The organism is Pseudacidovorax sp. DMC4 (genome assembly GCF_056314265.1).
Map to the genome: position 1 here is coordinate 223587 of NZ_JBQUYR010000003.1, position 54919 is coordinate 278505.

The 54919-nt window shown below is 70.2% G+C and carries 55 protein-coding genes and 1 tRNA gene (2 of these 56 only partly in view); 19 read left to right on the plus strand and 37 right to left on the minus strand.

Translation table 11 applies throughout. The annotated features are described in order from the left end of the window. On the minus strand, positions 1 to 75 hold the 5' portion of the coding sequence (locus ACT54X_RS07560) for a hypothetical protein (protein ID WP_476345802.1). Its footprint begins 3255 nt before the window's first position; the window shows 75 of its 3330 coding nt (coding positions 1–75); it begins with the start codon at positions 73 to 75; its stop codon lies beyond the left edge, outside the window. 508 nt (positions 76 to 583) lie between these two features. Then, positions 584 to 2053, minus strand: a complete 1470-nt coding sequence (gene ftsY / locus ACT54X_RS07565; protein WP_476345803.1) for a signal recognition particle-docking protein FtsY — start codon at positions 2051 to 2053, stop codon at positions 584 to 586. A gap of 30 nt (positions 2054 to 2083) precedes the next feature. Between ftsY and ACT54X_RS07570 the strand changes: the two genes are divergently transcribed. From ACT54X_RS07570 to pxpA, 7 genes are all read left to right on the plus strand, one after another. After that, positions 2084 to 3541 (plus strand): M16 family metallopeptidase, encoded by a 1458-nt coding sequence (locus ACT54X_RS07570; protein ID WP_294377650.1) that lies wholly within the window; start codon positions 2084 to 2086, stop codon positions 3539 to 3541. Next, positions 3538 to 4896 carry a M16 family metallopeptidase gene (locus ACT54X_RS07575; RefSeq protein ID WP_476345804.1) on the plus strand — a complete coding sequence of 453 codons (1359 nt, stop codon included), beginning with the start codon at positions 3538 to 3540 and terminating at the stop codon, positions 4894 to 4896. The genes ACT54X_RS07570 and ACT54X_RS07575 overlap by 4 nt, the downstream gene beginning before the upstream one ends. A gap of 70 nt (positions 4897 to 4966) precedes the next feature. Continuing rightward, positions 4967 to 5593, plus strand: a complete 627-nt coding sequence (gene rsmD, locus ACT54X_RS07580) for a 16S rRNA (guanine(966)-N(2))-methyltransferase RsmD (protein WP_294377646.1) — start codon at positions 4967 to 4969, stop codon at positions 5591 to 5593. A gap of 99 nt (positions 5594 to 5692) precedes the next feature. Then, positions 5693 to 6196, plus strand: a complete 504-nt coding sequence (coaD, locus tag ACT54X_RS07585) for a pantetheine-phosphate adenylyltransferase (RefSeq protein WP_234196954.1) — start codon at positions 5693 to 5695, stop codon at positions 6194 to 6196. Positions 6197 to 6251: 55 nt separating this feature from the next. Beyond that, complete coding sequence (gene pxpB / locus ACT54X_RS07590; protein WP_476345805.1) at positions 6252 to 6917, plus strand: 5-oxoprolinase subunit PxpB; 666 nt, start codon at positions 6252 to 6254, stop codon at positions 6915 to 6917. Next, positions 6914 to 7954: a 5-oxoprolinase subunit C family protein gene (locus ACT54X_RS07595; protein WP_476345806.1), complete on the plus strand. Its 1041-nt coding sequence runs from the start codon at positions 6914 to 6916 to the stop codon at positions 7952 to 7954. Before pxpB ends, ACT54X_RS07595 begins: the two co-directional genes overlap by 4 nt. Positions 7955 to 7977: 23 nt before the next feature. Then, complete coding sequence (gene pxpA, locus ACT54X_RS07600) at positions 7978 to 8721, plus strand: 5-oxoprolinase subunit PxpA (protein ID WP_476345807.1); 744 nt, start codon at positions 7978 to 7980, stop codon at positions 8719 to 8721. Between the two features lie 42 nt (positions 8722 to 8763). On the opposite strand, the gene ACT54X_RS07605 is transcribed toward pxpA, so the two are convergent. The 3 genes from ACT54X_RS07605 to ACT54X_RS07615 form a co-directional block, all read right to left on the minus strand. Next, entirely contained in the window at positions 8764 to 9933 is a 1170-nt protein-coding gene (locus ACT54X_RS07605) for a serine hydrolase domain-containing protein (protein ID WP_476345808.1), read from the minus strand. 159 nt (positions 9934 to 10092) lie between these two features. Beyond that, positions 10093 to 11040: a helix-turn-helix domain-containing protein gene (locus ACT54X_RS07610; protein WP_294377630.1), complete on the minus strand. Its 948-nt coding sequence runs from the start codon at positions 11038 to 11040 to the stop codon at positions 10093 to 10095. Between the two features lie 110 nt (positions 11041 to 11150). Further along, complete coding sequence (locus ACT54X_RS07615) at positions 11151 to 11870, minus strand: alpha/beta fold hydrolase (protein WP_476345809.1); 720 nt, start codon at positions 11868 to 11870, stop codon at positions 11151 to 11153. A 119-nt stretch (positions 11871 to 11989) separates the two neighbouring features. Here ACT54X_RS07615 and ACT54X_RS07620 point away from each other — a divergent pair, with 119 nt between their 5' ends. The 4 genes from ACT54X_RS07620 to add all read left to right on the plus strand — a co-directional run bounded on the left by ACT54X_RS07620 (position 11990) and on the right by add (position 15370). Continuing rightward, entirely contained in the window at positions 11990 to 12604 is a 615-nt protein-coding gene (locus ACT54X_RS07620) for a Yip1 family protein (RefSeq protein WP_476345810.1), read from the plus strand. A gap of 39 nt (positions 12605 to 12643) precedes the next feature. Next, positions 12644 to 13315, plus strand: coding sequence for a histidine phosphatase family protein (locus tag ACT54X_RS07625; RefSeq protein ID WP_476345812.1), 672 nt, complete (start codon positions 12644 to 12646; stop codon positions 13313 to 13315). Between the two features lie 8 nt (positions 13316 to 13323). Next, entirely contained in the window at positions 13324 to 14256 is a 933-nt protein-coding gene (locus tag ACT54X_RS07630) for a nucleoside hydrolase (RefSeq protein WP_476345814.1), read from the plus strand. A 70-nt stretch (positions 14257 to 14326) separates the two neighbouring features. Next, positions 14327 to 15370 (plus strand): adenosine deaminase, encoded by a 1044-nt coding sequence (gene add, locus ACT54X_RS07635; protein ID WP_476345815.1) that lies wholly within the window; start codon positions 14327 to 14329, stop codon positions 15368 to 15370. A 59-nt stretch (positions 15371 to 15429) separates the two neighbouring features. Here the strand turns inward: add and ACT54X_RS07640 are convergent, their stop codons facing one another. Genes ACT54X_RS07640 through ACT54X_RS07660 form a run of 5 tightly spaced genes read right to left on the minus strand, consistent with a single transcriptional unit; the run spans position 15430 to position 20880 of the window. Beyond that, positions 15430 to 16317, minus strand: a complete 888-nt coding sequence (locus ACT54X_RS07640; protein WP_476345817.1) for an ATP-binding cassette domain-containing protein — start codon at positions 16315 to 16317, stop codon at positions 15430 to 15432. Next, on the minus strand, positions 16314 to 17381 hold the full coding sequence (locus tag ACT54X_RS07645) for an ABC transporter ATP-binding protein (RefSeq protein ID WP_294377613.1): 1068 nt from the start codon (positions 17379 to 17381) through the stop codon (positions 16314 to 16316). Before ACT54X_RS07645 ends, ACT54X_RS07640 begins: the two co-directional genes overlap by 4 nt. Continuing rightward, entirely contained in the window at positions 17378 to 18277 is a 900-nt protein-coding gene (locus ACT54X_RS07650) for an ABC transporter permease (RefSeq protein ID WP_294377611.1), read from the minus strand. Before ACT54X_RS07650 ends, ACT54X_RS07645 begins: the two co-directional genes overlap by 4 nt. Positions 18278 to 18302: 25 nt before the next feature. Next, positions 18303 to 19268: an ABC transporter permease gene (locus tag ACT54X_RS07655; RefSeq protein ID WP_476345820.1), complete on the minus strand. Its 966-nt coding sequence runs from the start codon at positions 19266 to 19268 to the stop codon at positions 18303 to 18305. Positions 19269 to 19284: 16 nt separating this feature from the next. After that, entirely contained in the window at positions 19285 to 20880 is a 1596-nt protein-coding gene (locus ACT54X_RS07660; RefSeq protein WP_476345822.1) for an ABC transporter substrate-binding protein, read from the minus strand. Between the two features lie 153 nt (positions 20881 to 21033). Here ACT54X_RS07660 and ACT54X_RS07665 point away from each other — a divergent pair, with 153 nt between their 5' ends. Then, on the plus strand, positions 21034 to 22218 hold the full coding sequence (locus ACT54X_RS07665) for a M20 aminoacylase family protein (protein WP_476345824.1): 1185 nt from the start codon (positions 21034 to 21036) through the stop codon (positions 22216 to 22218). On the opposite strand, the gene ACT54X_RS07670 is transcribed toward ACT54X_RS07665, so the two are convergent. The 13 genes from ACT54X_RS07670 to ACT54X_RS07730 all read right to left on the minus strand — a co-directional run bounded on the left by ACT54X_RS07670 (position 22206) and on the right by ACT54X_RS07730 (position 34412). Beyond that, positions 22206 to 22448, minus strand: a complete 243-nt coding sequence (locus ACT54X_RS07670) for an oxidoreductase-like domain-containing protein (RefSeq protein WP_476345826.1) — start codon at positions 22446 to 22448, stop codon at positions 22206 to 22208. The two genes, ACT54X_RS07665 and ACT54X_RS07670, sit on opposite strands and share 13 nt — an antisense overlap. A 38-nt stretch (positions 22449 to 22486) precedes the next feature. Next, positions 22487 to 23224, minus strand: a complete 738-nt coding sequence (locus ACT54X_RS07675; protein WP_294377594.1) for a GntR family transcriptional regulator — start codon at positions 23222 to 23224, stop codon at positions 22487 to 22489. Next, the gene (locus ACT54X_RS07680) at positions 23205 to 24044 is read right to left on the minus strand and encodes an ABC transporter ATP-binding protein (RefSeq protein ID WP_476345828.1); all 840 of its coding nucleotides are present in this window, start codon (positions 24042 to 24044) and stop codon (positions 23205 to 23207) included. The genes ACT54X_RS07675 and ACT54X_RS07680 overlap by 20 nt, the downstream gene beginning before the upstream one ends. Positions 24045 to 24048: 4 nt before the next feature. Further along, a complete protein-coding gene (locus tag ACT54X_RS07685) occupies positions 24049 to 24801 on the minus strand; it encodes an ABC transporter permease (RefSeq protein WP_354321051.1) in 753 nt (250 codons plus the stop codon). Further along, positions 24798 to 25514 (minus strand): isochorismatase family protein, encoded by a 717-nt coding sequence (locus ACT54X_RS07690; protein WP_476345831.1) that lies wholly within the window; start codon positions 25512 to 25514, stop codon positions 24798 to 24800. The genes ACT54X_RS07685 and ACT54X_RS07690 overlap by 4 nt, the downstream gene beginning before the upstream one ends. Then, positions 25514 to 26638 carry an ABC transporter substrate-binding protein gene (locus ACT54X_RS07695; RefSeq protein ID WP_476345833.1) on the minus strand — a complete coding sequence of 375 codons (1125 nt, stop codon included), beginning with the start codon at positions 26636 to 26638 and terminating at the stop codon, positions 25514 to 25516. The genes ACT54X_RS07690 and ACT54X_RS07695 overlap by 1 nt, the downstream gene beginning before the upstream one ends. Positions 26639 to 26816: 178 nt before the next feature. Further along, complete coding sequence (locus tag ACT54X_RS07700) at positions 26817 to 27521, minus strand: phosphoribosyltransferase (protein WP_476345835.1); 705 nt, start codon at positions 27519 to 27521, stop codon at positions 26817 to 26819. Positions 27522 to 27635: 114 nt separating this feature from the next. Continuing rightward, positions 27636 to 28991 (minus strand): tetratricopeptide repeat protein, encoded by a 1356-nt coding sequence (locus tag ACT54X_RS07705; RefSeq protein WP_476345836.1) that lies wholly within the window; start codon positions 28989 to 28991, stop codon positions 27636 to 27638. Between the two features lie 34 nt (positions 28992 to 29025). Beyond that, entirely contained in the window at positions 29026 to 30516 is a 1491-nt protein-coding gene (locus ACT54X_RS07710) for an ABC transporter substrate-binding protein (RefSeq protein WP_294377575.1), read from the minus strand. Between the two features lie 94 nt (positions 30517 to 30610). Beyond that, positions 30611 to 31429: an ATP-binding cassette domain-containing protein gene (locus tag ACT54X_RS07715; RefSeq protein ID WP_294377574.1), complete on the minus strand. Its 819-nt coding sequence runs from the start codon at positions 31427 to 31429 to the stop codon at positions 30611 to 30613. A 79-nt stretch (positions 31430 to 31508) separates the two neighbouring features. Continuing rightward, positions 31509 to 32504: an ABC transporter ATP-binding protein gene (locus tag ACT54X_RS07720; RefSeq protein ID WP_294377571.1), complete on the minus strand. Its 996-nt coding sequence runs from the start codon at positions 32502 to 32504 to the stop codon at positions 31509 to 31511. 58 nt (positions 32505 to 32562) lie between these two features. Continuing rightward, on the minus strand, positions 32563 to 33456 hold the full coding sequence (locus ACT54X_RS07725) for an ABC transporter permease (protein WP_476345839.1): 894 nt from the start codon (positions 33454 to 33456) through the stop codon (positions 32563 to 32565). Then, entirely contained in the window at positions 33453 to 34412 is a 960-nt protein-coding gene (locus ACT54X_RS07730; RefSeq protein WP_476345841.1) for an ABC transporter permease, read from the minus strand. The genes ACT54X_RS07725 and ACT54X_RS07730 overlap by 4 nt, the downstream gene beginning before the upstream one ends. A gap of 101 nt (positions 34413 to 34513) precedes the next feature. On the opposite strand from ACT54X_RS07730, the gene ACT54X_RS07735 reads away from it, so the two are divergent. Next, positions 34514 to 34792: a YfhL family 4Fe-4S dicluster ferredoxin gene (locus tag ACT54X_RS07735; protein WP_294377565.1), complete on the plus strand. Its 279-nt coding sequence runs from the start codon at positions 34514 to 34516 to the stop codon at positions 34790 to 34792. A gap of 21 nt (positions 34793 to 34813) precedes the next feature. Here the strand turns inward: ACT54X_RS07735 and ACT54X_RS07740 are convergent, their stop codons facing one another. The 8 genes from ACT54X_RS07740 to ACT54X_RS07775 all read right to left on the minus strand — a co-directional run bounded on the left by ACT54X_RS07740 (position 34814) and on the right by ACT54X_RS07775 (position 41187). Continuing rightward, on the minus strand, positions 34814 to 35320 hold the full coding sequence (locus tag ACT54X_RS07740; RefSeq protein WP_476345843.1) for a hypothetical protein: 507 nt from the start codon (positions 35318 to 35320) through the stop codon (positions 34814 to 34816). A gap of 28 nt (positions 35321 to 35348) precedes the next feature. Continuing rightward, positions 35349 to 35978, minus strand: a complete 630-nt coding sequence (gene pth, locus ACT54X_RS07745; protein WP_476345845.1) for an aminoacyl-tRNA hydrolase — start codon at positions 35976 to 35978, stop codon at positions 35349 to 35351. Between the two features lie 141 nt (positions 35979 to 36119). Beyond that, complete coding sequence (locus ACT54X_RS07750) at positions 36120 to 36752, minus strand: 50S ribosomal protein L25/general stress protein Ctc (RefSeq protein WP_017758154.1); 633 nt, start codon at positions 36750 to 36752, stop codon at positions 36120 to 36122. A 126-nt stretch (positions 36753 to 36878) separates the two neighbouring features. Next, a complete protein-coding gene (locus ACT54X_RS07755; RefSeq protein ID WP_017758153.1) occupies positions 36879 to 37853 on the minus strand; it encodes a ribose-phosphate pyrophosphokinase in 975 nt (324 codons plus the stop codon). A gap of 54 nt (positions 37854 to 37907) precedes the next feature. Next, positions 37908 to 37984, minus strand: a tRNA-Gln gene (locus ACT54X_RS07760). 70 nt (positions 37985 to 38054) lie between these two features. Next, the gene (gene ispE, locus ACT54X_RS07765; protein WP_294371805.1) at positions 38055 to 38924 is read right to left on the minus strand and encodes a 4-(cytidine 5'-diphospho)-2-C-methyl-D-erythritol kinase; all 870 of its coding nucleotides are present in this window, start codon (positions 38922 to 38924) and stop codon (positions 38055 to 38057) included. After that, positions 38921 to 39421 carry an outer membrane lipoprotein LolB gene (locus tag ACT54X_RS07770; protein WP_294371802.1) on the minus strand — a complete coding sequence of 167 codons (501 nt, stop codon included), beginning with the start codon at positions 39419 to 39421 and terminating at the stop codon, positions 38921 to 38923. Before ACT54X_RS07770 ends, ispE begins: the two co-directional genes overlap by 4 nt. After that, a complete protein-coding gene (locus ACT54X_RS07775) occupies positions 39418 to 41187 on the minus strand; it encodes a tetratricopeptide repeat protein (RefSeq protein WP_294371798.1) in 1770 nt (589 codons plus the stop codon). The genes ACT54X_RS07770 and ACT54X_RS07775 overlap by 4 nt, the downstream gene beginning before the upstream one ends. A gap of 81 nt (positions 41188 to 41268) precedes the next feature. Here ACT54X_RS07775 and mutM point away from each other — a divergent pair, with 81 nt between their 5' ends. The 3 genes from mutM (at position 41269) to mutY (ending at position 45255) form a co-directional block, all read left to right on the plus strand. Continuing rightward, the gene (mutM, locus tag ACT54X_RS07780; protein ID WP_476346090.1) at positions 41269 to 42084 is read left to right on the plus strand and encodes a bifunctional DNA-formamidopyrimidine glycosylase/DNA-(apurinic or apyrimidinic site) lyase; all 816 of its coding nucleotides are present in this window, start codon (positions 41269 to 41271) and stop codon (positions 42082 to 42084) included. A 100-nt stretch (positions 42085 to 42184) separates the two neighbouring features. Continuing rightward, a complete protein-coding gene (locus tag ACT54X_RS07785; RefSeq protein WP_294371797.1) occupies positions 42185 to 44155 on the plus strand; it encodes a dynamin family protein in 1971 nt (656 codons plus the stop codon). A gap of 29 nt (positions 44156 to 44184) precedes the next feature. Then, positions 44185 to 45255, plus strand: a complete 1071-nt coding sequence (gene mutY / locus ACT54X_RS07790) for an A/G-specific adenine glycosylase (RefSeq protein WP_294371845.1) — start codon at positions 44185 to 44187, stop codon at positions 45253 to 45255. A gap of 66 nt (positions 45256 to 45321) precedes the next feature. Here mutY and rapZ read toward each other — a convergent pair whose 3' ends face one another. From rapZ to ACT54X_RS07805, 3 genes are read right to left on the minus strand one after another with little or no spacing between them, the layout of a single operon-like run. Then, positions 45322 to 46203 carry an RNase adapter RapZ gene (gene rapZ, locus ACT54X_RS07795; RefSeq protein WP_294371796.1) on the minus strand — a complete coding sequence of 294 codons (882 nt, stop codon included), beginning with the start codon at positions 46201 to 46203 and terminating at the stop codon, positions 45322 to 45324. A gap of 5 nt (positions 46204 to 46208) precedes the next feature. After that, positions 46209 to 47891, minus strand: coding sequence for a DNA repair protein RecN (recN, locus tag ACT54X_RS07800; protein WP_294371793.1), 1683 nt, complete (start codon positions 47889 to 47891; stop codon positions 46209 to 46211). Next, on the minus strand, positions 47892 to 48791 hold the full coding sequence (locus ACT54X_RS07805; protein ID WP_234196995.1) for an NAD kinase: 900 nt from the start codon (positions 48789 to 48791) through the stop codon (positions 47892 to 47894). 96 nt (positions 48792 to 48887) lie between these two features. Here ACT54X_RS07805 and hrcA point away from each other — a divergent pair, with 96 nt between their 5' ends. Continuing rightward, on the plus strand, positions 48888 to 49901 hold the full coding sequence (gene hrcA / locus ACT54X_RS07810; protein WP_294371788.1) for a heat-inducible transcriptional repressor HrcA: 1014 nt from the start codon (positions 48888 to 48890) through the stop codon (positions 49899 to 49901). A 62-nt stretch (positions 49902 to 49963) separates the two neighbouring features. Here the strand turns inward: hrcA and ACT54X_RS07815 are convergent, their stop codons facing one another. Beyond that, the gene (locus ACT54X_RS07815) at positions 49964 to 50740 is read right to left on the minus strand and encodes a Crp/Fnr family transcriptional regulator (RefSeq protein WP_294371783.1); all 777 of its coding nucleotides are present in this window, start codon (positions 50738 to 50740) and stop codon (positions 49964 to 49966) included. A 105-nt stretch (positions 50741 to 50845) separates the two neighbouring features. Then, entirely contained in the window at positions 50846 to 53716 is a 2871-nt protein-coding gene (locus tag ACT54X_RS07820; RefSeq protein ID WP_294371779.1) for an adenosylcobalamin-dependent ribonucleoside-diphosphate reductase, read from the minus strand. Positions 53717 to 53908: 192 nt separating this feature from the next. Here ACT54X_RS07820 and ACT54X_RS07825 point away from each other — a divergent pair, with 192 nt between their 5' ends. After that, entirely contained in the window at positions 53909 to 54484 is a 576-nt protein-coding gene (locus ACT54X_RS07825) for a PadR family transcriptional regulator (protein ID WP_294371776.1), read from the plus strand. Positions 54485 to 54510: 26 nt separating this feature from the next. Next, positions 54511 to 54861, plus strand: a complete 351-nt coding sequence (locus tag ACT54X_RS07830; RefSeq protein ID WP_294371773.1) for a DUF3861 domain-containing protein — start codon at positions 54511 to 54513, stop codon at positions 54859 to 54861. Here the strand turns inward: ACT54X_RS07830 and ppsR are convergent. Continuing rightward, a protein-coding gene (gene ppsR, locus ACT54X_RS07835) for a posphoenolpyruvate synthetase regulatory kinase/phosphorylase PpsR (RefSeq protein WP_017757862.1) crosses the window boundary here: on the minus strand, positions 54855 to 54919 show its final stretch. It continues 757 nt past the right edge of the window; only the last 65 of its 822 coding nucleotides appear in the window; its start codon lies beyond the right edge, outside the window — the gene reads right to left on this strand; it ends in the stop codon at positions 54855 to 54857. The two genes, ACT54X_RS07830 and ppsR, sit on opposite strands and share 7 nt — an antisense overlap.

The following is a 54919-nucleotide window of genomic DNA, read 5'->3' on the forward strand; positions in this document are numbered from 1 at the left end:
CGCAGATGAGGCTTGCGCCATGAGTACAGGGGCCATGCCGGAATTGCCGGCCGTATCGGTCGTCGTCGTTGCCATCGCTCTTGCTCCACGCGTCTGGTTGAAAGATGCGGATGCAGGGGGCAAGACGTGTGCCGCAGCGAAAGCGGCCACGGGCACGCACAAAAGTGTGGATTTTTTGGCGTTTTGAGGGGGATGCCGGGGTCCTTGCCCAGGATGTTCCGGCGGGCGTTACGTAACGGCTGCGGTAACGAAGCGGTGACGTGCCGGGTGTCTAAGGGGCGCCATGAGGCTGCGCGAAACGTCGAAATTCAATTCGGAAGAAATAGACCGAACCGTGGAAAAACAATTCTTTTGCGTACGGGTTGCTGGCCAATCCGGGAATTGAAATTCGAGGCCAGGGGCCAATCGGAATCGGCACGGCCAATTGCTGGCAGGGGCTTGTCCCTCCCGCGGCCCGCGCGCGACGGGCGGTTCGACGCAGCCAGACTTTCCTGCGGGCGGGGCCATGGCAGGCCGGCGATCAGCTGCGCCGGTCCGCCGAAGCGGCGGCCGCGCATGGCGAGCCGCCGGGCCTGTGGCGCAATCAGCCTACCAGCGCCTGGGCAAACTCACGGGCGTCGAAGGTTTCGAGGTCCTCGAGCTTCTCGCCCACGCCGATGAAGTAGACCGGCACCGGCGCCGTGCCCGGTTTGGTCCGGGCGCGTTCCTCGCCCCAGCGGGCGATGGCGCAGAGCACGCCGCCCTTGGCCGTGCCGTCGAGCTTGGTCACCACCAGACCGGTGAGGCCCAGCGCATCGTCGAAAGCCTTGACCTGGGCCAGGGCGTTCTGGCCGGTGTTGCCATCGATGACCAGCAGCACCTCGTGCGGGGCGGCCACGCCGTCGGCCGAGCCGGTGTCGGCCTTGCCGATCACGCGCTTGATCTTCTTGAGCTCGTCCATCAGGTGCAGCTGCGTGGGCAGGCGGCCGGCGGTGTCGACCAGCACCACGTCCTTGCCCCGCGCCTTGCCGGCGTTGACCGCGTCGAAGGCCACCGCCGACGGGTCGCCGCCCGCCTGGCTGACGATCTCGACCAGGTTGCGGTCGGCCCAGATGGCGAGCTGCTCGCGCGCGGCAGCGCGGAAGGTGTCGGCCGCGGCCAGCAGCACCGTGCAGCCTTCGTTGGCCAGGTGCTTGGTGAGCTTGCCGATGGAGGTGGTCTTGCCCGCGCCGTTGACGCCCGCGACCATGATCACGGTGGGCGTGTGGCGGCCGATCTCCAGGGGCTTTTCCAGCGGCTTGAGCACCTCGGCCACGGCGTCCACCAGCAGGGCGCGCACGGCCTGGGGTGTGGTGGCGCTGTGGCGCCAGACGCGGTCCTTCAGGTCCTGCAGGATGTGCTCCGCGGCCGGGATGCCGGTGTCGGCCATCAGCAGCGCTTCTTCCAGCTGTTCGTAGAGCTCGTCGTCGATCTGGGCATTGACGAACACGGCCTGGATGCCGCTGCCGGTCTTCTTGAGCCCGGTGCGAAGGCGGTTGAGCCAGCCCTGCCGCGAAGGCTCGGAGGCCGGCTCGGCGACGACGGGCGGTGCCGACCGCACCACGGGCGTCGGCGGGGCGACCGGCACGGGGGCGGGCGTGGCGACACTGGCGGGCGGCGCTGTGGGAGCCGGTGGGGTCGGTGGGGTCGGTGGGGTCGGTGGCGTCACCAGTGCCGGGGCAACCGATGGGATGTCGCGGCCGGCAGGAGCGGGTGCCTGGGCCGGCGGCAGGACGGGGGGCACCTCAGGCATCGGCGCCGGGCTGGGTGTCGAGGTCGGGAGCTGCGGTGTAACCGACGGGCGGGGCGATGCGGGAGCGACCGGCGTCGGCGCGGGCGCCACCGGTGCCGCGGCGGGAGGCAGGGGCGAAGGCACCGGGGTCGGCGCGCTCGGCTTGTTTCCGAACCAGCTCGACGGCGAGAACACCGAGCGCCCGCCGCCGGCTTCAGGGGCCGGCGCAGGTGCAGGGGAGGGCGGGGAGCCGGCCGGCGCCGCAGGCTCCGCCGGCGGCTTTTTCTTGAAAAAACTGAACATCCAGGCGCTTTTTAGAATCCGAGCCATTCTATGAAACACCCCCCGCCGAGCCGCCGGCCCCTTGCTGCGGCCCTGCTGGCGGCCTGTCTTGCCCTGGCAGCGCCCGTCCATGCCCAGCAGCCCCCCGCCGAAGGGGCGCCCCTCACCCCCTCCGCATTGCCTTCGGCGGCCCAGCCGCCCCAGCAGTTCCGGCTGGCCAACGGCCTGACGCTGATCGTGCAGCCCGACCACCGTGCCCCCACGGCCGTGCAGATGCTGTGGGTGCGTGTCGGCTCCGTCGACGAGCTGGACGGCACCAGCGGTGTCGCGCACGTGGTCGAGCACATGATGTTCAAGGGCTCGGCCCAGCTCAAGCCGGGCGAGTTCTCGCGCCGCGTGGCGGCGCTGGGCGGGCGGGAGAACGCCTTCACCACCCGCGACTACACCGGCTACTACCAGCAGATCCCCGTCGAACGGCTGGAAGAGGCCATGCGGCTGGAGGCGGACCGCTTCGCCAGCAACCAGTGGCCGGACGACGAATTCAAGCGCGAGATCGAGGTGGTGAAGGAAGAACGCCGCATGCGCACCGAAGACCAGCCCCGCGCACTGCTGGGCGAGCAGCAGAACGCGGCCATCTTCGACGCCTCGCCCTACCGGCGGCCGGTGGTCGGCTGGATGAGCGACCTGTCGGCCATGACGCCCGACGACGTGCGTGCCTTCTATCGACGCTGGTACGTGCCCGACAACGCGGCCATCGTGGTGGCTGGCGATGTCGATCCGCAGAAGGTGCGGGCGATGGCCGAGCGCTACTACGGTCGCATCCCGGCGCGCGCCGTGCCGGTTCGCAAGCCCTACACCGAGCTGCCGCAGCGCGGCATCCGGCGCATCGAATTCAAGGCACCCGCCGAGCAGGCCTATGTGTCGCTGGCCTTCCGTGTGCCGCAGCTGGATTCCCTCGACGAGGACTCCGACGCCTGGGCCCTGCTGGTGCTGGCGGCGGTGCTGGACGGCTACAACGGCTCGCGGCTGGACCGTGCCCTGGTGCGCGGCCCCGAGCGCGTGGCCGACGGCGTGAGCGCCGGCTACGGCCTGTACGGCCGCGGGCCGCAGCTCTTCTACCTGACCGGCGTTCCGGCGGCCGGCAAGACCACCGAGGCTGTCGAGGCCGCCTTGCGTGCCCAGGTGGCGCGCATCGCCCAGGAAGGCGTCTCCGAGTCCGAACTCGCTCGCGTGAAGACGCAGTGGGTCGCCAGCGAAACCTACAAGCGCGACTCGGTCATGGCCCAGGCGCGCGAGCTGGGCAGCCAGTGGGTGCAGGGCCTGCCGCTCGACGCCGATGCCCGCATGCTGGCCAAGCTGCTGGCCGTGACGCCGGCCCAGGTGCAGGCCGTCGCCGGCCGCTATTTCGGGGACGACCAACTGACCGTCGCCACGCTGCGGCCGCAGCCCATGTCGTCGGCGGCCAAGCGGCCGCGCAGCCCCTTCGGCCCGGTGGGAGAGATCCGATGAAGCGCGCTCTTGTCCTGATGCGGCGCTGTCGCCGCACCGCCCTGCTGGCCGTGCTGGCCGGCGCCGCCGGCCTGGCCCAGGCGGGCGTGGCGATCGAACACTGGCGCCTGGCCAACGGCGCGCAGGTCTATCTGGCGCGCACCCCGGCCCTGCCCATCGTCGATGTGCAGATCGATGTCGACGCCGGCAGCCGGCGCGACCCCGCCGCCCAGTCCGGCCTGGCGGGCGCCACGGCCGGCATGGCCGAGAAGGGCGTGCGGGCCAGCGGCAGCGAACCCGCGCTGGACGAGAACCAGCTGGGCGAGGCCTGGGCCGACCTGGGCGCCGAGTTCGACGTCGGCGCCAGCGCCGACCGGATGAGCTTCAGCCTGCGCAGCCTGGCCGACCCGGCCCTGCTGGCCCGCGCGGCGGCCCTGGCCTCGCGCGAGATCGGCGAGCCGGCCTTCCCCGACGAGGTCTGGCGCCGTGAGCGCGAGCGCATCGCCGCCGGCCTGCGCGAGGCCGACACCCGGCCGGCCAGCGTCGCCGGACGCGCCTTCGCGCGCGATGTCTACGGCGGCCATCCCTACGGCCAGGAGATGACCCAGGCGACCCTGGCGGCCATCGGCATCGAGGACATGCGGCGCTTCCATGCCGAGTTCGTGCGGCCCTGCCGGGCCAAGGTGAGCGTGGTGGGTGCCATCGACCGGCCGGGCGCCGAGCGCCTGGCAACGCAGCTGCTCTCGCGCCTGCCGCAGCAGAGCTGCCCGGCGCTCGCCGCCGTGCCCGAGGTGCCGCCCCTGGCCGAGGCCCGTCTGGAGCGCATTCCCTTCGACGCCGCGCAGGTGCATGTGTGGATCGGCCAGCCGGGCTACCGCCGGGCCGATGCCGACCACTTCGCGCTCACGCTGGGCAACTACATCCTGGGCGGCGGTGGCTTCGTCTCGCGCCTGACCGAGGCGGTGCGCGAGAAGCGCGGGCTGGCCTACAGCGTCTACAGCGGCTTCTCGCCCGGGCTGCATGCAGGGGCCTTCCGCATCGGCTTCCAGACCCGGCCCGAACAGGCCGAGCAGGCGGTGACCGTGGCGCGCGAGGTGCTGGAGAAGTTCGTCGCCGAGGGGCCGACGGCGGCCGAACTGCAGGCGGCCAAGGACAACCTGATCGGCGGCTTTCCCCTGCTGCTGGACAGCAACCGCAAGCTGCTGGGCAACGTGGCCAACATCGCGTGGAACGACCTGCCCCTGGACTACCTCGACACCTGGCGCGAACGCGTGAACGCCGTCACCGTCGAGGATGTGCGCGCCGCCTTCCAGCGCAAGCTGCAGCCGCAGCGCATGGTGACGGTCATCGTGGGCGGCACGGACAAGGCGCGCTGAGCACGGCGCGGGGCGCATCGGCGCCCCCGCGTCCTCGGTCCGGGTCATGGGCGCCGTTAAGCTCGGCCCGATGAACCGAAGCAAGTCCTCCACGAAGGCCGGTGCGGGCCGGCCCCACGAAGTCCGCATCATCGGCGGCGCGTGGCGCCGCACGCGGCTGCCCGTCGCCGATCGGCCCGGTCTGCGCCCCACGCCCGACCGGGTCCGCGAGACCCTCTTCAACTGGCTGGCCAGCCTGGCGGGTGCCAGCGGCGGGGAGTTGCCGGGCTGGCGCTGCATCGACGTCTTCGCGGGTACCGGCGCGCTCGGCTTCGAGGCGGCCTCGCGCGGTGCGGCCGAGGTGCTGGTCTGCGAGCAGGATGCCGCGCTGCTGCAGCAGATGAAGGCCACGCGCGACAAGCTGCAGGCCGATGCCGTGCAGGTGCAGCGTGGCGATGGCACCGCCTGGCTGGAGCGCAGCAGCCCGCGCCACTGGCATGCCATCTTCCTCGACCCGCCCTTCGAACAGGCGGCGCTGTACGAGCGCGCACTCAAGGCCGCGGCGGCAGCGCTGCAGCCCGACGGCGTGGTCTATCTGGAGGCCGACCAGGCCTGGACCGACGAGCGCCTTGCGCCTTACGGGCTGGCCGTCTTCCGCCACCTCAAGGCAGGCGCTGTGCATGCGCACCTGCTCAAGCCCCTGGCACCGGCGACCTGACGCGCGTCCGCGCGTACCCGGGCGCGATATGGTGCAGTGCAGCGTGGCGTACATAATGCGCGCCGAGACAACCCCCGGCCCCCGACCCAGGAGGAAGAGATGACGACCGATGTGATAGCCGTCTACCCCGGCACCTTCGACCCCATGACGCTTGGCCATGAGGACGTGGTCCGCCGTGCCACGCAGCTGTTCCCGAAGGTGATCGTGGCCGTCGCGGCCGGACACCACAAGAAGGCGCTGTTCTCGCTGGCCGAGCGCATCGAGATGGCCCGCGCCGTGGCCGAGCCCTTTGGCGACCGGGTGACGGTCGAGAGCTTCTCGGGCCTGCTGCGCGACTTCGTGGTCGAGCGCGGCGGCAAGGCCATGGTGCGCGGCCTGCGCGCCGTGACGGACTTCGATTACGAATTCCAGCTGGCCGGCATGAACCGTTCGCTCATGCCCGAGGTCGAGACCGTCTTCCTCACGCCCAGCGACAAGTACCAGTTCATCTCCAGCACCTTCGTGCGCGAGATCGCCATGCTCGGCGGCGAGGTGGACAAGTTTGTCTCGCCGCACGTGCAGGAGCGGCTGGCCGCCAAGGTGCGCAGCCTGGGCCGCGAATGAGGCGGGTGGGCGGACCCGTGCACATTCCGGGCTCGCCCGCCGTCCTTCGCGCGGCATGAACGCGCGGGCCCTTCCCCGCCTCCACGCCCTGGGCGACGCCGCCCTGCTGTGCGAGCTGCCGCCGCCTGCCACGCTGCTGGCGCAGCAACGCATCTGGGCCCTGGCGCGCGAGGCCGCCGCGTGGCCCGAGGTGCAGGAGGTGCTCCCGGGCATGAACAACCTCACCCTGCTGTTCGATCCGCAGCAGGTCGATGCCGGCGAGCTGGAGTTGCGCGTGCTCACCGCATGGCCCGCGCTCGCCGTCGAGGCCCCGGGCGCTGGCCGCGTCGTGGAGATCCCGGTCGCCTATGGCGGAGAGCACGGCCCCGACCTGGACGATGTCGCCCGTCACACGGGCCTGTCTCCGGCCGAGGTGGTGCGCCGCCATGCGGCCGGCGAGTACGTGGTCTACCTGCTGGGCTTTTTGCCCGGCTTCGCCTTCATGGGCGGCCTTGCGCCCGAGCTGCACACGCCGCGCCGGCGCGAGCCGCGCACCGCGGTGCCGGCGCGGTCGGTGGGCATCGGCGGTGCGCAGACGGGCATCTATCCGCTCGACTCGCCGGGCGGCTGGCAGCTGATCGGCCGCACCGCGCTCACGCTGTTCGACCCGGCGGCCGAGCCGCCCACGCTGCTGCAGCCGGGCGATCGGGTGCGCTTCGTGCCTGAGAGCGTGACGCTGTGATCCTCGTCCACAAGCCCGGGCTGCTCGCCTCGGTCCAGGACCTGGGCCGCGAGGGCCATCGCCAGCGCGGCATCTGCCCGGGCGGCGCGCTGGACCGCGCGGCGCTGGCGGTGGCCAACCGGCTGGTGGGCAATGCGTGTGGCGCCGCCGGGCTCGAACTCACGATGGGCAACGCCGAGTTGCGTTTCGAGGCGCCGACGCGCATCGCACTGATGGGCGACGACTTCGGCGCCCGCCTGGACGGTCGCGCGTTGCGCCCGGGGTGGAGCGTGCCCGTGCAGGCGGGCGCGCGCCTGGTGCTGGGTGGCGTCAATGCGCAGGCGGGCAAGGCCGGCGTGCGCAGCTGGCTGGCCGTGGCGGGTGGCATCGACGTGCCGCAGGTGCTGGGCTCGCGCAGCACGGACCTCAAGGCCGGCTTCGGCGGGCTGGACGGTCGGGCGCTGAAGAAGGGCGACCGGCTGCCGCTGGGCGTGTCCGCGCTGACGGAGGCGCAGCGCGCGCGGCCCGCCTTCGGTATCCATCCGCTCGACCCCTGGCGCGACGAGGGCGCGGCGGAGCCGGTCTGCGTGCTGCCGCCCGAAGAGGGCGTGTGGCCGCTGCGCGTGATGCCCGGGCCCGAATACGCGCAGTTCGGCGCCGCGGCGCGCACGCAGTTCTGGCAGGCCGCCTGGCGCATCACGCCGCAGAGCAACCGCATGGGCAGCCGGCTCGACGGCCCGCCGCTGCGGCGCGAGCAGGAGGCCGACATGCTCTCCGCCGGTGTGGTGCCCGGCACCATCCAGGTCCCGCCTTCGGGCCAGCCCATCGTGCTGATGGGCGATGCCCAGACCACCGGCGGCTATCCGCGCATCGGCGTGGTGATCCGCGCCGACCTGTGGAAGCTGGCGCAGGCGCCGCTGGGCAGCCGGCTGCACATGGTCGAGGTCGACGCCGCCGCGGCGGCGCGGGCCTGGCAGGCGCTCGAACGTTGGCGCCACGACATCGACCGCGGCCTCGCCGCGCTCGGCTGGCCGGCCGCGCCGCCAGTACGCCTCTGACTCTCTTTCTGGAGCAAGGAACCATGCAGATCGACCTGAATGCCGACCTCGGCGAAGGCGCCGGCAACGACGAAGCCCTGCTGGGCCTGGTGAGTTCGGCCAACATCGCCTGCGGCTGGCATGCCGGCGATGCCGTGACCATGCAGCAGTGCGTGCGCTGGGCGCTGGCCAAGGGCGTGGCCATCGGCGCGCATCCCAGCTTTCCGGACCGCGAGAACTTCGGCCGCAGCGCCATGCAACTGCCGCCAGCGCAGATCGTGGCCGACATGCTCTACCAGATCGGCGCGCTGGACGCGATCGTGCGCGCCGAAGGCGGACGCCTGGCGCACGTCAAGCCGCACGGCATGCTCTACAACCAGGCCGTGAAGGAACCCGAGCTGGCCGCAGCGCTGTGCGAGGCGGTGCGCCGCTTCGACCCCTCGCTCAAGTTCTTCGGCCTGGCCGGCAGCGGCATGATCGACGCGGCGCGGGCCGCCGGCCTCACGCCCGTGGAAGAGGTCTTCGCCGACCGCGGCTACATGCCCGACGGCAGCCTGGTGCCGCGCAGCCAGCCGGGCGCGCTGATCGAGAGCGAGGAGCAGTCGCTCGCGCAGACGCTGTCGCTGGTGCGCGACCGGCAGGTCACCGCCATCGACGGCAGCGTGGTGCCGGTCAACGCGCAGAGCGTGTGCCTGCATGGGGACGGCGCCCATGCGCTGGCCTTCGCGCGCCGCATCCGCGAGCGCCTGGCGGCCGAGGGCATCGGCGTCGCGCCCTTCGCGGGCTGACGCTCGCTTTCGCCCTTGGCGCCGGGCAGGCAGCGCAGGCGCTCAGCCCAGCGTGTCGTACACGCCCTTCTCGAAGCGATAGAGCAGCTCCATCACCCGTGCATCCGCGAAAGGGAAGGTCTGCGTCGCCAGCAGCCCGGCGATGCCGGTGTGCGGGTCGATCCAGAAGAAGCTGTTGGCCAGCCCCGCCCACGACAGGCTGCCGGCGGGCCGGCCGGTGGGCGCCGGCTGCTCGTTGATCTGGAAGGCCAGGCTCCAGCGCTTGGTGATTCCGGGAAAGAACTCCGCGTCGGCCGTGAGCGGGATGGCCGCCTTGAGCAGGCTCACGCGCGCATTGCCGATCTGGTTGAGCGACAGGTGCGTGGTCACCGTCTCGGGCCGCAGCACGCGCTCGCCGTCGAGCTGGCCCAGGTTGAGCACCATGCGCATGAAGCGCGCGTAGTCGCCCATGGTGCTGTAGAGCCCGCCGCCGCCCATGTGGAATTCGGGCTCCTGCGCGATCTCGAAGGGGAAGGGCGCGAAGGCGCCGTCCTCGCCCCGCAGGTGCACGCCGGCCAGGCGCTGGCGCATGTCGGGCGTGATGCGAAAGCCGGTGCTCGCCATGCCCAGCGGCTCCCAGAGGTTCTGGCGCATGAATTCGCCCAGCGTCAGGCCGCTGACGGCCTCGACCATGCGGCCGGCCCAGTCGATGCCCACGCCGTATTCCCAGCGCTCGCCAGGGTCGGCCAGCAGCGGCAGCGTCAGGGCCTTGAGCTGGCAGCCGATGACGCCCGGGATGTCCAGCGCCGCCTGCACCTTCTGCATGTCGGGGTTCCAGATCTCGTAGCTGCAGCCGGAACTGTGCGAGAGCAGGTGGCGCAGCGTGACCGGCCGCCTGGGCGGCCGGGTGGTCGGCCGGCCCTCGGCGTCGAAGCCGGTCAGCACGCCCAGCTCGCCGATGGCGGGCACCACGCGGGCAGCGGGCGCGTCCAGGTCGAGCAGGCCGCGTTCCACGCACTGCACGGCCGCGACCGAGGTGACGGCCTTGGTCATGGAGGCGATCCAGAGCACGGTGTCGGGCGTCATGGCGACGCCGCTGCCAAGCTGGCGCTCGCCGGCGGCGCCTTCGTAGCGCAGGCCGTCGCGGTCGGCCACCAGGGCCACCACGCCGGGGGCCTGGCCGCTGGCCACGCCTTCGGCCAGGATCGTGTCGAGGGTCGTCTTGAGGGTCATGTCTGTCTCCTGTGTCGTTGGAAGCGCGCCTGCCGGGGTACGCATGCGGGCGCGGCGGCCGCGCGGGCGGCCTGCCGGAAAAAGTCTAGGAAGCCGGGGCGCCGGCGGCTCGCCGTATCGCGCCAACCGGCTGGCCGCTGCGTGCCAGCGCGCAAGCGCTCAGCGCAGTGCCTGGGCGCGGAAGGCGGCGGGCGCGATGCCGCGCTGGCGCAGGAACTGCCGTGCGAAGTGCGAGGCATCGGCAAAGCCGCATCGCCGGCCGATTTCGGCCACGCCCAGGTGGCGCAGGCGCGGCTGCGCCAGCATGCCGGCGGCGGCCTCCACCCGCAGGGCCATCAGCGTGGGCAGAAAGCCGCGGCCCTGCGCCGCCATGGCGCGGTGCAGGGCGCGCAGCGACACGCCCGCCTCGGTGGCGACTTCGGCCGCAGTCAGCCCGGGTTGCATGAAGCGCGCGCGCAGCACGCCGAGGATGCGGGCCTGCGCATCGGGTGGCTCGGGCTGCGCAGGGGCGTGCGCATCGCCCAGCAGCGAGAGCAGGCCGCCCAACTGGGCCTCGATCAAGGCGTCATGGTCGGCCGGCTGTTGGCGCAAGGCCCGGGGCACCAGCGCCTCCTTGACGCCGCGAAGCGCCAGGCCCCAGCCGGCATCGGCCCGCAGCGGCCGGCCGATGAGCCGGGCCGGGTCGGCCACCCAGTGCGCCACCCAGTCGATGGGCAGTTCGATGGACAGGTCGTCCAGTCCCGCGCCGAAGTCGAAGGCATAGGGCTCGCGCGAGTCGATCAGTACCGCATCGCCCGGCTGGAGCAGGGCCGTGTGGCCCGCCTGGGCGGCGCGCCAGGGCAGGCGCGGCTGGGAGAGCAGGTAGTAGGCGTTGTGCTGGCTGCGTGCGATGTCGGCCGCGCCGCGCACGATCTTCTGCGGCGTGCCGCGCGCCTGGTGCGGCAGGATGCGCTGCAGGGCACAGCGCTCGATGCTGCCGAAGAAGCCGTCGCGCTGCAGCGGCACGGCGTCCATCTCCAGCACGGTGGCATGCAGCGCATCGCGCCAGCCGCGCAGCCGCTGGGGCTCGGGCAGGCTTTCCGAAGACCAGGAACAGAGGTTTCTCATGGGCGACCTCGGCAGCGGACGGGAGGCCGAGCATACGTCCGGCGGCGTGTGTGGCGCGGGTGACGCCGGGGACGGGCGCCGCTTCGTTGGGCGCGCGACGTGGATGGTGATCAGCGCAGGAAGGGCGCCAGCCACCGCAGCAGCGCGGCATTCACCGCGTCCGGCGCTTCCATGGTGAGCATGTGGCCCGCCTCGGCCAGCCACACCACCTCGGCCTGCGGGATCAGCGCCGCCATCGCGTGCGTGCAGTCCGGTGGCGTGAGCCGGTCCGCCTCGCCGCACATCAGCAGCACGGGGCAGCGCAGGTCGCCCAGGTGCAGCCGCGCATCAGGCCGTGCCATGACGGCGCGGTTCTGGCGGATCAGCTGTTCGGCACCGGCATCCAGCACCATGGCCAGGTAGCGCTGCACCAGTGCCGGGTCCGCGGCATTCGTGGGATGGAAGGCGAAGGCCACGTTGGCGCGGATCACCGCCTCGGCGCGGTCGGCGGCGAACTCCTCGATGGCGGCGCTGCGCAGCGCATGCATCTCCGGCGTTTCCGGCAGGGGCGAGGTCCCGAGCAGCGCCAGGCCGGCGATGCGCCCGGGCGCCTGGCGCGCGGCCTCCATGGCCACCATGCCGCCCATGGAGGCACCGGCCAGCAGCAGCGGGCCGTCCTCCTGCGCCAGCAGCGCGGCGGCCATGGCCTTGATGGTGTCGTGGTGGCGGCTGACGTCCGCCACACGGGGGCGCAGCGCGGCGGGCATGGCCGGCATCTGTGCCTCCCACAGGCGTTCGTCGCAGGCAAGGCCGGGCAGGAAAACGAGGCGGGGCAGGGCGGTGTCGGACATGCGGCCATTGTTGCAGCGGCCGTCGCGCGGTGCGCCATCGGCATAGGCTGCACGGCCAGCAGCCAGCGCGGTCCCGGCTGCCTAGACTGCGCGTCGATCCAACGCCGGAGCCCCTTTCCATGAACCTGGTCCAACGCGTGCAGGACATCCTGCTGCACCCCAAGCGCACCTGGCCCGAGATCGAGGCCGAATCCACCGACGCGGCCACGCTCTACCGCGAGTACGTGCTGATCCTGGCGGCGATCCCGGCCATTGCCGGCTTCATCGGCCTGTCGATCGTCGGTGCCGGCGCGTTTGGCGTCAGCTTCCGGCTGCCCATCGTGACCGGGCTGGTGCAGGCCGTCGTGAGCTATGTGCTGTCGCTGGTGATGGTCTATGTGCTGGCGCTGATCGTGGACGCGCTGGCGCCCAGCTTCGGCGGGCAGCGCAGCCCGATCCAGGCCCTCAAGCTGGTGGCCTATGCCAGCACCGCCGGCTTCGTGGGCGGCATCTTCAGCCTGCTGCCCTCGCTCGCGGTGCTGGGGGCGCTGGTGGGCCTCTATTCGGTCTATCTCTTCTACACCGGCGTGCCGGTGCTCATGAAATGCCCGGCGGACAAGGCGCTGGTCTACACGGTGGTGTTCGCGCTGTGCGCCATCGTGGCTTCGCTGGTGCTGGGTGCGCTGCTGTCGGTTTTCACACCCGCTCCTCGCATGCCGGTGGGGGCCTTGCCCCTGGCTCTGCCTCTGGCTTGACAGGAACAGGGCCGGCCCGCCATGGACAATGGCCGGCGCATGCCCACCGACCTGATCCTCATCCGCCATGGCGAGACGGACTGGAACCGCGAACTGCGCTTCCAGGGCCACATCGACGTTCCCCTCAACGACACCGGCCACGAGCAGGCCCGCCGCCTGGGCCTGGCGCTGGCCCGTGAGCCGGTGCAGCACATCGTCTGCAGCGACCTGCTGCGCACCCAGCAGACGGCGGCGCCCGCGGCGCAGCAACTGGGCCTGCCGGTGCGCACCACGGTCACGCTGCGTGAGCAGGCCTTCGGCGTGGGCGAGGGCCTGCGGGCCGAGGAGATCCGAGAGAAGCATCCCGAAGCCTGGGACGGCTGGCTGCGCTTCGAGGCCGACCGCTCGCTGCCGGGCGGCGAGAGCACGCGGCAGTTCCATGCCCGCGTGATGCAGGCGCTGGCCGACATCGCCGCGCAGCATGCGGGCAGCCCGGTGCTGGTGGTCACGCACGGCGGTGTGCTCGACATGGTCTGGCGCACGGTGCACGGCCTGGGCCTGGACGGGCCGCGGCAGAGCGACATTCCCAACGCGGGCATCAGCCGCATCCGCATCGACGACCCCGCTCGGCCCGAGGCGCTGGCCATCGTCGGCTGGGCCGAGACAGCGCACCTGGAAGGCCTGGGCCCGCAGCCCAGCTACGACCAGCGGCGGCATCTCAAGATCGGCTGAGCCGACGCATGAACCACGTCTGGATCGACACCGACCTCGGCTTCGACGACCTGGCCGCAGTGATCACGGTGGCGCAGCAGCCGGGCTGGACCATCGACGGACTCTCCCTGGTGGCCGGCAATGCGCCGCTGCCGGTGGTGACGGACAACGCCCTGCGCGCGGCGCACTGCTTCGGCTGGCGCATGCCGATCCATGCGGGCTGTTCTGCGCCGCTGGTGGGCGCGCTGGTCACGGCGCAGAACATCCTGGGCGAGGACGCGATGGCCTCGGCTGGCGAGCAACTGCCGCCTGCGCGTGCGGTGCTCGATGCGCTGCCTGCTTTCGACGCCCTGGCCGCCTTGCTGCGGCAGGCCGACGCGCCGGCCACCGTGCTGGCCCTGGGCCCGCTCACCAACGTCGCCACCCTGCTGCAGCGCGACGCCGCGCTGGCACCGCGCATCGGCCGGCTGGTCTGGATGGGCGGCAGCGCCGGCCCGGGCAACCACACGGCCGCGGCCGAGTTCAACGCCGCGGTGGACCCTGAGGCGATCAATGTCGTGCTCGATGCCGGCGTGCCGCTGGAGATGGTGGGCCTGGATGCCTGCCGCCAGGTGCGCGTGCATGCCGACGATGCGCAGCGCCTGCGCGACCTGGGCACACCGCGTGGCCGGCTGCTGGGCGACCTGCTGCTGGGCTATGTGCGCATCGCCAGCCCCGACGGCCGCCTGCCCATGTCGCTGTACGACCCTACGGCCGCCGCGGCGCTGGTGGACGCCGACTGCATGCAGTGGCGCCCGGCCCATGTGGTGGCCGAGTGCGAGGGCCGCCACACCCGCGGCATGACCGTGGTGGAGTGGCGCGTGCCGCGCAAGGCCCCGGCCAATGCGCGCGTGGCCCACATCGCCGACGAGGCGCGCGTGCGGCGCGTGGTGCTGGACGCCCTGGCCGCCGCGGCGACCTGAGCCCGAGCCCTGCACTGGGTCGGACGCTGCACATCACGCTCACCGAGCAGCCCGGCACTACGATGCCCCGATGACCGACGCGCTCACCGACTTCTGCCATGCCCTGCCCAAGGTGGAACTGCATTGCCACCTGCTCGGCACCGTACGCCACGCCACCTTCAGCGACCTGGCGCGGCGTGCGCAGGCGGCCATCACCCAGCCCGAGATCGACGCCTTCTACATCCGCGGCGAGAAGCCGGTGGGTGTGCTCAAGGCGCTGCGCACGCTGGATGCGCAGCTCATCCGCTCGCCCGACGACCTGCACCGACTGACCTACGAATACCTGCAGGACGCCGCCGCCCACACCGTGCGCTATGCCGAGTTCTTCTGGAACCCCACGGGCACGGCGCAGAAGTCGGGCATCGCCTATCCGCAGGCCCTGGCTGCCATCGTGCGTGCCATCCATGATGCCGAGGCGGACCATGGCATCGTCGGCCGGCTCATTCCCGCCATCGACCGCGAGGCCTCGCCCGAGGCCGCCGTTGAGATGGTCGAATGGGTGCGCGCGCACCGCGTGGACGAGGTGGTGGGCATCGGCATCGACTACAGCGAGATCGACCATCCGCCCGAATGGTTCGCACCCGCCTATGCGCTGGCACGCGAGGCCGGCCTCAAGACCACGGCGCATGCCGGCGAGTTCGGCATGCCCTGGACGAATGTGCGCACCGCCGTCGAGCTGCTGAAGGTGGACCGCATCGACCACGGCTACACCATCGTCGACGCGCCCGACTTCGCGCGCGAATGCGCCGAGCGCGGCATCGTCTTCACCGTGGTGCCGACCAACTCCTACTACCTGCGCACCCTGCCGCCCGAGCGCTGGGCGCTTGACCATCCGATCCGCCGCATGCCGGGCCTGGGCCTGCGCATCCATCCCAACACCGACGACCCCACGCTGCACCTGGTCACGCCGACGCAGGCCTGGCGCAAGATGGTGAGCGACTTCGGCTTCACGCGCGGGGACCTGCGCGAGTTCATGTTCAACGGCCTGGATGCGGCCTGGATCGACGACAGCACCCGCCGGGACTGGCGTGCCGCGTTCACGCGCGAGTGCGATGCGCTGATGGCGCAGGGCTGAACGTCAGCGGCCGCGTCCTCAGGCGATTCAACGAGGAGGAGCCGGTCGTCGTCTGTGCTTCAGTCGGTCCGCTGCCGTCCAGGATCCGGCACCGGCGTCGCCGCCAGCAGCCGCTGGGTGTACGCATGCTGCGGCCGCTCCAGCACCTCGTCGGCGCTGCCGCTTTCGACCACGCGGCCGCCAGTCATCACGAGTACGCGGTCGGCCAGGGCGCGGACCACGCCCAGGTCATGCGTGATGAACAGGTAGGCCAGGCCACGTTCGCGCTGAAGTTCGGCCATCAACCGAAGAATCTGTGCGCGGATCGAGACGTCCAGGGCCGACACCGGCTCGTCCGCCACGATCACGGCCGGCTGCGAGGCCAGCGCCCGGGCGATGCCCACGCGCTGGCGCTGGCCGCCCGACAGCTCGTGCGGCAGCCGGTGGCGGAAGTGCGCGGGCGGCAGGCCGACCTGTTCCAGCAATGCATCGACCTCGCGCGCACTGGCGGCGGCGTCGAGGCCGCGGTTGTGGCGAAGCGGCAGGGCCACGCTCTGGCCGATGGTCTGCCGCGGGTTGAGCGAGCCGCCGGTGTCCTGGAACACCACCTGCACCTCGCGCCGGAAGCGCTGCCAGGCCTCGCCGCGCAGCCCGGTCACGTCCTGGCCGCGGAACAGCACCTGGCCGCTGCTGGGCACCGTCAGGCCCAGCAGCATGCGGCCCAGCGTGGTCTTGCCGCTGCCGCTTTCGCCCACCAGGGCCACCACCTCGCCGGGGTGGATCTGCAGGGAGACGTCGTCGACCGCGAGCTGCGTCTGCCGTGCGCGCCAGAGGCCGCCGGTGCCACGCTGGGCAAAGCCGCGGCCGACGGCACGGGCCTCGAGCAGCGGCACCGGGCCAGTGGCCTGTTGGCCGCCGGCAGGCAGGCGTGCGGTGTCGGCTTCGCCTGGCAACCGGGGGGCGGTCATGCGTCGGCCTCCACCGCGCGCCATGCATTGGCGCTGCCGCGTTCGGCACTCAGGTGGCAGCGGTCCGCGCCTTCGCCCATGCCGCTGCCCAGCAGCGCCGGCGCCTGCACGTCGCACAGGCCCGGCCGCGCGATGGGGCAGCGCGGATGGAAGCGGCAGCCCGGCGGCCAGCGTCCGGCAATTGGCACCGCGCCGGGAATGGAGAACAGCGAGTGCGCCCGCGAGCGCGGCGTGAGGATGCTGCCCAGCAGCCCCTGCGTGTAGGGATGGCGCGGTGCCGTGAAGAGCGGGCCGACGGCCTCCTGCTCGACGATCTCGCCGGCGTACATCACGTTGACGAGCTGGCAGGTCTCGGCCACCACGCCCAGGTCGTGGGTGATCAGCAGGATGCCCAGGTCCAGCTCGCGTCGCAGCCGCGCCAGCAGCTGCAGGATGCCGGCCTGCACCGTCACGTCGAGCGCGGTGGTGGGCTCGTCGGCGATGAGCAGGGCGGGCCGCATGGCCAGCGCCGCCGCGATCAGGATGCGCTGGCGCTGGCCGCCCGAGAGTTCGTGCGGGTACTTGCGCGCCGTCTGCGCGGGCTGGGGCAGTTCCATCAGCTCGATCAGCTCCCGCACTCGGGCGTCGAGGCCGTCGGTGCGGCCGTGAGCGCGCAGCGGCTCGGCGATCTGCCGGCCGACGGGAATCAGCGGGTCCAGGTAGCTGGTGGGGTCCTGGAAGACCATGCCGATGCGCGCGCCGCGCACCTGCCGCATCGATTGCGCATCGAGCGCGCGCAGGTCGTGGCCCTCCAGCCGCACCTGGCCCTCGGCCACGCGGGCCAGCGGCGAGGGGAACAGGTTCATCAGCGCGAAGGCGGTCATCGACTTGCCCGAGCCCGACTCGCCCACGAGGCCCACGGCTTCGCCCCGGCGCACGCTGAAGCTCACGTCGCGCACCACCCGCAGGGCCCGCTCGCCCCGGCCCACATCCACCGACAGGCCGCGGACGTCGAGCAGCGGTGGCCCGGCTTCCGGCGCGTGGGGATCGACGCCGAACGGCGTGGTGGGTTCCAGGCCCGTCATCGGAAGGACTCCCCGCGCGGATTGAGCGCATCGTTCAGGGCGTCGCCCATCAGGTTGAAGCCCAGCACGGTGAGCGCGATGGCCAGGCCGGGAAACACCGACATCCACCAGGCATCGCGCAGGTACTGCTGTGCCTCGTTGAGCATGGTGCCCCATGACACCTGGTTCGGATCGCCCAGGCCGAAGAAGCTCAGGCTGGCCTCGATCAGGATGGCCATGGCGATGTCCAGCGAGCCAAGCACGATGATCGGCGCCGCCACGTTGGGCAGGATCTGGCGCAGGATGATGCCGCCATGGCCCATGCCCGCCACGCGCGCCGCCTCCACGAACTGCGACTGCCGAAGGCTGGCGACCGAGGCGCGCACCACGCGGGCCAGCTGCGGCCACGACAGCGCCGCGATCACCAGCACCATCTTGAAGACGCTGGTGCCGTAGAGCGCAATGACGATCAGCGCCACCACGAAGCGCGGCAGCGTCTGGAAGAACTCGGCCGTGCGCATCAGCACCGCGTCGAGCAGGCCGCCGAAGTACCCGGCCAGCGCGCCCACGATGACGCCGACGGCGACCGCCAGCAGCGCACTGGCGACGCCGACGATCAGCGAGATGCGCGAGCCGTGCACCACGCGTGCCCAGACGTCGCGGCCCAGGTCGTCGGTGCCCAGCCAGTGCCCGGCAGAGAAGGGTCGAAGCAGCGCATCGCCGCCGCCCGAAAGCGGATCGACCCGGCCGACCCAGGGCGCCAGCAGCGCCGCAGCCAGCAGCAGCACCAGCCAGGCCAGGGCCAGCCGGCTGCCGGGACGGCGCAGCAGGCGCCGCCAGAAGCCGGCGCGCTGGAAGGCCGTGCCCACGGCGGGCTCGGTGGCCAGCGGCAAGGAAGAAGAAGAGGGGGAGGTCATCGTCGTTGAGCGCAAGAGCCGTGCGTCATGCGCGCTCCAGACGGGGATCGAGCAGCCGATGCAGGATGTCCGTCAACAGATTGGCCAGCACCACCGTCACCGACACCATCAGCAGGATGGCCAGCATCACCGGATAGTCGCGCTTGGCGATGGATTCGTAGAGCAGCCGGCCGATGCCCGGCCAGGCGAAGACGGCTTCGATCAGCGCCGAGCCGGCCAGCACGAAGCCGAGGTTATAGCCAATCACGGTGAGCACCGGCGCGGCGGCATTGCGCAGCGCATGGCCCAGCACCACCTGCCATTCGGCACTGCCCCGTGCCCGGGCGGCGAGGATGTAGTTCGCATTCATCACCTCCAGCATCGAAGCGCGGGTGATGCGGGTGATGAGCGTGAGGTAGCGCATCGACAGCGCCAGGGCGGGCAGCAGCAGGTAGCGCAGGTGCTGCACGAAGCCTTCCCAGCCCGGCGCCACGCCGCGCACCGGGTTGTAGCCCTGCGAGGGCAGCCAGCCCAGACCGATGGCGAAGGCCAGGATCAGCAGCTGGCCGAGCCAGAAGTCGGGCACCGCATAGCCGGCGGACGATGCGGCCTGGATGACCGAGTCGGCCGGCCCGCCGCGGGCGCGGGCGGCCAGCACGCCGAAGGCGACGCCCAGCACGCTGGCCAGACCCAGCGACGTGAGCGTGAGCTCCAGCGTGGCGCCCAGGCGCTCCAGGATCAGGCTGGCCACCGGCTGCTGGTTGGCGAAGGAATAGCCGAAGTCGCCTTGCAGCACCTTGCCCAGATAGTGCAGCAACTGCATCCACACCGGCTGGTCCAGGCCGTAGTCGCGGCGCATCTGGGCCAGGTATTCGGGCGGCGCCGGAAAGTCGCCGACCAAGAGCGTGATCGGATCGCCCGGCGTGAAGGCGATCAGCAGGAAGTTGAGCACCACCACCGCCAGCAGCAGCGGAAGCGCCTGCAGCAGGCGTCGGAGGATGAAGCGACCCATCGGACTGGCGCTGCGCTCAGTCCGCGCGCCGCACGCCGGCCCACTGGTCGCGGGCGTCGAGGGCCGGGAACACGCCGCTGAGCTTCTTCGAGGCGGTGTCCACCGTCTCTTCGTCGAACAGCACCAGCGAGGGCAGGTCCTCGTTCAGGATGACCTGCAGCGCCTTGTAGTCGCGGGCGCGCTGGGCGCGGTCCACCGAGGTGGCGGCCTCGGCCAGCAGCATGTCGACCTTCGCGTTGGAGTAGCCGCTGGCGTTGGTGTTGGGCGCCGTGCCCGTGTAGGTGTTGTACAGGCGCGTGTAGCCGATGGCCGGATCGCCCGCGGAGAAGTACGAGGCCAGCGTCATGTCGAAGTCGCGCTTGGCGAACACGCGGTCGTAGTACACCGAGCGCTCCAGCGGCTCCAGCTTCACCTCCAGGCCGATCTGGCGCAGGTTGTCCTGGATGATCTGGGCCTGTGCCCGCATCTGCGCGCGGCCGGCGTCGAAGGGCATGCGCAGCGTGGTCGTGCCGGGCTTGACGCCGAGCTTGTCCAGCAGGGCCTTTGCCTTGGCGGGATTGAGCGGGTACTTGCGGTCGTAGCCCACCTCGTCGTTCATCAGCCATTTGAAGCCGTCGCCGAAGGCGCCTGCGCCGGGGCGCGCGATGCCGCCCATCACCTGCTTGACCAGCCGCGGCCGGTCGATGGCGAAGGCCAGCGCATGCCGCGCCTCCACCTTCGACAGCAGCGGCGACTGGGTGTTGAACATCAGGAAATAGATGGCCGGGATGTTGACGCCGCGGCGCGTGGCCAGGCCCTTGTCGGCCAGGATGCGCGGCACCTCGGGCTTGGGCGTGTAGAAGTCCAGCAGTTCGTCGATCTCGCCCGTCTGCAGCGCCGGCACGCGGTTGGCCGCCTGCGGGATGACCTGGAAGATCAGGCTCTGCAGATAGGGCTTGCCGGCGTCCCAGTACTGGTCATTGCGCACCAGCGAGAGGGTGGAGCCGCGCTTCCATTCGCTGAACTTGAAGGGGCCCGTGCCCACCGGCTTCTGGTTGGCGGGGTTGGTGCCGACGTTGCCGTTCTCGTAAAGATGTTTCGGCAGGATGGGTGCGTCGAACACCGTCATCTGCGACAGGAAGGGCGCATAGGGCTTCTGCAGCTTGATGACGACGGTAGAGGCATCGGGCGCCTCCACCTCCACACCCAGGTTCTTGAACACCGGCGCGGCGCGCGGATGCAGCTTGCCCACGATCTCGGTCAGCGAGAAGCGCACGTCGGCGCTGCTGAAGTCGCGGCCGTCATGCCACTTGACGCCCTTGCGGAGCGTGAAGCGGTAGGTCTTGCCATCGGGCGACACGGTCCATGCCGTGGCCAGCGAGGGCTGCGGGTTGTACTGCTGGTCCAGCCAGACCAGGCCCTCGAGGATCTTGGCCGACACGTCGCCGGCCGCGAAGTCGGTGGTGGTGCCCAGGTTGAGGGTGGGCGGGTCGGCATCGATGCCCAGCACGGCCGTGCCCTTGCCGGTGGCGGCCCAGGCACGTGGGCCCGCGGCCAGTCCGCCGGCCAGGGCGATGGCGCCGAGGCCGAGCTGGCGGCGGGTGAGGGAAGGGGGGAGGTCGGAGGGAGCCATGGTGTTGTGGGTTCTGGGCAGGCCGGGAGGGCACTGTTTATAGCAAGTTCAGGGCCATTTGCCGGGGGCTGGCGCAGCGGCGCAGAATGCGCGCCTTCGGCTGACCGGCGCCTGCCCGTCGCCGTGTGGCATGGCAACTGCAAGACCCTTCGCATGATCGACGTCCCTATCCATCCCGGCATCGCCGCCCACCTCGACGACATGGTCGGCCTGCGCCGGCAGATCCATGCCAACCCCGAGCTGGGCTACGAGGAAGAGCAGACCAGCGCACTGGTGGCCGAGCGCCTCGCGCGCTGGGGCTACACCGTGCACCGCGGCCTGGGTGGCACCGGCGTGGTGGGCACGCTGACGGTGGGCGCGGGAGGCAAGCGCCTGGGCCTGCGTGCCGACATGGATGCGCTGCCCATGACCGAGACCACCGGCCTGCCCTGGGCCAGCCGCCAGCCCGGACGCATGCATGCCTGCGGCCACGACGGCCACACCGCCACCCTGCTGGCGGCGGCGCAGGTGCTGGCCGCGAGTCGTGCGTTCGAGGGCACGCTCAACCTCATCTTCCAGCCCGCCGAGGAAGGCCTGATGGGCGCCAAGCGCATGGTCGAGGAGGGCCTGTTCGAACGCTTTCCCTGCGACGCCGTCTACGCGTACCACAACGAGCCCGGCTTTCCGGCCGGGCGCTTCGGCTTCCTGGCGGGGCCGATCTACAGCTCCTCCGACACGGCCGTCATCACCATCGAGGGCAAGGGCGGCCATGGCGCCATGCCGCACACCACGGTGGACCCGGTGGTGGTGGCGGCGCACCTCATCCTGGCCCTGCAGACGCTGGTCTCGCGCGAGGTGGACCCGAACGACATGGCGGTGGTCACCGTGGGTTCGGTGCATGCGGGGCTGGCGCCCAACGTCATCCCCAACACGGCGGAGCTCAAGCTCACCGTCCGCGCACGGCGGCCCGAGGTGCGGGCCCTTCTGCGCGAGCGCATCACGGCCATGGCGCAGGCGCAGGCCGCGGTGCACGGTGCCACGGCCCGGGTCGACTACCAGTGGAAGATGCCGCCCTGCGTCAACGATGCCGACGCGGCGGCGTTCGCCCGCGAGGTGGCGCTGCAGACGATGGGCGAGCGCGCGCTGATCGAGAACATGGCGCCGCTGCAGGCCAGCGACGACTTCGCCTTCATGCTGAATGCGGTGCCGGGCTGCTACTTCATCGTGGGCAACGGCGACGGCACGCCGGGCAACGGGCCGGGCTGCATGGTGCACAACACCGGCTACGACTTCAACGACGAGATCCTGCCCAGCACGGCGAGCTACTGGGTGTCGCTGGTTCAGGCTTACCTGCGCTGACTGTCGGCTGCAGCCTTGGCCGCGGCGAGGGCGTCCTGCGCGTCCTCCATCCACCAGTCGGCGGCGGCATAGAAGCCGTCCCACACGCAGCCGTTGCAGCCGCGGCCGCAGCAGGTGGTGGGCTCGGGCGGCGGTGGGCGCAGCGGCACGCCCGCTTCTGCCGCCCGGCACTGCATCCGCGCGAAGAGTTCGCGGACCTGGGGCAGGGCGGGCGGCGTGGCGGCGTTCATGGGGCGCCGAGTGTAGGAGCGGCCAGGCGCCCACCGCTTCAGCCCTCTTCGGCGTGATGGCGAAGGTAGAGCCCCAGCACGATGTCGCGCACGCTCTGCACATGCGCGGCCACGGCCCGGGCGGCGCCTTCGGCGTCGCCGTGGCGGCAGGCCGCCACGATGACGCGGTGGTCCTCGTTGGAGCTGCGGTTGAAGCCGGCCAGTGACAGCTGCATGAAGGACATGCGCTGGATGTGCCCCTGCAGCATGGCCAGGATGTTGCGGGACAGCGGCAGCTCGGCCGGCGCATAGAGCAGTTCGTGGAAGCGGCTGTTGCAGTCGCTGAAGCGCCAGGCGTCCGTGGCGTCGTCCATGTCCCGGATCAGCGATTCGGCCTGGTCCAGCATCGTGGGTGTGAGCCCCGCCGCCGCCGTGCGCATGAGGTGCGGCTCGATCATCAGCCGCAGCTCGAAGGCGTCGCGCAGTTGCGCAAGCGTAGGCGCCTTGACGAGGGCGCCGCGGTTGAGCTGCAGTTCGACGAAACCCTGCGCTTCGAGCGTGCGCAGTGCCTCCCGCACCGGGATCTTGCTGACGTGGAACAGGGCGGCCAGCTCGTCCTGGCGCAGTGCGCGCCCGGGCGCCAGCAGGCCGCGCACGATGGCCTGGTGCAGCACGTGCACGATGTCGTCGGTGGTCGGCCGTGCACCCGCGGTGCCCAGGCGTTCGCGCACCAGGCGTGCCAGCGGGCTCTCTGCGGCTGGCGCGAGCGCCACAGCCTCAGGCCTGACGCTCGCCATGGCCCTCGTGGATCCTGTCGCGCACGAAGGCGCAGATCTGGTTGAACACCGGGTCCTCCTGGAGCCCCGCATGACGCGGCCGTGCCAGCGGCACGCGGATGTCGGCCACGATGCGCGAGGGCCGCGCGTTCATCACCAGCACGCGGTCGGACAGCAGCACCGCCTCGCGGATGCTGTGGGTGATGAAGACGGCGGTGCGGCGCTGCTGCTGGTCCCACAGACGGGCCAGCGCCAGGTTCATGTCGTCGCGGGTGATGGCGTCGAGCGCCGAGAAGGGCTCGTCCATCAGCAGCAGCCGCGGGTCGTGGATGAGCCCGCGGCAGATGGCCACGCGCTGGCGCATGCCACCGGAGAGTTCTGCCGGGCGCTTGTCGCGGAAGTCCCACAGGCCGGTCAGGCGCAGCAGCCGTTCCGCTTCGGGCCGGAACTCGGCCACCGGACGCCGGTGCGCGCGGATGGGAAACAGCACGTTGTCCAGCACGCTCTTCCAGGGCAGCAGCGTCGCGTCCTGGAACACGTAGCCGAAGTCGCGCCGCGGACCGTCCACGGGCGTGCCGCCCACGCGGATGCGGCCGGTGCTGGGCGACTCCAGCCCGCCGATCATGGACATCAGCGTGCTCTTGCCGCAGCCGCTCGGGCCGACCAGGCTCACGAAGTCGCCCTCGTCGATGTCGAAGTCGACATGCGCGACGGCCTGCACGGCGCCGCTGCGGCCGTCGTAGGTCTTGCCGGCGTCCTGCACGCTGAGGTAGCTCGCCGTGCGGTCGGGGTCCGTGCTGCGCGGCAGCAGCCAGGAAGGTGCGTTCGGGGTCATGGTCATGGCATCAGCCACCGAAGCGGCCCTGGGTCCAGCGCTCCAGCAGCGCCACCAGGCCATAGAAGGCCAGTCCGAAGAAGCACAGCACCAGGATGGCTGCGAGGATGAGTGCGGTGTCGGCCTGGGCCGAGGCGAACAGCACCAGGTAGCCCAGCCCCGCCTGCGAGGTGATGAACTCGCCCACCACCACGCCGATGATGGCGAAGGTGGTGGCGATCTTCATGCCGCTGAACACGTAGGGCAGTGCATGCGGCAACCGCACCCAGGCGAAGACCTGCCAGCTCGACGCGGTGAGCGCCCGGCACAGCCGCAGCAGCGACCGGTCCACATGGTCCAAGCCTGCGAGCGTGGCGATCACCACCGGGAAGAAGCTGATGAACACCGAGAAGGTGAGCCGCGACTGGAAGCCGATGCCCAGCCAGACGATGAACAACGGCGCCAGCGCAATCTTGGGAATGAGCTGGAACAGCACCACGTTGGGATAGAGCATGTCGCGCATCAGCGCCGATGCGCTGAGCAGGGCGGCCAGCGCCACGCCCAGCACCGATGCGATGGCGAAGCCGGCCACGCTTTCCCATACCGTGGGCCAGGCATGCTGCATGAGCAGCGGAAAGGTGTCGACCAGCCGCGCTGCAACGGCGCTGGGCGCCGGCAGCAGCACCTCGCGGATGGCGAAGACGCGCACCGCGGCCTCCCAGGCCAGCAGGGTGATCAGGGCAAAGGCCAGCGGCAGGACGATGCGGCGCAACGGTGCTGTCATGGGGCGATGGCCTCGGCGCCCGGCGCCGCCAGGCCCTCCGGGAAAGCCACCATGTCGGCGGTCGTGGCGGTCCAGCCGAAGAACTTCTGGATGTTGAACACGCTGGATTCGTAGACGGACGGCGGGCCGGCCTGCAGCGTGGCGTCGGCGACCATCACGGCGAAGAACTCCCGGTGGAAGGCATCGCGCACGGCCGTCTCGACGCACACGTTGGTGTTGACGCCGACGAAGACCAGGGTGGTGATGCCGTGGGCCCGCAGCATCATCTCCAGGTGGGTGCCGGCGAAGGCGCTGTAGCGGGGCTTGTGCACCACGGTTTCGTGCGGCAGCGGCTGGAGGGCTTCGACGATCGCATGGTCCCAGGTGCCGCGGATCAGCAACTGGCTGCCGGGATGGGCGCGCATGTACTTGAGTGGGTTGGACTTGTGCCACATTGGCGAGCGGCGTGGCCCTGCTTCGGCCAGCGAGGGGCTCCAGCCGTTCTGCGCATGGATCACCATGAGCCCCGCGCGGCGTGCCGCCTGCAGCACCTGCGTCGCACGCTCGATCACCGGTGGCGTGCCGCTGACATCGAAGCCGGCCAGGTCCAGGTAGCCGCCGGGCGACAGGTAGCCGTTCTGCATGTCGATCACCACCAGCGCCGTCTGCGAGGCGCAGGCCTCCAGCGGCTCCGGCAGTGTCGGCAGCGTGATCGCCCTGGCCTGCGCGGCCATCAGGCCATGCCCACCAGCTTGGCGTAGGGTGCCACGTTGCGCCGCACCGCGTCCCATTCGGCGGCGCTCAGCTTGATGCGGCCGGCGAAGCGGTTGGTGGCCAGGTCCTCGGGCACCAGCGGCTTGGCATCGGCCTTGAGCGCGCCGGCGCGGGCGGCCAGCGAGATCATGCCGGCCAGCTTGGGAATGCTGCTGTAGCCCATGCCGTGCTCGATGGCCTCGGGCGCCACCATGGTGGCCTGGGCCAGGCCCTGCGAGAGGCGGGCGTTCTCCTTTCCGCCCTTGGTCAAGGCGATCTCGGGCTGGGCCTTGAACAGGATCTCCAGCGATTCCTCGGGCTTCTTGAGCGTGTAGACCACCGATTCGAGGATGCCGTCGACCATCGCCTGGCACAGCCCCGGGTCGGCCTGGATGGTCTCGGTGCGGGCGATGACCTGGGCCGCATACAGCTCGATGCCGGCGGCGGACCAGGGGAGGAAGCGGGTCTTGACGCCGAGGGAGTCGAGCACGGGAATGCTGGACGAGCCGATGGCCGTGATGGCGTCGACCTGCTTGTCCATGAGCGCGCGTTCGATCAGCCGCGCATCGAGCTGTTGCCGCGTGACCTTCGTGAGGTCGATGCCGGTCTTGGCGGCGTAGGCGGCCCAGTAGGGCGACTCGGCCGACGTGGCGACGGTGCCGACGCGCTTGCCTTCAAAATCCTTGGGGCCGCGGATCGGCGAGTCGGCCAGCACCAGGTTGCCCATCAGCGAGTCGTAACCCACGGTGGCCAGCGCCTGCAGCGGCAGGCCGCGCGCCATGTTGACCAGGGTGCCGCCAAAGAACACGACGCCCATGTCGAACTGCTTGTTGGCCACGGCCTGGGCCGCGGCCACCGAGCCATTGCCACGCGAGACGGTGAGGTCGATGCCGCGCTTCTTGAAGAAGCCCAGTTCCTTGCCGACCATCGGCCAGTAGTTGGAGCCGTTGACCACCCACGGCAGGGTGATGCTGATGGCGCGGGTCTGCGCCAGGACCGGGGCGGCGATGGTGGCGCCGGCCGCTGCGGCGGCCTGCAGCCAGCTGCGGCGGGTGAGGGTCCCTGCGGGCAGGGGAGGACGGGCGGTCAGGGTGGATCGGGACATGCGGGGCTCCATCGCACACCCTGGCGCGGCAGCAGCGCGGCCGAGGCGCGAGCCGCTGCATGCACCAGAACGTATACGAAAAGGGATACGGAAGGGCGATGCGGCTGCTTCAAGCAGTTTGCGTACCACCTTGGCACCAGAGCGACGACCGCGACGCCCAGGCGGGCTCCGCCGGCGCTCAGTCCCGCGGCACCCAGCCCTCGTCGGTGGCGCGCAGCAGCGGGCTTTCGAAGACGCCGACCACGCGCGCGGCGCGCTCCGGCCCCAGCGTGTCGCGCCACCGGTTGCCCTGGCGCATCGCCACGCCCACGGCCGCCACCTGCACGCCGATAGACTCCAGCATGGTCCAGGGCGCCAGCAGGGTGCGGCCGCTGCTCACGGCATCGTCCACCATCACGGCGCGCTTGCCCTGCACCAGCGGCAGCAGGTGCGGGTCGAGGTAGACGCGCTTGCCGCCTGTCGGCGTGGTGATCGACTGCACCGCCCCCGACAGCGCCTCGTCGTACCAGAACTTGCGCGAGTAGCCCAGCGGCACGTACCGCGCATGGCCCAGGTGGCGGGCCACCAGGGGCGCGAAGGTCAGGCCCAGCGTGGGCAGGCCGATGACGACCTCGGGCGTCAGCGGCGCCACGCGCTCGGCCAGCAGGCGGCCGAGTTCATCCACCACGTCGAGCGAAGCCTGGTTGCACAGGAAGGAGGCGACCGCCAGACCCGGGTCGTCGGCCATCTGGCGGATGGGCAGCACCAGCACCCGGCCGTCCGGCAGCGTGGCGGGCACGCCGTGGCGCCAGGGCGGCATGGGCGCCGGTGCGGCGTCGGCCGGCAGCAGTTGCTGCCAGTAGTGGGTCGTCGGCTCGGTGAAATGCGGGACGGGCGTGGTCATGGAAGGGCGGAGGCCGAAGACGATAGAGGGATGCGGGGCAGAGGCCGATGGAGGCGAGGCGCCAGCAGCGCACGCCGACGGCGTGTCGCGCACACCGCCGCAGCGGCCGCGTGCTCAGTGCGCCACCGGCGGCAGCCCCAGGCCGGCGTGGATCGTATCGGCCAGCCGCGCCAGCCGCAGCGATTCCGGTTGGCCGTTGCGCTGCGGCTGCACCACATCCAGCGCCTGCGCCAGGTGGCGGGCCTCGCCGCTGCGCACCAGCGCATCGACATGGATCTGGCCGAAGAGGTCGCGCTGCGCATGGCTGCCGCCGACCTCGATCATGCGGGGCAGCGCGGTGCCCAGTGCCTCTGCGGCCTTCTTGAACTCGCCGCGCGCATGTGCCACCAAGCCATGGGCTGCGGGCACGCAGACTTTCTGCCAGGCATGGCGGCTGGCTTCTGGCGCCCGGGGCGCGAAGGCCTCGATGCGTGCCAGCAGTCCGTCGGCCTCGGGCCGGCCGGCGCGGGCCAGGCCGTAGAGGTACTGCAGGTCCAGGAAGGGCAGCACCTGATCCTGCGTGTGCTGGGCAAGATAGCCGCCTAGTTCGGTCCAGCGCTCGCCCACGTCCTGGCCGACCAGTTCCAGCCGGGCGAGCAGAGAGACGGCGCCGATCTGGTCCTGCGAATAGGCCTTGGCCACGCCCCAGCAGTGCCGGTCATGCACCGCCAGCGCCTCGTCGGCGCGGCCCAGGTCGATGAGGAACAGCGCCAAGTGCCACCAGTTGTGCGTGACCATGAATGAGTTCAGGCCCGTCCAGGTCTCGCTCACGTCCTCCATGAAGGCCAGGCCTTCGCGCAGCCGGCCTTCTGTGAGCATGACGTGCGCCAGCGCATGGTGGGCCCAGGGTTCCTTGCGCTGCAGGGCGATGGCGCGGCGGGCGCTGGCCTCGGCTTCGCGCAGTCGATGGCATTGCTCAAAGCCGAAGGCCACCATGCCATGCACTTGCGGTACGTCGGCCGCATGGGGCAGGGCAGCCAGGCCCAGGCGCAGCATCCCGGCGCAGTCGCCCAGGTTGAAGCAGTGGTACTGGCCCAGCTTGACCGAGACCAGGTCGCGCGGAAACTCGCGGGCCTGTTCCTCATGCAGTTGCACCGCACGGCACATGTCGCCGTCGACCCAGGCAGCGACGGCCTCGATGAAGCGCCGTTCGCGTTCCGTGACGCCGGCAGCGCCCGCCCGTGCGCGTTCGATGTGGGGCCGGGCGGCTGCGGGCGCATCGCCCGTCTCCGCGAACATCTGGAGCGCCGCGGCATAGGCCTGGAAGAGCGGGGCGTCGTCGTCGTGGCCGTCGGTGACGAGGTTGGCCGCCCTGGATTCGCAGGCCAGGAAGCCCGAGGCGAAGTCGTCGATCAGCCGGCGGCTGGTGGTGTCGCTGACGCTGATCGGGTTGCCGAACGGGTCGGCGGGCAAGTTGGAGGCGGCGGGCATGCATCCATTCTGCCGCCGCCTCATCGAGCGGGCATCAGCCCCAGTGCAGCGCCGCCAGGTCGTTGCAGAAGATGGGCATCTGCGTCCACAGGCCCTTCACGCTCTTCTTGGCGATCACCGGGAACTGCGGCTGGTACATGAAGCCGTTGGCCGCGTCCTGGGCCAGCATCTTCTGCGCGTCGCCCAGCAGCTTGTTGCGCTCCTTGGCGTCGCCCGTGGTCTTGATCTTGTCGTAGAGCTGGGTGAAGGCCTTGCTGTCGTAGCCCCAGTAGTAGTCGGGCTTGGAATAGTTGCCCAGGTCGAAGGGCTCGACATGCGAAATGATCGACAGGTCGTAGTTGTGGCCGCCGCCATAGGTCTGGCTCAGCCACTGGGCCCATTCCACGTTCTGCGTCTTCACGGTGATGCCGACCTTGGCCAGTTGCGCCACGATCACCTCGCCGCCCTGGCGGGCATAGGGCGGGGGCGGGAGCGTCATGGTGAGTTCCAGCGGCAGCTTGACGCCGGCTTCGGCCAGCAGCTTCTTGGCCTTCTCGGGGTCGTAGGGGTTGATGCCGGTGGTGTCCACGTAGCCGGGCGCGCCGGGCACGTAGTGGCTGCCGATGGGCGTGCCGAAGCCGTCGGCCGCGCCATCGATGAAGGCCTTGCGGTCGATGGCGGCCAGGATGGCACGGCGCACGCGCACATCGTCCAGCGGCTTCTTCTTGCTGTTGATGGCCACGATGGTCTTGGCGCGCGAGCCGCCCAGGATCACCTGGAACTGCGGATTGGCCTTGAACTGCGGTACCACACGCGTGGCGATGCGCGGGAAAGCGTCCACGTCGCCGGCCATCAGCGAGGCGGCCTGCGCCGCCGGGTCGGAGATGAAGCGGAAGACGATCTTGTTGAGCTTGGCCAGCTTGGGATCGCGGAAGCCCTCCCACTTGCTCAGCGTCAGCGTGGAGCCCTTGGCCCAGGCGTCCAGCTTGTAGGGGCCGGTGCCCACGGGCTTGGCGGCGTTGCCGTCGGCGCTCTTGGGCTCGACGATCACGGCCGTGGCCTGGCCCAGCACGAAGGGCAGGTCGGGGTCGATCTCTTTGTTGATCAGCACCACGGTGTACTCGTCCACCGCCTGCGTGCTGATGGCGGCGAAGGTGCGCTTGTCCTTGTTGGTGCTCTTCTCGCCGCCGGCACGGTCGAAGGCGAACTTGACGGTCTGCGCATTGAAGGGCTCGCCGTTGCTGAACTTGACGCCGCGGCGCAGCTTGAAGGTGTAGGTCTTGAGGTCGGGCGAGACCTCCCAGCTCTCTGCCAGCAGCGGCGACACGCTGCCGTCGGCATTGATCTTGGTGAGCGTCTCGAGGATGTTGTAGAGCACGACCTCGCCGATGGCCGAGGCGGCGCCGGCGGTCGGGTCCAGGCCCGGCGGCTCCAGCGTCATGCCCAGCACCATGGTGTCCTTGCGGCTCTGGGCCAGCGAGGCGAGGGGGCTGGCCAGCGCGACCGAGGCGCTGCCGGTGACCAGGAGGGTGCGACGATTCAACATGAGGTGAGATCTCCGAAAAGGCTGACGGAAACGGTTCACGAGCGGCCGGCGGCCCCTCGGCGCGGGCCATTGTGGCCCAACTCTGGAGCGGCTTTCAGGCCGCGTGCAGCACGTCGCCGGAGGGCGCGTGCTGAACGGCTTCGAGCAGGCTGCGGGTGTAGGGATGCTCCGCCTCGCGGAACAGCCGCTCGGGCGGCCCCTGCTCGACGATGCGGCCCTTGAGCACCACGCAGACGTCGTCGCACAGGTGGTTGACGACGGCCAGGTCGTGGCTGATGAGCAGGTAGCTCACGCCGAACTGCTGCTGCAGGTCCTGCATGAGGTTGAGCACCTGGGCCTGCACCGACACGTCCAGCGCGCTCACCGGCTCGTCGGCCACGATGAGCTTGGGCCGGGTGATGAGGGCGCGGGCGATGGCGATGCGCTGGCGCTGGCCGCCCGAGAACTCGTGCGGATATTTGTCGATGTCGGTGCTGCGCAGGCCCACGGCGGCCAGCGATTCGGCGGCGCGTTCGCGCTGCTCGGCGCGCGAGGCGTTGGCCAGCGCGTCCAGCGGCTCGGCCACGATGCGGCCCACGGTCTGGCGTGGGTCGAGCGAGCCGTACGGGTCCTGGAACACCATCTGGAAGTCGCGGCGCGCGGTGCGCAGCTCGGCAGCCGACAGCCGGTTCAGGTCGCGGCCCAGCAGTTCGATGCGGCCGGACGTGGGCTTGTCCAGGGCCATCACCAGCCGGGCGATGGTGGACTTGCCCGAGCCCGACTCGCCCACGATGCCCAGGCTGCGCCCGGCCTGCACCTCGAAGCTCACGCCGTTGAGGGCCTTGACGGTGGGCGGCGGAGAAAAGAGCTTCTCACGCGGCAGCGCATAGTGGCGGACCAGGTCGGTGACCTTCAGCAGGGGTGGGGTGCTCATCGGAAAGCCCCGGAGAGGAGAGAAGCGTCACGCAGCGCGCTGGCTGCGTCTTCGCGCATGGTGAGGGCTCGGGCTGCGCTCATGCCTCGACTCCTTCGGCCGCAGCCGCAGCAACGGCCTCCAGCCGCAGGCAGCGCACCGCATGGTCGCCCGGCAGCGGCGTCGGCGGCACCGGCGTCGTGTGGCAATAGTCTTCGGTGAAACTGCAGCGGCCCGCGAAAGGGCAGCCAACCGGCAGGTCGACCAGCTCGGGCACGCTGCCGCGGATGGTGGCCAGCCGGCCGCCGCGCGGCGCACCCAGCACCGGCCGGGCCGCGAACAGTCCCTGCGTGTAGGGATGCGCCTTGGCCGCGAACACCGAGGCTGTCGGTCCGCTTTCGACCACGCTGCCGCCATACATCACCAGCATGCGCTGGACGTTGTTGGCGATCACGCCCAGGTCGTGCGAGATGAGGATCAGGCCCATGCCGCGCTCCTTCACCAGGTCCTGGATCAGATCGAGGATCTGCTTCTGGATGGTCACGTCCAGCGCGGTGGTGGGCTCGTCGGCGATCAGCAGGTCGGGCCCGCAGGCCAGCGCCATGGCGATGCCGATGCGCTGGCGCTGGCCGCCGGAAAACTGGTGCGGATAGGCGTCCAGCCGCGAGGCTGCATCGGGAATGCCCACGCGGTCGAGCAGGGCCAGCACTTCCTTGCGCGCCTCGGCCTTCGACAGGCCGCGGTGCAGCCGCAGCGGCTCGCCCACCTGGCGGGCGATGGTGTGCACCGGGTTCAGCGCCGTCATCGGCTCCTGGAACACCATGCCGATGCGGTTGCCGCGGAGGGCGCACATCGCCTTCTCGGGCAGGCCCACGAGTTCCTGGCCGTCGAAGCGGATGCTGCCGGTCACGCGTGCGGTGTTGGGCAGCAGGCCCATCAGTGCCATCACGGTGATGGACTTGCCGCAGCCGGATTCGCCAACGATGCCGAGCGTCTCGCCGCGCTCCAGCGAGAAGGAGATGCCGCGCACCGCTTCGGCCGGGCCGCGGTGGGTCTGCAGGCCGATGTGCAGGTCGTTGACGTCGAGCAGGGCCATGGTCAGCGCGCCGCCCGGTGCAGGCCGGGCGCGTAAAGGAAGGCGAAGGGAATGCGGTTCATCGTGCGCGGGCCAAGCGGGGATCGAGCAGGTCACGCAGACCATCGCCCATCAGGTTCAGGCCGAGCACCGCCATGGCGATGGCGGCGCCGGGCCACACGGCCAGCAGCGGCTGCTGGAACATCAGCGTCTGCGCCTCGCTCAGCATTCGGCCCCAGGAGGGCTGCGGCGGCTGCGTGCCCAGGCCCAGGTACGACAGCGCGGCCTCGGCCAGGATGGCGATGGCGAAGCGGATGGTGATCTGCACGATCAGCACCGCCGAGATGTTGGGCAGCACGTGCTGCATCGTGATCGCGAACGGCCCCTTGCCGCAGGCCTGCGCCGCGGCGATGTACTCGCGCGACCACACGGCATTGGCCGAGGCGCGCGTGATGCGCGCAAAGATCGGGATGTTGTAGATGCCGATGGCGATGATGGCGTTGACGATGCCCGCGCCGAACACGGCCGTCAGCATGATCGCCAGCAGGATCGCCGGGAAGGCCAGCGAGAAGTCGGTCAGGCGCATGATGGCCTCCTCGACCCAGCCGCGTTTTGCCGCTGCCAGCAGGCCCAGCGCGGTGCCAGCCACCAGGCCGATGCCCACCGCGATGATGCCCACCAGGATCGACGCCCGTGCGCCGACCAGCAGCAGCGAGGCCACGTCGCGGCCGAAGGCGTCTGTGCCCAGCCAGTGCTTTGCCGACGGACCGGCCAGCTTGTTGGCCATGTCCATGTCGTAGGGCGACCAGGGCGTCCACACGAACGAAAGCGCAGCCGCCACGATCAGCGCCAGCGTGAGCACGCCGCCGATCATGAAGCTGCGGTGGCGCAGCGCGCGCTGCCAGAAGCCGTGCCGGCCTGCAGGCCTTGCTGTGGCGGAGGGCGAGGCCGCAGGAATGCCGGCGCTGCTCATATGTCGGAAGCCTTGATGCGCGGGTCGATCACGGCATAGAGCACATCGACCACGAAGTTGACGATCACCACGAAGGCAGCCAGCAGCATCACGCAGTTGCGCACCACGACCAGGTCGCGGTTGCTGATGGCCTGGAAGATCAGGCGGCCCAGGCCGGGCAGGTAGAAGACGTTCTCCACCACGATGGTGCCCGCCAGCAGTTCGGAGAACTGCATGCCCATCACCGTGATGACCGGGATCAGCGCGTTGCGCAGCACGTGCAGCCACAGCACGGCGCGCTGGCTCACGCCCTTGGCGCGGGCGGTGCGCACGAAATCCTCGCGCATGACCTCGAGCACGGCGGAGCGCGTGATGCGCGCCAGGATGGCGGCCTGCACCACCGCCAGCGCCAGCGCCGGCAGCAGCAGCGACTTCACGCCGTCGAGGATGCCGCCCATGCCTTCGCCCCAGCCATCGAAGCCGCCCGCCGAGAACCACTGCAGCTTCACCGAGAACAGCAGGATCAGCAGGATCGCGAACCAGAAGTTGGGAATGGCGATGCCCACCTGGGTGAGGCCCATCAGCCCCACGTCGCCCAGCTGGTTGTGGCGCGCGGCGGCGGTCATGCCCACCAACAGTGCCAGCACCGTGGTCAGCAGCATCGCCATGAAGGCGAGGGGAATGGTCAGCTGCAACCGCTCCAGGATCAGTTCGGCCACCGGCGAGCCGTAGGTGTAGCTGTCGCCCAGATTGCCGGTGAGCATGCCGCCCACCCAGTGCCAGTAGCGCGTCCAGGCCGGCTGGTCCAGGCCCAGCTTGGTGGCCAGGGCCGCCACGGCATCGGGCGAGGCATCCGGGCCCATCAGCATCTGAGCCGCGTTGCCGGGCAGGATTTCGAGAACGAGGAAGATGATGACGGACGCCCCGATCAGGGTGCCGACCAGCGTCGCCAGACGCTTGAGAAGAAAGAGACTCATCGTGAAAGCTGGGCCCGCGAAGGCAAGCGGCGCAGCATAACCGGACAGGGGAATGATTCACGCGCATGCAACGTGCGTGCCCGCCCAGGGATAATCCGGGGATGGCCTTGATGATCACCGACGAATGCATCAACTGCGACGTCTGCGAGCCGGAGTGCCCCAACGACGCCATCTCGATGGGCGAATCCTTCTACCAGATCGATCCGCACCGTTGCACCGAATGCGTGGGCCACTTCGACGAACCGCAGTGCGTGCAGATCTGTCCGGTGGCGTGCATTCCGGTCAATCCCGCGCATGTGGAGACCCGGCCGATGCTGATGGCCAAGTACGAGCGGCTCACGGCTGCCGTGCATCTGGAGCCGGCAGCGCCGCAGCGTTGAGCGACGCGGCACCGGGCCGCGTCATGCGTCCGACTTTTTCTTCTTCTTTTTCTTTGTGCCAGCGGGTGCCTCGCCCGCGGCGCGCGCGCTGAAGTCGCCGCCGACGGTGGCGCGCTTGGGAGCGCGGGGCTTATCGAGGTGGTTGTCAGCCAGCGCAGACCCGGTGTGCTGGGGCTGCGGATGCTCGAAGACGGCGGGGCGCTGGCCCGTGGCACGGTCCTCCAGCCGCTCGCGCTCGCGGGCCATGGCGTCCGCGCGGCGCTGGATGCGGTCGGTCTGGGCCTGTGCCTCGCGCGCCTTCTGCGGCGACGACGCTGGCGCCTCGTCGAGCGACCGGCCGTTGTCGCAGGGAATCTGGCTGTAGAGGTTGCCGCAACGCCAGATGGTGCCGCTGCGTGCGGGTTGGGGCTGTTGCGCTGCTGCGGTGGCGCCCAGCAGCGCCGTCAGCAGGACCAGCGTGGCCTGGCGACTCCTGTGGAGCCTGGACTGATCGGTGTGCGCCGTTTGTAGGTGGTGATGGGGTCGCACGGTCTCTCCCTGATCGAAAGTAGGTGGTTTAGCCTGGCGGTTTATCCGCAGGCGCGCTCTCCTGGCGCGGCGGCTTGGGCCGGGGCGGCTTGTGGGTGTGGATCTGCTGCATCGCGGCGGTCATGTCGCCGGCCAGGAGGGTGGGGACCGCCCGCAGGCTGCGGACGATGGCGTCGTCGATGGCTTCGCGCTGCTCGCGCAGCGGCTTCTTCAGCACCCAACTCACCACTTCGGACTTCACGCCCGGATGGCCGATGCCGATGCGCAGACGCCAGTAGTCGCCGGTGCCGAGCTGGGCGTGGATGTCGCGCAGGCCGTTGTGGCCGGCGTGGCTGCCACCGAACTTGAGCTTGGCCTGGCCGGGCACCACGTCCAGCTCGTCGTGCACCACCAGGATTTCTTCCGGCGCGATCTTGAAGAAGCGGGCGAGCGCCGCCACCGACTTGCCCGACAGGTTCATGAAGGTCTGCGGCTCCAGCAGCCAGACCGTCTGGCCGCCCACATTCGTTCGGGCCGCCAGGCCGTGGTAGCTGCGTTCGGGTGCGAGGTGGAGCTTCCAGTCGCGGGCGAGGGCGTCGATCCACCAGAAGCCGGCGTTGTGGCGCGTGTCCTCATACTCGGGCCCCGGATTGCCGAGGCCGACGAAGAGCTTGATCATGGATGGATTATCCCGGCGCCTGGCCGGGCCAAGGAGAGAAGGAGTGGACGATCGGCCCATGAAAAAGGCCCGCGCGAGGCGGGCCTGTTCGAGCCGTGAGGCGGGCACACCGAAGGTGCGCAGCCTCGGGCGAAGAAGCAATTACTTCTTCTTGCCCTTGCCCTTGGCGGGCTCGGCAGCCGGAGCGGGCGCAGCAGCAGGCGCCTCTTCCTCGACCACAGGCGCCACGGCCGACACGATCACGGGGTTCGGCTTGCCATGGGTGATGGCCTTGGCGCGGCCGGGCAGCTTGATGTCGGCCAGGTGCACGGTACCGCCGGCAGCCAGACCCGACAGATCAACCTCGATGAACTCGGGCAGGTCGGCCGGCAGCACGCTGATTTCGATTTCCGTCATCACGTGGTTCACCAGGTTCTGGTGCAGCTTGACGGCTTCGGACTCTTCCTCACCCTTGAAGTGCAGCGGCACCTTCACGGTCAGGCGGGTGCGGGCATCGACGCGCTGGAAGTCCACGTGCTGGACCAGTTGCTTGTACGGGTGGTACTGCACATCGCGCAGCAGCACCTTGGTCACGTTGCCGCCCAGGTCCATCTCGAGGATGGAGGAGTGGAAGGCTTCCTTCTTCAGGGCGTGCCACAGGGCGTTGTGGTCGAGCTCGACCAGTTGCGGCTGGCCTTCGCCACCGTAGACGATGCCGGGCGTCTTGCCCGAATTGCGGAGACGGCGGCTCGCACCCGTGCCCTGCTTGGCGCGCTCGAAAGCGACGAATTTCATAAGTGACTCCTGTGAGGCCTGGGCCGAAGGCCCGCCTCTGTGGCACCCACCGCGACCAGTGCGGTGCCGTTCGACAAAAAGGCGCCGCGAGGGCGCCCACTGAAAGTTCCAGGACCGGAATGTGCCTCAGGCGGCGCTGTCCGAATCCGAGAACAGGCTCATGACCGATTCGCCATTGGCGATACGGTGGATGGTTTCCGCGAAGAGGGGGGCCACGGACAGCTGGCGGATCTTGCCGCAGGCCAGGGCGCCGTCGGACAGCGGGATGGTGTTGGTGACGCAGACCTCATCGAGCGCGCTGCCCTGGGCGATGCGTTCAATGGCGGGACCCGAGAAGACCGGGTGCGTGCAATAGGCGTACACCTTCTTGGCGCCGCGCTCCTTGAGCACCTCGGCAGCCTTTACCAGCGTGCCAGCGGTGTCGATCATGTCGTCCATGATCACGCAGTTGCGGCCTTCGATCTCGCCGATGACGTGCATCACCTCACTGACGTTGGCCTTGGGGCGGCGCTTGTCGATGATGGCCAGGTCGCAGCCCAGTTGCTTGGCGATGGCACGGGCACGCACCACACCGCCGACGTCGGGGCTCACCACCATCAGGTCTTCGTAGTTCTTGGTGCGCAGATCGCCCAGCAGAACCGGAGAGGCGTAGATGTTGTCGACGGGGATGTCGAAGAAACCCTGGATCTGGTCGGCGTGCAGGTCCATCGTCAGCACGCGCGATACGCCGACGGTCTGCAGCAGGTTGGCGACGACCTTTGCCGAGATCGGCACGCGCGAGGAGCGCGGGCGGCGGTCCTGGCGGGCATAGCCGAAGTAGGGGATCACGGCGCTGATCCGCTCGGCCGAGGCGCGCTTGAGTGCGTCGACCATGATCAGCAGTTCCATCAGGTTTTCGTTCGTGGGCGCGCAGGTGGACTGCACCACGAAGACCTCACGCGCCCGCACGTTCTGGTTGATTTCGACCGTGACCTCGCCATCGGAGAAGCGGCCGACGCGCGCAGCGCCAAGCGAGGTGCCGAGATGCTGAACGATCTCTGCTGCCATGCCCGGGTTGGCATTGCCGGTGAAAACCATGAAGTCAGGATGTGGGGCCTGCATGTGTGCTTCCCGGCGGTCAGAGAGAAAAGGTGGGGCCTGATGCTTTAGAGCATTTGGCAGGGGAGGAAGGACTCGAACCCTCGAATGCCGGAATCAAAATCCGGTGCCTTAACCAACTTGGCGACTCCCCTACACAGGAGGACGGTCCAGTGACCATCCACCGATGAATGTCGCAACCAATCGCGAGCGACTGGTTATTGCCTACGCGGCCCAGCCCTGGAGGGGATGGTGCGCGAGATTGCTGCAGATCCGATATTGCCAACCCTCGGGAAGATCCTTCGAGAGATGATCGATCGGGCCTTGCGGCGCATCGTTCGGCAGCTGCGCGAAGACGGCACTTCCGGAGCCGGTCATCCTGGCACTGAGGCCTTGTGCATCGAGCCACTGAAGGGCCTGACTCACTTGCGGACAGAGCCGCTGGGCAACCGGCTGCAGGTCGTTGTGTCCGAATCGGAAGATTCGTTTGCCGTCCTGAGCAGCGAAGACAGAAACTATAGCAGGTTTTGTGGCCCTGTGAAGATCATCCGCAGAAAAAATACGGCGTGTGTCGAGTCCAGCCTCTGGCTTGAGCACGGCGAAGCGGGCTGCGGGCACCGTCAGCGGAGTGATCTGCTCGCCGATGCCCTCGACCCATGCATTGCGGCCGCGCAGAAAGAAGGGCACGTCGGCGCCGAGCTTGAGGCCGATGCGTTCGAGTTCGGCAAGTGGCAGATCCAACCGCCAGAGCCGGTTCAGTGCCAGGAGGCAGGTGGCCGCATCCGATGAGCCGCCGCCCATGCCCGCCTGCGCCGGTATGCGCTTGTGCACGCCGATGTGGGCACCCTGCTGCGTGCCAGTCGCGCTCTTCAGCGCGCGGGCGGCGCGCAATACGAGATCGTCGGCGGGCAGGGGTTGTCCCAGGTCTTCGCGCGACAGGCCACCGTCCAGGCGCAAGTCCGCATGCAGCGTGTCGCACCAGTCGATCAACATGAACACCGACTGCAGCAGGTGGTAGCCATCTGCACGCCGACCGGTGATGTGAAGGAAGAGGTTCAGCTTGGCAGGCGCGGGCAGGTCATAGAGGGCCTTCACGGCGAAGGGCGCTCGAAGACGACACGCAGCTGCGCGGTGGGCAAGGGGGCATCGCGCGTCGCCTGGAGTCGGCCTTGCGCCACCTGCGACAGTTCGGCCCGCCAGCCCGGGACCGGGGCCGGGCGGCCCTGCAGCCATTCGAACAATGCATCGATGGGCAGCGCCGCGCCGGTCACGGCCTCGGTCAGCGCGGCGATGGAGGCGAAGCGTCGCTGCTGTGCGCCATCGCGCAGCACGGCGGTGCCCGGGCTCCATTGCAAGGCGCCCAGGGTGTTGCCAAGCGGCGTGGTCAGCAAGAGCTCGCCTTGCTCCGGATTGCCGTCCAGCTCGAACACGGCTGCGAAGGACTGCGGCGGGTTGCTGTCGACCGACAGGGACAGACGGCCGCTCCAGTGGCTGCTGCCCGTGTCCGCGCGGCGTGCCGCCTGGGGGGCGGCACAGCCGGCCAGCGCAAGGGTGGCGCCCGCCACGCCGGCCATCAGCACGCGTCGCTTCACAGCTTGACGCGCAGGCGCCGCAGCGTGGCCTGCAGGGTCTCGTTCTCCGCGTCCGCCATGGAGGCCTCGCGCCAGATGCTCAATGCACGGTCGCGTTGGCCCTGCGCCCACAGCACCTCGCCGAGGTGGGCCCCGATCTCCGGATCGGGCCGCGTCTTGTAGGCGCCTTCGAGGATGCGCTGCGCCTCGGCCATATTGCCGAGCCGGAACTCGACCCAACCCAGACTGTCGGCGATGAAAGGGTCGTTGGGCGACAGTTCCACCGCCTTGCGGATCAGCTGGCGGGCTTCGGGGAGACGGACATTCCGATCGGCGAGCGAATAGCCCAGCGCGTTGTACGCGTTGGCACTGTCCGGCTTGAGGGCGATCACGCGGCGCAGCAGCCGTTCGGTCTCGTCCACGCGGTTGAGCTTCTCGGCCGCCATGGCGAGGTCGTAGAGCAGGTCGGTGTCGTTCGGTGCCTGGGCACTGGCGGCGGCAAGCAGGTCGTACACCGCCTGGTTCATCTTGGCCTCACGCAGCACCTGGGCTTCGGCCTGCAATTGCTGGCGGCGGTCGGCATCCGTGCGTGCGGGCATGCTGCGCACGATCTGGCGTGCCTCGGCGACCTTGCCCTGCTTGGCCAGCAGCATCGCCCGACGCAACTGGGCGGACGCCATGTCCTCGTCGCCCTCCACGCGCGACAGGTACTGTTCGGCGGCGGCGAAATCCTTGCGACGTTCTGCCAACTGGGCGAGCTGCAGGTATGCCTGAGCAATGCCGCGGGCGCGCTCGTCCGCATCGCTCTGGCGGGTGGCGAGGTCCAGGTAGCGCTGCAGGGACGTCTGCGCGGCCGCGTCCTGATGGACCTGCGCCTGCAGGGAGCCGAGCAGCAGCCAGGGATCGGGCAGGTCGGGTCGGCTGCGCGTGAGCGTCTCCATCTGCGCCGTGGCCTCGTCGTAGCGCTGCCCCAGTGCCAGTGCGCGGGCATAGGCCACGCGTGCCTCGGGCAGGGCGTCCTCCTGGCTCAGGTAGCGGCGCACGAGTGCCTCGGCTTCGGGCCGGGACGGATCCATCAGTTCGAGTGCCAGCACGGCAGGCGCGTCGGCCTTCGGGTCGGCGGCGTTGCCCTGCTGGGCAGCCGCCAGGGCGCCGGCGGTGTCGCCCGCGTTCAGGCGCAGACGGCCGACGGCCGCCCAGGCCAGGCCAGCCGAGCGGGCGCCCGCCTTCAATTCATCCGACAGGCCTTGTTCGAAGGCCTGGGCAGCGGCCTGCTTGTTGGACGCCCGGCTGTAGGCCCGGACGGCGCTCGCGAGCGCTGCGGGGCGCTCCGGTACCGGCGTGGCGGCGAGGTCGGCACGCAGCGGGTCCACGGTCTCGGTCAGGCGGCCCAGCAGGATCAGGATCTGCAACTCCAGCCGGCGCGGCTCCCGGGCGTCGGGAATGGCCTGTTTCCAGGCACGAACGGCCACCAGGGCAGCCTCCGGCGAGCGTGCGCGCACGGCGACATCGACGGCGCGCTGGAAGAGGGCCGGCTCGCGGGTACGGCGAGCGGAGTCCAGGAGCAGTTGGAAGCCCTCGACCGGATCGCCGTCGCGGGCGTTGAGTTCGCCCAGCAGCACTTCGTAGAACAGCTCGGCCGTCATGGCCGAGGGCTGGGCAGGTTCCGCGGCCGGGGCGGGCGGCGCGGGTGGTGGGCCGGGGGGCACCGACTGCGCGGCGGCGCTGAGCGAGGCGAGGGTCAGAACGGCTGTCGCCAGATGGCGACGGCGGGGCAAGGGACTCATCGAACCATAATAATCCAAGCCTTTGTCCGCATCTGGGGCGAGGGCGATGGTCCGCTGCTCCTGCGCATGCGGCGTGTTCCGATGCCCGAGCTCCCAGAAGTCGAAGTCACCCGCCGCGGTTTTGCCGACCGCATCGCCGGCGGCGTCATCACCGCCCTGCGTGTGGGCAAGCCGCTGCGATGGGCGCTGGAGGTGGATCCGGGCGCGCTGGTCGGGCGCACCGTGGTGCAGGTGCGGCGGCGTGGCAAGTACCTGCTGGTCGATCTCGACCGGGGCATGCTGCTGGTGCACCTTGGCATGTCGGGCAGCCTCCGGTTTGCGCCGGCGCTGCCCGAGCCCGGACCGCACGACCACTTCGACCTGACCACCACGCGTGGCACGCTGCGGTTGAACGACCCGAGGCGCTTCGGCGCGGTGATCCACGTCGATGGCGAGGATGCGCCGCTGGCGCGCAAGCTGCTGGGTGGGCTGGGCATGGAGCCGCTCGGCGATGCCTTTGACCTCGGCCGCTTCCACGAAGGTCTCAGAAGACGGCGCGCGCCGGTCAAGCAGGTGCTTCTGGCCGGCGACGTGGTGGTGGGGGTGGGCAACATCTATGCGTCCGAGGCATTGTTCCTTGCCGGCATCCGGCCGACGGTGCCGGCGGCCCGCATTTCACGGCCGCGTGCCGCACGGCTGCATGCCGCCGTCCGCGAGGTGTTGGCGCGTGCGGTCGAGGCGGGCGGCAGCACGCTGCGCGATTTCTCCCACATCGACGGTCAGGCTGGGCACTTCCAGCTGCAGGCCATGGTCTACGGACGGGCAGGCGAGCCCTGCCGGCAGTGCGGGGTGCCGATCCGGCTCCTGCGGCAGGGCCAGCGCTCGACCTATTTCTGTCCGAATTGCCAGAAGGCTTGAGGGCCCTGCGGGCCGGCCTCGCCGGGTGCGACCGCCTTGCCGCTGGGCCGTGAGGGGTATTCGCAACTGTTATATTTTGTAAATTCTTCTGCAGGCGTCCGTGAGCGTTCCTTTCTCCCAGCAGTTCGAGCAGCACGGCGCCTGGCGACGCAGCCTGGCACATCGGCTTCGCTGGCTGGCTTCCTGGCTGGGCGACAACGACCTGCTCGACGACGCCGTGGCGGAGCGGCTGAGGGATGCCGAGTCCCTGATGCGTGACAGCCGGGTCATGGTGGCCTTCGTCGCGGAGTTCTCGCGCGGCAAGTCTGAGCTGATCAACGCCTTGTTCTTTGCGGACTATGGCCGGCGCATCATGCCGGCCAGCGCCGGACGCACCACCATGTGCCCTGTGGAGCTTCGCCATGACGCGGGGCAGGCCCCCGGGCTGCGGCTGCTGCCGATCGACACGCGGCTCGTGCCCCGGTCGCTGCAGCAGTGGCGCGAATCGTCCGAGGGCTGGACCGGGATTGCCCTGTCGCCCGATGACGGCGAGCAGCTCGCGGCCGCCATGCAGAAAGTGGCCGAGGTCGACCGTGTCCCGCTCGAACGGGCCAAGGCGCTGGGTTTCTGGCGCGACGATGCCGGCGAAGACGCCCTGCCCGTGGATGCCCATCGGCACGTCGAGGTCCCGCGCTGGCGCCATGCGGTGCTCAACCTTCCGCATCCCCTGCTGGAGCAGGGCCTGGTCATCCTGGACACGCCGGGCCTCAATGCCATCGGCGCCGAGCCCGAACTCACGATGAGCCTGCTGCCCCAGGCCCACGCCGTGCTGTTCATCCTGGGGGCCGATACGGGGGTGACCCGCTCCGACCTCGCCATCTGGCGCGAACACCTGGGCGGGGCCGCACCGGCCGTTGCCTCGCGCATCGTCGCGCTGAACAAGATCGACACGCTGTGGGATTCGCTCAGCGCACCCGGACAGATCGAGGCCCAGATCGAGCGGCAGTGCGCCCTGTCCGCCGACATGCTGGGCGTGCCCCGCCGGCGCGTGCTGCCGGTGTCGGCGCAGAAGGGCCTGCAGGCGCGCATCGCAGGCGATGCACCGCTGCTGCAGGCGAGCCGGCTGCCGGCCCTTGAGGCGCTGCTGGGCCAGGGGCTGCTCGCCGAAAGGGAGGCCATCCTGCGCCGCGCCGTGGAGGGCGGGCTGGACGCCTTGCGCGCCGAGGCGCAGCGCATCCTGCGCCTGCGCCAGCGGGAGCTGACGGAGCAGGGCATGGAGCTCGAAGGCCTGCGCGGCAAGAACACCGCCACGCTGCGGCACATGATGCGCCGGGTCGAGCAGGAACAGTCGGAGTTCGAGGCGGGCGCCGAACGCGTTTCGGCCCTGCGTGCCGTCCTTGGCAAGCGCATGCGCGAGATGCAGGCCGTGCTCGGCCCGACGGCACTCAGGTCCGACATGGCGCAGTTCGCGCAGGCATTGGGCCGGCCCGGCATCAAGCTGCAGCTTGCGCAGGTCTACGCCCGCACCTTCGACGGGCTGCGCACCAACCTCGGCGATGTGCAGGCCACCATGGCCGAGCTGCAGGCCATGCTGCATGCGGCCTTCCGCCAGCTCAATGCCGAACATGGCTTTGCCCTGCAGGCCCCGGCCGAGCCCGATCTGTCGAAGTACATTGCCGAGATGAGCAGCATCGAGCAGAGCCATCTGCACTACCTCGGCATGGGCAACATCCTGCGCCTCGTGCAATCTGAATTCTGCGAGCGGCTGGCGCAGGCCCTGTCCAGCCGCGTGCGCACCGTCCGCGACGCCGCGCTGGGCGAGATCGAGGACTGGCGCCGCAGCGCCTTCTCCCAGATGGACCGCCAGATGAACGAGCGCCGCGCGACCTATGCCCGGCGCGTGGAGTCGATGGCCCGCGTGCGCGACGCCGCCAGCAGCCTGGACGAGCGCCTGGCGGAACTCGCCGGCCAGGGCGCGCAGCTTCGTGCCCTGGAGCAACGGCTGCGTGATCTCTGCGAGGTGCTCGTCGGCCGCAAGCCCGAGCCTGGCGCCCCGCCGGCTGCCGGCGACACCCAACTGCGCGCGGCGTGAGATCCGCCGCGACCGACGCCGCACCGGTCGTGCGGCAGGCGCGCCAATGCGCCGATGCTTTCTGGCTGCGCCTGGTGACCTGGCAGAAGACGCATGGCCGCAGCAGCCTGCCCTGGCAGAACACCCGCGACCCCTACCGGGTCTGGCTGTCCGAGATCATGCTGCAGCAGACGCAGGTGTCGACCGTGCTGGGCTACTACGAGCGCTTCCTGGCGCGCTGTCCCACGGTGGCGGACCTGGCTGCCGCACCTGAAGACGAGGTCATGGGCCTGTGGAGCGGACTGGGCTACTACAGCCGCGCACGCAACTTGCACCGCTGCGCCCAGGACGTGGTCGCGCGCTTCGGCGGCAGCTTTCCGCACAGCGCCGAACTGCTGCAGACGCTGCCCGGCATCGGCCGCTCCACGGCGTCCGCCATCGCCGCCTTCTGCTTCGGTGAGCGGGTGTCGATCATGGACGGCAACGTCAAGCGCGTGCTCTCGCGCCTGCTGGCCTTCGAGGGCGACCTGGCGAGCAGCGCCAACGAGAAACTGCTGTGGAAGGCGGCCGACGAACTGTTGCCGCCCGAGGGCGACACCGAGGCCATCTCCCGCTACACGCAGGGGCTGATGGATCTGGGCGCCACGGTCTGCCTGCCGCGCCAGCCGCAGTGCCTGATCTGCCCGGTCGAGGCGCTGTGCGAAGGCCGCCGGCAGGGCGATCCGGCGCGGCTGCCCATCAAGACGCGCAAGCTCAAGCGCAGCGCGCAGTCGCTGTGGCTGCTGCTGGCGCGCTCGGCCGACGGGCAGGCGGTGTGGTTGCAGAAGCGGCCGGCCAGCGGCATCTGGGCCGGCCTGCATGCGCTGCCGGTCTTCGACAGCGCCGAAGCGCTGGAAGCGGTCATGCCAGAGACCTTGCGCTCGGCGTTGCAGCATCTGCCGGCTTTCCTGCATGTGCTCACGCACAAGGACCTGCATCTGCACCCCGTCCAGGTCGACGCGGCGCGCAGCGACATGGCCGGCCTGGAGGGGCGGTGGGTGGCGGCCGAGGACTGGCCGGCGCTGGGCCTGCCTGCGCCGGTGCGTCGGTTGCTGGAAGAGCGCGCCGCCCGGATCGGCTGAGTCCGCCGGGTGGGACCCCGGGTCAGGACGCCTCGCCCGGGGCTGTGGAGCCCGGGCCACCAGTGGTTATTCGGCGTCCATCTCGCGGTGCCGCCGCAGCGTCACCCAGCGCTCGCCGAAGGTGCGGGCCAGTTGCTCGACCAGGAAGACCGAGCGGTGCTGACCGCCCGTGCAGCCGATGGCCACGGTGACGTAACTGCGATGGTCGTCCGCAAGTGCGTCCATCCAGTGCTGCAGGAACTGTTCGATGTCGCCGAACATGCGGGCCACCGCATCGTGCTGGCGCAGCCAGTCGATCACGGGCTGGTCGCGTCCGGTCAGCGGGCGCAGCGACGCGACGTAATGCGGGTTGGGCAGCATGCGCACATCGAAGACGTAGTCGGCATCGAGCGGAACGCCGCGCTTGAAGGCGAAGGATTGGAACACCAGGGTCAGCGTGCGCTGCGGCGCCTCGATCAGCGCCTTGATGTAGGTGCGCAGCTGGGCCGGGCGGATCAGGCTGGTGTCGATCAGGTCTGCACCTTCCCGCAATTCGGCCAGCAGTTCGCGCTCCAGCTCGATGGCCTGGATCAGTGCGCGCTCCTGCTCGGGCGCATCGACCCCGCCGTGCTGGCGCGACAGCGGATGCCGTCGGCGCGTCTCCGAATAGCGGCGCACCAGCGCCTCGGTGGTCGCATCGAGGAACAACGAGCGCACGGCCATGCCTTCCTGCCGCAGTGCCGCCAGGCGGATGGGCGCCTTCGACAGCGAGGTGCCGCTGCGTGCATCGATGGCCACGGCCACCAGCGGCGCCTGGTTCTCCTTCTGCAACCGGATGAAGTCATCCAGCAGTTCGGGCGGCAGGTTGTCGACGCAGTAGTAGCCGGCGTCTTCGAGCGCGGCCAGGGCCACCGACTTGCCGGAGCCGGACATGCCGGTGATCAGCACCAGGTCCATGGAGGGATTCATCGTCGTCAGCTTTCCTGCGGGCTCAGCATTTCGCGGGCATGGGCGAGCGAGGCGGCTGATACCCGCTCACCGCCCAGCATGCGGGCGATCTCCTGCATGCGGCCTTCGCCGTCGAGCGGCGCGACCGTGCTTTCCGTGACCGGCTGTGGCTTGCCGCCCTGTGCGGTCGCCGCGTTCAGTGTGCGCTTGGCCACGCGCAGATGGTGGTCGGCGCAGGCGGCCACCTGCGGCAGGTGGGTCACCGCCAGCACCTGGCGATCGCGGCCGAGCTGGCGCATCAGGCGACCCACGGTGTCGGCCACCGCGCCGCCGATGCCGGTGTCCACCTCGTCGAAGATCAGCGCCTGCGCTGTGCCCAACTGGCTGGTGGTGACCGCGATGGCCAGTGCGATGCGCGACAGCTCGCCGCCCGAAGCCACCTTGCCCACCGGCCGCGGCGTGCCGCCGGCATGGCCGGCCACGAGGAAGGCGATGTCCTCCATGCCGTGGCGCGCTGGTTGCGGCAGCGGCTGCAGATCGACGGCAAAACGGCCGCCCTGCATGCCCAGGCCCTGCATCGCTTCGGTGATGGCCGCGGCCAGCTTGGGGGCGGCCTTCTTGCGGGCCTGGCCGACGGCGCGTGCCTCCTTGTCGAAGGCCTGGCGCGCCCGCTGCTCGGCCTGCTCCAGCGCGGCCAGGTCGGCCTGGGCTTCCAGCGTCTGCAGTTCCTGCCGCCAGCTGGCGAGCAGGGCGGGCAGCTCCTCGGGGGGGCGGCGGTAGCGGCGGGCCAGTGACATCCACAGGCCCAGGCGCTCGTCCAGCGCCTGCAACTGGTCGGCGTCGGTCTCGGTGCGGCGCAGGTAGCCGTGCAGCGCATGCAGTGCGTCGGAGGCCTGAGCCAGGCTACCGGCAAGTTCGTCGCCCAGCGTCTTGAATTCGGGTTCGATGTGGGCCAGATCCTGCAGGCGGTCGGCGGCGCGCGAGAGCAGGGCCAGGGCGCCCTGTTCGTCCTCTTCCAGCAGGCCGGCGGCGGCCTGCGCGGCGTCGATCAGCGACTGTGCGTTGGCCAGCCGGGTGTGCTGGCTGGAGAGTTCTTCCCACTCGTCGGCGCCGGGCGCCAGCTTGTCGACCTCGCCGATCTGCCACTGCAGGCGTTCGCGCTCGCGCAGCAGGCTTTCCTGCGCATTGCGGGCGGCTTCCAGCGCAGTGCCGGCCTGGCGCCAGTTCTGCCAGGCGGTCTCCAGTGCGGCGGTTCGGACCCCGGCATAGGCGTCCAGCAGGCCGCGCACGGCATCGGGGCGGGTCAGGCTCTGCCACGCATGCTGGCCGTGGATGTCCAGCAGGTGCGCGCCCAGTTCACGCAGCTGCGTGGCGGTGGCCGGGCTTCCGTTGATCCAGCCGCGGCTGCGGCCCTGGGTGTCGACGGTGCGGCGCAGCAGCAGGGTGTCGCCGGCCTCGAAGCCGCCTTCTTCCAGCCAGGTGCCGAGCGCCGGGTCGGCGTCGAATTCGGCGCTCACATCCAGCCGCTCGGCGCCTTCGCGCACGGAACCGGCGTCGGCCCGGTTGCCCAGCGCCAGTTGCAGGGCGTCGATCAGGATCGACTTGCCGGCGCCAGTCTCGCCCGTGAGCACGGTGAAGCCCTCGGCCAGGTCCAGGTCGAGCGCGCGGACGATGACGAAGTCGCGCAGGACGATGCGTCGCAGGGCCACTCAGGAGCCTCCTTCGTTCCAGTGAAGTTTCTTGCGCAGGGTGTCGAAATAGCTCCAGCCGCGCGGATGCAGGAAGCGCACCCTGTGCTCGGAGCGCCGCACCAGCACCTGGTCGCCATGGGCGAGGGAGGCGAGGGACTGCATGTCGAAATTGGCGCTGGCGTCGCGCCCGCCCACCACCTCGACCGAGATCTCCTCGGCGTCGGGCAGCAGGATCGGCCGGTTCGACAGCGTGTGCGGCGCGATCGGCACCATCACCCAGCCGGGGATGGAGGGATGCAGCATCGGCCCGCCCGCCGACAGTGCGTAAGCGGTGGAGCCGGTAGGCGTGGCGATGATCAGGCCGTCGGCACGCTGGTTGGCCACCAGATGCCCGCCGACCGAGACGCGCAGCTCGACCATGCCGGAGGTGGCGCCGCGGTTGACCACCACGTCGTTCATGGCCTGGGCGGTGAACACGACCTCGCCGGCGCGCATGACCCGGGCCTGGATCAGGCTGCGGTGGTCTTCCTCGTACTCGCCGGCCAGCATCGGCGTGAGTGTGGCCTCGTAATGTTCCAGCGGGATGTCGGTGACGAAGCCCAGGCGGCCGCGGTTGATGCCGATCAGCGGCACGCCGTAGCGGGCGAGCTGCCGGCCGATGCCCAGCATGGTGCCGTCGCCGCCGACGACCAGGCCCAGGTCGCACTGCTCGCCGATCTCCTGCACCGTGAGCAGGGGCCAGCGGCCCGCGCGCGGCACGCCGTCCTCGCCGCATTCGGCGCTGCTGCGCTCGAGCACCACGACGCAGCCGCGCGACTCCAGGAACGCCGCAATGCCCTCGATGACAGCATCGCGCTCGCGCGCCGCCGTCGCCTGGTACTTGCCGATGAGCGCCACATGGCGGAAGGGTGCGTGCATGGGGACAAATTACATCACGACACCGGAGGCGTCCCACCGCCTGGCAAGGCCTTGTCCGCCGCCTAGGGATCGCGGGCCGCGGGGTATCATTTGCCGATGCTGGACGACCGCGCCAAGCTGCTGCTCAAGACCCTGGTGGAACGCTACATCGCCGACGGCCAACCCGTCGGCTCGCGCACGCTCTCGCGCGCCGCCGGTCTCGAGCTTTCCCCCGCCACCATCCGCAATGTGATGGCCGACCTCGAGGACCTGGGGCTGATCGTCAGCCCCCACACCTCCGCCGGCCGCATTCCCACTGCGCGCGGCTACCGGCTGTTCGTCGACACCATGCTCACGGCCCAGCGGGCCCAGTTGCAGTCCACGCCGCCGAGCCTGCCGCCGGACCAGCCCCAGAAAGTGATCGCCAGCGCGGCACAGCTGCTGTCGAACCTCTCCCAGTTCGTGGGCGTGGTGATGGCGCCGCGGCGCACGACGGCCTTCCGGCACATCGAATTCCTGCGGCTGTCGGAGCGGCGGCTCCTGGTCATCATCGTCTCGCCCGACGGCGACGTGCAGAACCAGGTCATCTTCACCGACCGGGACTACACCCAGTCGGAGCTCATCGAAACCTCCAACTACCTCACCGCCCACTACGGTGGCCTGTCCATCGAGCAGGTGCGCGACCGTCTCAAGGGCGAGATGGACGGCCTGCGCGCCGAGATCGCCTCGCTGATGCAGGCGGCAGTGCAGGCGAGCTCGCAGGCGTTTTCGCAGGCACAGGAAGAAGTCATCATTGCCGGCGAGCGCAACCTGCTGGCCGTGAGCGACTTCTCCAGCGACATGGGCCAGTTGCGCCGTGCCTTCGAGTTGTTCGAGCAGAAGGCCGAGCTGATGCGGTTGCTGGACATGTCCAGCAAGTCCGACGGCGTGCGCATCTTCATTGGCGGCGAAAGCCAGGTGGTGCCGTACGAAGAGCTGTCGGTCGTCAGTGCCAACTACGAAGTCAACGGCGAGGTGGTCGGCACCCTGGGCGTGATCGGACCGACCCGCATGCCCTATGACCGCATGATCCAGATCGTGGACATCACTTCCCGCTTGGTCAGCAACGCGCTGAGCCACAACAACAAGTAGCCGTTCGGCGCCGCGCCGACATGGCGTAGAGAGACGGGGCACGCCGTTCGGACGACCGCGGATCAGCGCGCCGGCGCTTCCCCCGCCAGCGCCTGCAGCGCCGGCACGTCGCGGATCAGTACGACGTAGCCATGCATCTCGATGCATCCCAGTTCCACCAGTCGCCGGAAGCAGCGGGACAGCGTGGCCTGTGCCATCACCAGCTGGCGCGCAATGGAGCGCTTCTGCACCGGCAATCGCACCGAGCGGTCCTTGCCGGCGGCTTCGAAAGGTTCGCGCAGCAGCCAGGCGGCCAGGCGCCCCAGCACGTCCTTGGTGGCCAATTCGTGCCGCCCGTCCGTCAGTTGGCGGATGCGCTCGGCCATCACCAGGCCGACGGCGCGCTGAAGGGCCGGATCCTGCCGAGCGGCTTCCAGCAGGTGCTCCAGCGGCAGTGCGGCCAGGGTGACGCGAGCCGGACACACGGCTGACTCGATCCAGTCCGACTCCAGCCAGGCGGAGGCGAGATCCAGCCACTGGCCCGGGCCGAGAACGCGGTTCTCGACCAGACCCCCATCCGCACCAATGCGGCCGACCACGATGCGGCCTTCGGCAACGAGCCACCACGACGGTGGATGGTTGTCCGGCATGGCGGCGATGGCGCCCTTGGGCAGCACATGCAGGCGCAGGGCGCCGGCCAGCCGCTCCAGCGTGGCCGGTGCTGGCTCGCAGGGGGCGAAGGCGCCGCGCAACAAGGGCACGCCGGACAGGACGACCGGCCGCCGCCCGGTGGCGGCTTTCCAGCGCCGCGCTTCGGGGCGCGGTGCGTCGGAGGTCAGGGAAGACAGGGCCGGCAGCATGAAAGGTCGGGGTGGCGTCAGGTGGTCGATGCCCGACTCTGCCCACGATGCGACCGCGCTGCCTTGAGCCAGCGCAAGGGTTGGCGGATCGGCCGCCGCCCGCCATCAGCCGCACAGTCCGGTGAAGCCGCAGGCGGTACAGAAGCTGCAGCCATCCTTGCGGATCAGGGTGGCGTTGCCGCATTCGGGGCAGGCGGCGCCGGCCATGGCCTGCTGCACGCCCGGCGCTGTGACGGCAGGGGCGGCCAGGATGCCCATCTCCTGAAGCGGAAAGCCTTCCTCGTCCAGCACACCGAGCATGGCGTAGCGATGGATCACCAGCCGCGCCAGGTAGGCCACGGTCGAGGGCCAGGTCTGCTGCCGCCGCACCTTCGGATCCAGGCTGGGCACGAAGGCCATGAAGTGGCCCAGCGGCTCGGCATAGCTCAGCAGCTTGCGCAGCTTCATGCCAATCCATGCCGGGTCGATCACCCGCATGTCCAGCGACAGCACGCGCGCCAGTCCGTCGAGCGCGCGCGGATAGTTGCCCGAGAAGCCCAGGGCGCAGGGCCGGGTGTGGGTGGCGCCGCTGGGGCTGGGCAGCAGCACCTCCTTGAGCGTGAGGGTGAAGGCTTCGCCCGTGGCCGGGTTCTCGATGTCCACGGCCCAGGCCAGCGTGCCGGAGGGGCCGGTGTGCGGCTCGTCCAGGCTGAACAGGGCGTCGAGCACCGGCGTGCCGGGCGCGGGCGGGTTCCACAGACCCAACTGCTCGCAGCGCCAGCGCAGCACGGCGGCGGTGGCGGCAACCACGCCGGGGAATGTGCGCACCTCGCCATGGGGTGGGAAGGGCATGTCGAAGGGGCGCTCCTCCTGCACGGTGGCCAGCGCGTCGAGCTTGAGGCGCACCCATTCGGCGTCGCGCGCCCGCAGGTCCATCGACAGCGTCTTGGCCAGGGCGCCCAGGCCGCGGGGCTGCTCGGCGCCGTTGACCCACACCTCGAAGGGCAGCGGCCGGGCGCCCTCGCCGCCGTCCGGGGCTTCGCCGACGAAAAGCGCGAACTGCCCGTGCGGATGCCGAACCATGGTGCACCAGGCCGCATTGCCGGCGGGAAAGTCCGGCCGGCCGGGCCAGCGCAGCGAGGCCAGCACCGGCTCGCGCGGCAGGCGATCCAGCGCCAGGCGGCGGTCGGCGATGCCCGGCGCGGGCAGGGCGGCGTCCGGCTGCGGCACGCTGAGCACGGCGCCCAGCACGGCATTGGGCCGGTAGGTGGCCAGGCCCTTCAGGCCGGACTGCCACGCCTGCAGGTAAAGATCCTGGAAGGCCGCGTAGGGATAGTCTGCCGGCACGTTCACCGTCTTGCTGATCGAGGTGTCGATGAAGGGCGCGACGGCCGCCACCATGGCCGCATGCGACTGGGCGCTCATCTCCAGCGCCGTGACAAAGGCGGGCGGCAAAGGCGCGTCCGGCCCGCGCAAGTGGCGGAACAGGCGCCAGGCATGGTCCTCCACCGCGAATTCCTGGAAGGTGCCGTCGGCCATGCGCTTCTTGCGCTGGTACGTCCAGCTGAACGGCGGCTCGATGCCATTGCTGGCGTTGTCGGCAAAGGCCAGGCTGATGGTGCCGGTCGGCGCGATCGACAGCAGGTGCGAGTTGCGCAGGCCGTGGCGGCGGATGCGCTCCCGCAGCGCCGCCGGCAGGCGCGCGGCGAAGCGCCCGCGCTGCAGGTAGAGGTCGGCATTGAACAGGGAGAAGGCGCCACGCTCGCGCGCCAGTTCGGCGGAGGCGGCATAGGCCGCGTCGCGCAGCCGCTCGGCGATGCGCGCCGCCATCTGCCGCGCCGGCGCCTCGTCGTAGCGCAGCCCGAGCATGGCCAGCGCATCGCCCAGTCCGGTGAAGCCCAGGCCGATGCGGCGCTTGGCCATCGCTTCCTCGCGCTGGCGGGGCAGGGGCCAGAGCGACACGTCGAGCACGTTGTCCAGCATGCGCACGCAGGTGGGGATGAGCGCGTCGAAGGCCGCCTCGTCGAAGCGTGCCTCGGGCTCGAAGGGCTGGCGCACGAAGCGCGTCAGGTCGATGGAGCCCAGGCAGCAGCAGCCGTAGGGCGGCAGCGGCTGCTCGGCGCAGGGATTGGTGGCGGAGATGGTCTCGCAGTAGCCGAGGTTGTTGTTGGCATTGATGCGGTCCAGGAAGAGCGCGCCCGGTTCGGCGTGGTCGTAGGTGGCGCGCATGATCTGGTCCCACAGCGCACGTGCGGGTACGCGGCGGTAGACCCAGGCGCCATCGCCACGTGGATGGGCACCTTCGGCCTTCTGCGCCTCGCCAGGCTCGGCGCGGTGCACCAGCTCGATTTCGGCATCGGCCTGCACGGCCTGCATGAAGGCGTCGGTGATGCCGACCGAGATGTTGAAGTTGCGCAGGTCGCCCGCGTCCTTCGCGTGGATGAATTCCTCCACGTCCGGATGGTCGCAGCGCAGCACGGCCATCTGGGCGCCCCGGCGCGCGCCGGCCGATTCCACCGTCTCGCAGGAGCGGTCGAACACGCGCATGTAGCTCACCGGGCCTGAGGCGCTCGATTGGGTGCTGCGCACCCGTGCGCCCTTGGGGCGGATGCGCGAGAAGTCGTAGCCCACGCCGCCGCCGCGCCGCATGGTCTCGGCCGCTTCGGTCAGGGCCGTGTAGATGCCGGGATGGCCTTCATCGTCCTCGGCGATGGAATCGCCGACCGGCTGGACGAAGCAGTTGATGAGCGTGGCTTCCAGCGTGGTGCCGGCGGCCGAAAGGATGCGCCCAGCGGGGATGAAGCCAGCCTCCAGCGCATCGACGAAGACGTTTTCGAAATGGGCGCGGCGCTCCGGTGCCTCGACGGCAGCCAGCGCCTGGGCCACCCGCCGCCGGACGTCGCCGACTTCGCGTTCGTCACCCTTGGCGTATTTCTCGCGCAGCACGTCCTGGCTGATGGCCTGGGCGGGCAGGACGGTGCAGTTCAGGATGGGCATGGGCAACTCCTGTTGGGTGGCGGCCGCTGTAGTGCCCGGCAGGCAAGCGGCAGCGATCGGGTGAACTGTATGAAAAACCAGCCCTTCGGTCTGTCGGAAAACCACTCTGCTGCCGTGGGCTGTAGCTTTGTCGTTTTTCTTGATCTTTCAAGATATATCATTGATTCATCTTGAGCTTTCCGAAGGATTCGCATGACTGAAGAATGGATGCACCCGGGGCGCGGCGGCGGTCGAGGCCATGGCCATCGGCGTTCAGGTGCCGACACGCTGGCCGAGGGGGCGATGGAGGGCCGCGGTGGCGGCCGGCGCCCGCGCCAGTTGGAGCCCGGCGACCTTCGCCTGCTGATGCTCCATGCGCTGGCCGCCCAGCCGAGCCATGGCTATGAGCTGATCAAGGCGATCGGGGAGTGGGTGGGCGGCGACTACACCCCCAGCCCGGGAACCGTCTATCCGACGCTGGCGTTGCTGGAGGACCTGGGCCTTGCCCGCTCGGAAGCCAGCGATGGCGGCCGCAAGCGCTTCCATCTGACGCCCCAGGGCGAGGCGGAACGTGCTGCGCAGGCGTCGGCCATCGAGGCGGTGCTGGAGCGCCTGGCGCAGGCGCGAGCCCGCGCCCACGCGCGCCGCTTGCCCGAGATCCGCCGTGCCATGGAGAACCTGAAGATGGCGCTGCGCCTGCGCCTGGAAGGCGAGATGGAGTCGACGGAACTGGTTCGTCGACTCGCCGAGATCATCGACCGCGCCGCGGTCGAGGTGGAACGCGCCTGAGTGGCGCCCCGACAGAGAGACCGACCATGAAACAACACCGCTACCGAATCACCGTCGAACACCTGGCCGATGCGCACGGCAACCCGTCCACTCACCCCGAGCCGCTGCGCTTCGAGGCCGGCAACCACGACGACATCCTCGCCATCGCTGAGCGCATGCGCGGCCGCGGCGAATTCCCGCCCGACACGGCCAACGCGCTGGCGGTGGGCCTGAAGCTGTTCAGCGAGGTGATGCTGGAGAACCGAGGCCATCCACTCTTCGCGGATTTCGCGCCGCACTTCCGTGCCTTCATGCAGCACCTGAAGAAGAGCCCGCAACGGCTGGGGGGCGATGCGCCGGCGGCCGACGTTTCGCCTGCAGCCGGCCAGGCTCAGTAGTTGAGCCGCTCCGGCCGCAGCTCCTGCAGGATGGTTGTCGCGATCTCTTCGATGGACT

Coding starts and splice junctions, on each gene's coding strand:
- ftsY (WP_476345803.1), bottom strand. CDS start 2,053: ATGTTCAGTTTTTTCAAGAAAAAGCCGCCGGCGGAGCCTGCGGCGCCG.
- ACT54X_RS07570 (WP_294377650.1), top strand. CDS start 2,084: ATGAAACACCCCCCGCCGAGCCGCCGGCCCCTTGCTGCGGCCCTGCTG.
- ACT54X_RS07575 (WP_476345804.1), top strand. CDS start 3,538: ATGAAGCGCGCTCTTGTCCTGATGCGGCGCTGTCGCCGCACCGCCCTG.
- rsmD (WP_294377646.1), top strand. CDS start 4,967: ATGAACCGAAGCAAGTCCTCCACGAAGGCCGGTGCGGGCCGGCCCCAC.
- coaD (WP_234196954.1), top strand. CDS start 5,693: ATGACGACCGATGTGATAGCCGTCTACCCCGGCACCTTCGACCCCATG.
- pxpB (WP_476345805.1), top strand. CDS start 6,252: ATGAACGCGCGGGCCCTTCCCCGCCTCCACGCCCTGGGCGACGCCGCC.
- pxpA (WP_476345807.1), top strand. CDS start 7,978: ATGCAGATCGACCTGAATGCCGACCTCGGCGAAGGCGCCGGCAACGAC.
- ACT54X_RS07605 (WP_476345808.1), bottom strand. CDS start 9,933: ATGACCCTCAAGACGACCCTCGACACGATCCTGGCCGAAGGCGTGGCC.
- ACT54X_RS07610 (WP_294377630.1), bottom strand. CDS start 11,040: ATGAGAAACCTCTGTTCCTGGTCTTCGGAAAGCCTGCCCGAGCCCCAG.
- ACT54X_RS07615 (WP_476345809.1), bottom strand. CDS start 11,870: ATGTCCGACACCGCCCTGCCCCGCCTCGTTTTCCTGCCCGGCCTTGCC.
- ACT54X_RS07620 (WP_476345810.1), top strand. CDS start 11,990: ATGAACCTGGTCCAACGCGTGCAGGACATCCTGCTGCACCCCAAGCGC.
- ACT54X_RS07625 (WP_476345812.1), top strand. CDS start 12,644: ATGCCCACCGACCTGATCCTCATCCGCCATGGCGAGACGGACTGGAAC.
- ACT54X_RS07630 (WP_476345814.1), top strand. CDS start 13,324: ATGAACCACGTCTGGATCGACACCGACCTCGGCTTCGACGACCTGGCC.
- add (WP_476345815.1), top strand. CDS start 14,327: ATGACCGACGCGCTCACCGACTTCTGCCATGCCCTGCCCAAGGTGGAA.
- ACT54X_RS07640 (WP_476345817.1), bottom strand. CDS start 16,317: ATGACCGCCCCCCGGTTGCCAGGCGAAGCCGACACCGCACGCCTGCCT.
- ACT54X_RS07645 (WP_294377613.1), bottom strand. CDS start 17,381: ATGACGGGCCTGGAACCCACCACGCCGTTCGGCGTCGATCCCCACGCG.
- ACT54X_RS07650 (WP_294377611.1), bottom strand. CDS start 18,277: ATGACCTCCCCCTCTTCTTCTTCCTTGCCGCTGGCCACCGAGCCCGCC.
- ACT54X_RS07655 (WP_476345820.1), bottom strand. CDS start 19,268: ATGGGTCGCTTCATCCTCCGACGCCTGCTGCAGGCGCTTCCGCTGCTG.
- ACT54X_RS07660 (WP_476345822.1), bottom strand. CDS start 20,880: ATGGCTCCCTCCGACCTCCCCCCTTCCCTCACCCGCCGCCAGCTCGGC.
- ACT54X_RS07665 (WP_476345824.1), top strand. CDS start 21,034: ATGATCGACGTCCCTATCCATCCCGGCATCGCCGCCCACCTCGACGAC.
- ACT54X_RS07670 (WP_476345826.1), bottom strand. CDS start 22,448: ATGAACGCCGCCACGCCGCCCGCCCTGCCCCAGGTCCGCGAACTCTTC.
- ACT54X_RS07675 (WP_294377594.1), bottom strand. CDS start 23,224: ATGGCGAGCGTCAGGCCTGAGGCTGTGGCGCTCGCGCCAGCCGCAGAG.
- ACT54X_RS07680 (WP_476345828.1), bottom strand. CDS start 24,044: ATGACCATGACCCCGAACGCACCTTCCTGGCTGCTGCCGCGCAGCACG.
- ACT54X_RS07685 (WP_354321051.1), bottom strand. CDS start 24,801: ATGACAGCACCGTTGCGCCGCATCGTCCTGCCGCTGGCCTTTGCCCTG.
- ACT54X_RS07690 (WP_476345831.1), bottom strand. CDS start 25,514: ATGGCCGCGCAGGCCAGGGCGATCACGCTGCCGACACTGCCGGAGCCG.
- ACT54X_RS07695 (WP_476345833.1), bottom strand. CDS start 26,638: ATGTCCCGATCCACCCTGACCGCCCGTCCTCCCCTGCCCGCAGGGACC.
- ACT54X_RS07700 (WP_476345835.1), bottom strand. CDS start 27,521: ATGACCACGCCCGTCCCGCATTTCACCGAGCCGACGACCCACTACTGG.
- ACT54X_RS07705 (WP_476345836.1), bottom strand. CDS start 28,991: ATGCCCGCCGCCTCCAACTTGCCCGCCGACCCGTTCGGCAACCCGATC.
- ACT54X_RS07710 (WP_294377575.1), bottom strand. CDS start 30,516: ATGTTGAATCGTCGCACCCTCCTGGTCACCGGCAGCGCCTCGGTCGCG.
- ACT54X_RS07715 (WP_294377574.1), bottom strand. CDS start 31,429: ATGAGCACCCCACCCCTGCTGAAGGTCACCGACCTGGTCCGCCACTAT.
- ACT54X_RS07720 (WP_294377571.1), bottom strand. CDS start 32,504: ATGGCCCTGCTCGACGTCAACGACCTGCACATCGGCCTGCAGACCCAC.
- ACT54X_RS07725 (WP_476345839.1), bottom strand. CDS start 33,456: ATGAGCAGCGCCGGCATTCCTGCGGCCTCGCCCTCCGCCACAGCAAGG.
- ACT54X_RS07730 (WP_476345841.1), bottom strand. CDS start 34,412: ATGAGTCTCTTTCTTCTCAAGCGTCTGGCGACGCTGGTCGGCACCCTG.
- ACT54X_RS07735 (WP_294377565.1), top strand. CDS start 34,514: ATGGCCTTGATGATCACCGACGAATGCATCAACTGCGACGTCTGCGAG.
- pth (WP_476345845.1), bottom strand. CDS start 35,978: ATGATCAAGCTCTTCGTCGGCCTCGGCAATCCGGGGCCCGAGTATGAG.
- ACT54X_RS07750 (WP_017758154.1), bottom strand. CDS start 36,752: ATGAAATTCGTCGCTTTCGAGCGCGCCAAGCAGGGCACGGGTGCGAGC.
- ACT54X_RS07755 (WP_017758153.1), bottom strand. CDS start 37,853: ATGCAGGCCCCACATCCTGACTTCATGGTTTTCACCGGCAATGCCAAC.
- ACT54X_RS07775 (WP_294371798.1), bottom strand. CDS start 41,187: ATGAGTCCCTTGCCCCGCCGTCGCCATCTGGCGACAGCCGTTCTGACC.
- mutM (WP_476346090.1), top strand. CDS start 41,269: ATGCCCGAGCTCCCAGAAGTCGAAGTCACCCGCCGCGGTTTTGCCGAC.
- rapZ (WP_294371796.1), bottom strand. CDS start 46,203: ATGAATCCCTCCATGGACCTGGTGCTGATCACCGGCATGTCCGGCTCC.
- ACT54X_RS07805 (WP_234196995.1), bottom strand. CDS start 48,791: ATGCACGCACCCTTCCGCCATGTGGCGCTCATCGGCAAGTACCAGGCG.
- hrcA (WP_294371788.1), top strand. CDS start 48,888: ATGCTGGACGACCGCGCCAAGCTGCTGCTCAAGACCCTGGTGGAACGC.
- ACT54X_RS07815 (WP_294371783.1), bottom strand. CDS start 50,740: ATGCTGCCGGCCCTGTCTTCCCTGACCTCCGACGCACCGCGCCCCGAA.
- ACT54X_RS07820 (WP_294371779.1), bottom strand. CDS start 53,716: ATGCCCATCCTGAACTGCACCGTCCTGCCCGCCCAGGCCATCAGCCAG.
- ACT54X_RS07825 (WP_294371776.1), top strand. CDS start 53,909: ATGACTGAAGAATGGATGCACCCGGGGCGCGGCGGCGGTCGAGGCCAT.
- ACT54X_RS07830 (WP_294371773.1), top strand. CDS start 54,511: ATGAAACAACACCGCTACCGAATCACCGTCGAACACCTGGCCGATGCG.